Source organism: Kitasatospora sp. Xyl93 (genome assembly GCF_055383135.1).
The window spans coordinates 115,343-173,013 of the sequence record NZ_AP029186.1; the positions used below are offsets into that span (position 1 = coordinate 115,343).

Below are 57,671 nucleotides of genomic sequence, written 5' to 3' on the forward strand. Positions count from 1 at the left end.
CAGCGTGCGGCCTGGGTCACGGTCACCGGGTACCCTCCGGGTTCTGGTCGGGGGCCACCGGTGCGGCGGCCGGGCTCACCACGGCTCCCCCTTCGTGCAGACCGCCGCGACGGCGGCCACGAGCTCGTGCTCGGCGGAGTGCAGGAAGAAGTGGTCGCCGCGGATCCTCTCCACGCGGAAGGGACCGTCCGTGTACTCCGCCCACGCCTCGACCGAGGCCAGGTCCGCCTCGTCGTCCGCGTCCCCGTAGAACGCCACCACCGGGCAGCCGACCGTACCCGGGGTGCCGGTGCCGTACTCGCCGAGGATCCGGTAGTCGGCGCGGAGGACGGGGAGGTAGATCTCCATCAGCTCCTCGTTCTCCAGCAGCTCCTGCGGAGTCCCGCCCAACGCGGCCAGGCGCTCGACGAGTTCGGCGTCGGAGAGGAGGTGGCTGTCCGCGTCGGCGGCCGGCAGCCGGGGCGCGCGGCTGGCCGAGACCAGCAGCGCGGACGGCTCCGGAGCGCCCTCGGCGCGGAGCAGCTTGGTCAGCTCGAAGGCGATCACCGCCCCGTAGCTGTGGCCGAACAGCACGTACGGCGAGGCCGGGTCGACCTGCCGGTACAGGTCGTCGAGCAGGGCCGCCAGCTCGTCGACCGGCTTCTCCACGCAGCGTGAGCCCCGGCCGGGGAGCTCCAGCGGCACGACGGTGACGCCGTCCGGCAGGTGCCGCTGCCACGGGTCGTAGACGCGTGCCGAGCACCCGGCGTAGGGAATGCAGTAGAGGTTCACTTGGGCGTCTCCGTACGGAGGAGGTGGTCGGTCAGCGAGGCGACGGTCGGGTTCCGGAAGATCTCCTTGATCGGCACCCGGGTGCCGAGGCCGTCGGTGAGCCGCTTCTGGAGCACCGTCAGGAGGACCGAGTTCCCGCCGGCGTCGAAGAAGTTGGCGTCCTCGTCGACGGAGTCCGCGGCGAGCGTCTGCCGCCACGCCTCGGCCACGACTGCCCGGACGTCCCCCGGGGGTGCCGCGGCGGGCGCCGCGGCAGCCTGCTCCGCCCGCTCGCCGGCGGCCAGGCCGGCCGCCAGCCCGACCCGGTCCACCTTTCCCGTGGTGGTGCGGGGCAGCACGGGCAGGGCGGTGATCCTGGCGGGGTGGTGGCTCGGCGGCAGCCGGTCCTTCAACCAGCCCTGGAGGTCCGCCTCGGCGCGCTGGACCACGAAGGCCACCAGCGCCGCGGTGTCGGGCCGGTCGGCGTCCTGGACCAGCACGACGGCCTGCGAGACCTCCGGGTGCTCCTCCAGGACGGCCTCCACCTCGCCCAGCTCGATCCGGTGTCCGCGCAGCTTGACCTGGCTGTCCAGGCGGCCGAGGAACTCCAGTGCGCCGTCCGGCGCCCTTCTGACCCGGTCCCCGGTGCGGTAGACGCGGCGGCGGCCGTCGGGGGTGTCGCCCGGCGCGAAACGCTCGGCCGTCAGCTCCTCCAGGTTGAGGTAGCCGTGCGCCAGCCCCTCCCCGTAGAGGAGGAGTTCGCCGCTCTCGTCGGCGAGGAGGCGCACCCCGGCCACCGGCTCGCCGAGCGAGATCCGCTCGGCGGACTCCACCCGCGCCGCCGTGGACCAGAGGACTCCCTCGGTCGGGCCGTACACGTTCCAGAGTTCACCGCACCGGGGCAGCAGCTCCCGGGCGAGGCTCGGGGTGAGGGTCTCCCCGCCGGTCCACAGTCGGCTGCCGGGCGCACCCGTCCAGCCGGAGGCCGTCAGCATCCGCCAGAAGCTGGGGGTGGCCTGGACGACGTCCGGTGCGGCCGCCGCCACCAGCTCCGCGAAGGCGAGCGGATCCGCCCGGACCTCCTCCGGGACGACGGTGAAGGAGGCCCCCACGGTCAGCGGCAGGATCAGCTCCACCAGCGCGATGTCGAAGGACAGCGCGGCCATCGCCAGCACGCTCTCGCCGGCCGCCAGCCCCGGCCGCTCGGCCAGGGCGGCGAGCCGGTCGATCAGGGCCTCGTGGCCCACCATCACGCCCTTGGGCTGCCCGGTCGAGCCGGAGGTGTACAGGATGTAGGCGATCCCGCCCAGGTCCGGTTCCCTCGGCGGCGACGGAAGTCCGTCCCGCTCCAGGGCGAACTCGCCCTCGGCCAGCTCGCGCAGCAGCAGGGCGGGGCGGGCGTCGTCGAGGACCCGGGCCCGCCTGGCCGGCGGGCTCTGCCGGTCGAGCGGCAGCACGGCGCAGCCCGCGGCGTTCGCGCCGAGGATGCCGACGGCCCCGCTGAACCGGCTGGACGCGTCGAGCGCCACGACGGAGCCCGGCCGGACCTCCGCCGCTATCCGCGCGCCGAGGTCTCCGGCCAGCGCGGCGACGTCACGGTAGGTGTAGGTGCGTGCCGTCCGCGCGGCCACGGCCTCGGGCGTCCGCTCCACCTGAGCCTGGACGACGTTCCACACGGTCTCCACGCGAGCCCCCTGGGTTCGAAGAGAAGCACTGGTCAGTGGCCGACGGCCGGGAGCGCCCGGGACACGCTCCGGAGCACGGCCTCCCGTTCGTCGTTGAGGAAGAGGTGGCCGCCGGGGAAGATCTCCACCTCGGTCCGGCCCGTGGTCAGCTCGGCCCAGCCCGCGAGGTGCTCCTCGGCGACCCTGGGGTCCGCGTCACCGCCGAAGGCCGAGACCGGGCAGGTGAGCGACGCGCCCGGCCGGTAGACGTAGCCGGCGAACAGCGAGAGGTCGGCCCGGAAGGTCGGCAGGATGAAGGCGGCGAAGTCCGGGTTGCGCAGCAAGGTCTCCGGCGTGCCGTTGAGACGGCGGAGCTCGTCGATCAGCCCCTCGTCGGAGAGGTCGGCTTCGCTCAGCTTCCTGGACTCGTGGGCCGGCAGCGCCCGGCAGCCGGACACCATCATGCGGACCGGCTCCAGCCCCTGCTCACGCTGCAGCCTGCGGGCGAGCTCCCAGCTGACGATGGCGCCCATGCTGTGCCCGAAGAAGGCGAACGGCCGGTCCAGGTACGGGAGCAGGGCGGGGAGGAGGACGTCCAGCAGCTCGTCCAGGTCCGCGATCGGCTGGTCGAAGAACCGGTCCTCCCGACCCGGCAGCTGCACGGCGAAGGCCTCCACTCCTTCCGGGAGTCCGGCGCCCCACCCCCGGAAGACCGAGGCGCCCGCCCCGGCGTACGGGAAGCAGAAGAGCCGGAGGGCGCCGGGCTCGGTCCGGCCGGGAATCGGCCGGACCCAGCTCTGGGCCGTCTGCGGTGCTGCCGAGTGCATGGGGTTCCGCTCCTACTGGTCGATAGAGGGGGCTGGGGCGCGCTCAGGCGCCGTGCCAGGACTTCCACAGCGCGGCGTATCCGCCGCCGGCCGCCAACAGCTCGTCGTGGCTGCCCAGTTCGGTCACCCGGCCGCCGTCCATGACCGCGACCCGGTCCGCGTCGTGGGCGGTGTGCAGGCGGTGGGCGATGGCGATCACGGTGCGTTCTTCGAGCACCGCCGCCAGCGAGCGCTCGGTGTGCCGGGCCGTGGCCGGGTCGAGCAGGGAGGTGGCCTCGTCCAGGATCAGCGTGTGCGGATCGGCCAGGACCACCCGGGCCAGGGCGAGTTGCTGGGCCTGCTGGGCGTCCAGCCGGAGCCCGCCGGCACCGAGTTCGGTGTCCAGCCCGTCCGACAGCTCGTCCACCCAGTCGATGTCGACGGCGGCCAGCACCGCGTGCAGCTCCTGGTCGGTCGCGCCGGGCGCGGCGATCAGCAGGTTGTCCCGGACGGTGCCGAGGAAGACGTGGTGCTCCTGGGAGACCAGGACGACGTGCCGGCGCAACTGGGCCGGGTCGAGTTCGGCGACGGGCACCTGCCCCACCGTCACCCGTCCGGTGCGGGGCCGCTCCGCCCCGGCCAGCAGCCGGCCCAGGGTGGACTTGCCGGCTCCGGACGGGCCGACGATGGCCAGCCGCTCGCCCGGGCGGACGGTGAGGTCGACGCCGTGCAGGACGTCCCGCCCACCCTGGTAGGCGTACCGGACGTCGACCACGTCGATCCGGTCGTCCTCGGGGCGGCCGCCGCCGGTCACGGCCGGGGCGTCCACCTGGCCGACGCCCTCGACCCGGGCGAAGGAGGCGTTGCTGCGCTGGAGTTGGTCGAGCCAGAGCAGGACCTTGTCCATCGGCTCGGAGAGCTTCCAGAAGTAGAGGGCGCAGGAGACCACCGCGCCGGTGGTGACCGCGCCGCTGTCGCGCAGGGCGGCGCCGAGCAGCAGGATGCCGGCGACCGGGGCGATGTACGAGAACTCGACCACGGGGAAGAGGACGGTGCGCAGGTTGAGGGTGCGGGTACGGGTGGTCCGGCAGTGCTCCACCGCCTCGGCCGTGGCGGCGATCCGGCGGTCCTGGAGGCCCAGGGCCTCGACGGTGCGGGCCCCCGCCGCGGTGGAGGTGAGGATCTCGATCAGCGCGGAGTTGGCGGCGCCTTCGGCGAGGTAGCCCGCGTGGGCGCGGCGCAGGTACCAGCGGGTGGCGAACCAGATCCCGGAGAGGCAGAGCAGCCCGCAGACGCCGAGCAGCGGGTTGACCGCGAGCATGGCGACCAGGATCAGGAGGATCTGGACGAGCGCCACCGAGACCTCCGGCCCCGCGTCGCGCAGGGTGGCGCCGACGGTGGTGACGTCGGCGGTGCCGCGCGTCAGCAGGTCACCGGTGCCGGCGCGTTCGACCACCGAAGCGGGCAGGGCGAGGGAGCGGTCGACGAACCGCTCCCGGATCCGCGCCAGGGTCCGCTCGCCGAAGCGGTGGGCGGCGTAGCGGGCGAAGCGGCCGAGGAGCAGCTGCGCGAGCGCGAAGCAGAGGATGCCGAGGGCGAGTCGGTCGACGTGTCCGGTCCCGGCGCCGCCCCGGACGTCGTCGATGATCCGGCCCAGCAGCCAGGGGCCACCCAGGCCGGCCGCCGCGGCCAGTCCGTTGAGGATCAGCATCGCGGCGACCGCACCGCGGTCCTGGCCCATCAGCCGCACGGCGGCCCGGCGGACCTCGGCGGGCCCCGCGATCGGGAGCCGTCCGGGGTCGGTCTCGGTCTGAGCGGTCATCGGACGGCCTCCTCGGCGGGCGTGGACTCGGTGGCGGTTTCGCCGCGAGCCACCAGCGCGCGGTAGCCGGGCTCGGTGGCGAGCAGTTCCCGGTGCGGGCCGGCCGCCGCCAGCCGGCCGTCGACGAGGTAGCAGACGGTGTCGGCCTGCTCCAGGAGGGCGGGCGAGGTCGAGGTGAGGGCGGTGGTGCGCCCGGTCCGTGCCCGGCGCAGCCCGGCGGCCATGGCGGCCTCGGTGTGGGCGTCCACGGCGGAGGTGGGCTCGACCAGCAGGAGCACCTCCGGGTCCGCCAGCAGGGCGCGGACCAGCCGCAGCCGCTGGCGCTGACCACCGGAGAGGTTGCTGCCCTGGGCCTGGATCCTGGTGTCCAGGCCGTCGGGCAGTGCCTGCACGATGTCCTGCGCCGCGGCGTCCGCGACGGCCTGGGCGATGGACGGGTCGGAGTGCTCGGACCGGCCCTCGACCACGGTGCGCAGCGGGCCGGAGAAGAAGTCGGCGTCGTTGTCCGCCACCACGATCCGGCTGCGGACCTCGGCCAGGGCTATCTCGGCGAGCGGCACGCCGCCCCAGGTCGCGGCGGACGCGCTGTACCGGCCGAGCCGGTCGACCACGGCCGCGGAATCGGCCGGGCGGGCGCTCACGATCGCGGTCAGCCGGCCCGGGACCAGTTCCACACCGGTGTCGGCGTCGTGCAGGTTCGACGGCTCGTCAGGGGCGGGCCGGAGGGTCGCGACGTCTTCGACGGCGGGCTTCAGGTCGAGCATCCGGACCACCCGCCGAGCGGCGACCAGGCCCCTGGTGAGGTCGTACCCGCCCTCGATAAAGTTGGAGACCGGTACCACCAGGACGGCGACGTAGCCGTAGACGGCGACCAGCGTGCCGATCGTGATGGTGCCCTCGGCTGCCATCCGGGCGGCCAGCCACGTGACCAACGCGAGGAAGAGGGCGGGCAGGCCGACCGAGAGCGCCTGGATCCAGCTGGTCACGGCGCCGACCCGGTAGCCCTCGGCCTGCAGGTCCCGCGATCCGCGCAGGTAGCGGCCGGCCATCATCTCCTTGCCGCCGATGCCGTTGAGGACGCGCATGCCGCCGACGATGTCCGCAAGCCGGGCCGTCAACGCCCCTTGCTGCGCGCGGTACTTGGACTCCGCGCCCTGGAGGCGTTCCAGCAGCGGGCCGACCACGACCGCGAGCAACGGCACCCCCAGCAGGACCACCAGGGCGAGCGGGACGGAGACCGACAGCAGCAGCGCGGCCGCCACCAGGTACGCGACGACGGCTCCGACGCCCGGGCCGGTGATCGTCAGTGTCTGGCTCATCTGCGCGACGTCGCCCACACCGATGCTGGCCACCTCGCCGGCCGTCACCTTCCGGGGCAGTTCGGCACCCAGCCGGGTGGAGTGCGCGACCACGACCTTGATGGTCCGGAAGGTGGCGTCCATCCGGACCCGCGTCATGATGCGGTGGCGCATGATGCCGAGCCAGGCGTTGAGCAGCGCGGTGCCGACCAGTACGGCCACCCAGCCGACCAGGACGCCGGTCCTCCCCCGCTGCAGCCCGTCGTCGATCGCGCGCTGCATGAGGTACGGCGGCAGCAGGAGGCAGACCATCCAGAGGGTGCCGATCACCGCACCGCCGGTCACCCGTCGGCGCTGACTCATGGTCAGCCACCACAGGTAACGCGCGGCACTTCGGTGGTCCGGGGTTCCCGGGTCGGCGTTCGAATCCGTCATGAGTGAGACCCTAACCGTCTTTCCTGGTCCTTATCCAGAATTTCCTTCCACCGCCCGACCGCCGCTGGCTATAGTCGCCACGGACAGGAGGTGGTCATCATGAAGAAGCAGCTTCGCGGAATCTGCGCAGGTTTCTAGAACCGGCTCGACCGAGCCGCGGGATGCCGGAGTGCGGGGGGAGAAGCGTTTCCCCCCGCATTCTGCTGCCCTTCAGAGAATGCGCCAAGGATTGGCCAGCGAGACGTCCGCCAGGGATTTCTCCACCCCCTTCGACATATTGATCAGGCCGGCCTCGATCGATGCCGCGAGAACGGCTGGGAGATTTCCGTCGAGACAGTCGCGGCTCGCGCCCACTCCGATGAGGATCCCCTTCCCCGTGGCCACCGCCAGGTGGAAGTTCGGCCCTGACCGCTGGGTGGACGGACGCCACTCGATCCCGGTGCGCAGGGGGGATCCGGCGGCCGGCTCGGCGTCCACGTCGCCGAGGAAGTTGTAGTGCTTGGCGAAGGCGGTGGGGTCCGGATCCGGCCGTCCGGCCTCCCGGAGGCTCTCCTTCAGCGCGTCGACGTCGTAGCAGCCGTTCATGTACGCCGTCATGGACTGCAGGTAGCAGGCCCGCAGGTACTCCAGCGGGTGGGCCTGCTCGTCGACCGTGACGGTCACCGGGGCGAACTGGTTGAGCGAGCCGACCAGCGGCATCCACCGGGTGGTGAGCCGGTTGGCGGCCATCAGCGCGAAGGTCATCCGCTCGGTGCGCTTGAGCCGGGACAGCGCGAGCGCGCCGACGCCGAGCACCACCGACTGGACCGAGATCTTCAGCCGGTCGGAGAGCTCCTGCGCGGCGGTCAGCCCGTCCAGGCTGTAGAGCGACGCCCGGCGTCGCTCACTGGCGTCCCGGGGGTCCCGGTCCGCCGGGACGAGCCGGCCCCAGGCCTCGGTCCAGTGCCGGAGGCTCCGGGTGTCCGGTTCCTCCTGCTGCTCCCGCGCCATCTCCAGCGGCTGCACCACCGGCCCGAGCGCCCCGCCCTCCAGGAGGACGCCGAACTGCTCCTCCAGCACCCGCAGCGCGCCGTTGTCGGCCGCCACGTGGTGGATCACGGTGACCAGGTGGAGCGCGTCCCCCTGGTGGGTGGTGACGAACGCGCGCCACGGCAGTTCGGTCTCGATGTCGATCGGCTCGACGGCCGCCTCGGCACCCAGCCGGAGGGCCGCCGCGAAGCTGTCCTCGGCCAGCTCCACCGCGGTCACCCGGGACGGGCGGTACGGGTGGACCGTCTGGGCCGGCGTCGGGCCGCTCAGGTCGTAGGTGGTCCGCAGCGACTCGTGCCTCTCCACCAGCTGGAGCCAGGCGTCCATCACCTGGGCCGCACCGAGACCGAACGGCACCTCCCAGACACTGACCAGGTTGGCGACCGCCCGGTGGTCGGGGCCGTGCGTCTCCAGCGACCGCAGGACCGAGAGCTGGCCGTAGGTCACCGCCCCCGTCCGGAGCTCGCTCACAGCCGGGCCGCCCGGACGGCGAACTGGCCGAGCATGCCCTGCTGGATCTGCGTGGTGCCCTCGATGATCTCCATCACCTTGGCGTCCCGGTGGTGACGCTGAACGGAGGCCTCCGCCCCGATGCCCTGGGCACCGTGGATCTGCACCGCGTCGGCGGCCGCCTTGACGGCGATCGTCGAGGTCCGGTACTTCGCCAGCAGGGTGTGGTTGACGGACTCCGTCTCCCCCCGTTGCTTGCTCACCCCGGCGTGGTGGCAGAGCAGCCGGGCCGTGACGGTGTCGGTGAGCATGTCGGCCAGCAGCTGCTGGACCAGCTGGTGGTTGCGGATCTCGGTGCCGTACTGGATGCGGCGGCCGGCGTACTCCGTCGAGGCCTCCAGGCAGGCCTGAGCCAGGCCGACCGAGCCCCAGGCGGTGCTGTAGCGGCCGAGGTCGAGGGCGCTGGAGGCGACGAAGGTGAGGCCGAGGCCGGGGCGCCCGACCAGGTTGGCGGCCGGGATCCGGCAGTCGTCGAAGGTGATCCGGCCGAGCATCGAGCCGCGCAGGCCGAGCAGGCCCTCGATCGGCTCCACCGACAGGCCGGGGGTGTCCCGTTCCACCAGGAACGCGGTGTGCTGCCCGTCGAACGTGGCGAAGACCAGGAAGAGGTCCGCGATCTGCGCGAAGCTGATCCACTTCTTGGTGCCGCGCAGGACGACGTCGGCGCCGTCGGCCGTCGCCGTGGTCTCGACGGCGGCGGCGTCACTGCCGACGTCCGGCTCGGTCAGGGCGAAGGCCGCCAGCGTTCGGCCCGAGGTGATCCGGGGGAGCCACCGCTGCTTCTGCTCCTCCGTCCCCCACCTGTGGATCGAGTGGGCGACCATGTCCTCCACGGCCACGAAGTTGCGGACCGACTGGCAGCCCCGGCCCAGTTCCTCGGTGAGCAGTCCGTATTCGACCCAGTCCATGCCGAGGCCGCCGAACTCCTTCGGGACGGGCGCGCCGAGGTAGCCCTGCCCGGCCAGGCCGGCGACGACCTCCCGGGAGAGCGCTTGCTCGCGGTCGCAGCGGTCCGCCTGCGGGACCAGGACGCGGTCGGCGAAGGCACGGAACTCGGCGTGGCGCTCGGCCTGCTGCGGGGTGAGGTGACTGAGTATCAACGCATTCCTTGCGAACGTGAGGGCGGGCACATCACTCGGGTGGGAGTGGTGGCATCCGGTTCGGAGCGGGGGGCTCAGCCGGCGGTGGCGGCGGCGAGGGCCGGTCCGGCGGCGGCGGCGGTGTACCGCTCACGGCCGGTCAGGTTGACCAGGACGACCTGGTCCGGGGTGATCCGCCGGGCCGCGGCCTCGTTGCGCAGCGCGGCGACGGTCGCGGCCGAGGAGTGGCAGACGTCCAGCCCCTCCAGCTCGCGGAGCATCGTACGGGCGTGGACCAGTTCGTCCTGGCTCACCGAGACGATGGAGCCCCCGCTCTCGGTGGCGATGTCCCGCATGTAGGGATAGGTGGCCCGGCCGTCGCCGAGCAGGATGGCCCGGGCGAGGCCTGCCGGGTGCTCGACGACGTCGTCCTCGGTGAGCTCGGCCCGTCCCTCCCGCCAGGCCACGGCCATCGGCGCGCAGGTGTCCTGCTGGACCATCACGAAGCGCGGCGAGGAGGTGAGCCGACCGCAGGCGAGGTACTCCGCCACGCCCTTGCGTGCGGCCATCATCCCCATGCCGCTGCTGATGGCCTGGACGACGACGTCGGGCTCGTCGTCCATGGCGTCGAAGGCTTCCAGGTAGGTGAGCTTCAGGCCCTCGCGACGGGCCCAGTTGAAGAACCCGCCCTCCCAGACCAGGCCCTCGCGGGCCGCGAACTCCTGGGCCGCCAGGGTGGCTTGGGCGTAGTTGCCGTCCACCACGGTGAGGGACACCCGGTCGCCGGTCTCGATGTCGTGGTCGCCGGTGAAGTCACGGCCGCAGAAGAAGTGTGCCCGCATCGAGGGGTCCCTGCGCACGGCGCGGGCCAGGGCGGTGGAGCTGTTCCCGGTGCTGGAGGCGACGAACTCGTGGATCCCGAACTGCCGGAACACGGCCAGGACCACGGAGGCCAGCCGGTCCTTGGTGGTCCCGGTCGGCTGCTGGGACTCGTCCTTGACCCAGAGTCGGGGCAGACCGATGGCCGCTCCCAGGCGCGGGGCCGGGCGGCAGGGGGTCCGCACGCTGATGCCGGCGTCGGGCAGGTGCTCCGATTCGACCGGCAGGAAGTCCAGGTAGGTCAGCTCGGGCCGGTCACCGTCGCGCTCGGTGATGTTCTCCAGGTTCATCCTGGGATCGAGCGCACCCGAACACCGGGGACATCGAAGCCGGAATTCCGGGTCGGATTCCCAGCCGCAGTCGACGCATAACAGACGGTACTTGGGTGGCGCTTCGGTCTTGGCACAGTGGTCGACAACCGGCATTCTTCTTCCCCCACTCTTCCGAACCTCCTGCACGGAAATCCGACCCGTACTCGACACCGGGCCCGGAGCCCGCCTGATCGCCGCGGCGTCACGGCGCGGCCCCTCTCAGGCCAGCGCTTCGAACCGGCCGCCCATGAGGGCACGCGACACGAAGCCGTCGGGCCCGCGGGGCACGTCGCCGACGACGGTGGTGCGGTGCACGATCCGCTCGTCCTGGAACATCAGGCCGTCCACCGGACCGGCATGAGCCACGGAGCGGTTGTCCCACATGACGAGGGTGTCCTGCTCCCAGCGGACCCGGGCGTGGATCTCGTCCCGCCCGGCGAGCTCGTCGAGCAGGAAGTCCAGCAGGGCCGCGCTCTCGCGGGGCTTGAGACCCCGGATGGCCTGGAGGAAGACGGCGCTGACGAGCAGGCTGCGCGCACCGGTCTCGGGGTGCACCCGCACCAGCGGGTGCACGGCCGCGAAGGGGCCGGCCGACGTGCCGTCGAAGCGGGGTTCCGCCGTCGGGGCGTGTCGGGAGTGTATCGCCTGCAAAGTGTCGAGGTACCCCCGGAGGGAAGGCGACAAACCTTCGTAGAGCGCTTCCAGATCGGCGAAGAGAGTGTCGCCGCCGACCGGTGGAATCTCGACACCGCGCAGAATGGTGATGGCGTTCGGATTGACCACGAAGGTGCTGTCGACGTGCCACTCGGTTCGCAGACGCCGCGGTGCCGAACCCTTCAACGGATGACTGAGGGCGGCCTCGGCCTCGACCAGTGCCCTTCGCTCCTCCGACAGCGCGGTCCGCAACACGGCGGGGGCTTCACGCAGACCGTTCACGATGGGATGTGCCGCGGTGGCGCCACCGAGAGCATTGGTGAGGGCGACCTGTTGCGCGTCGTTCATCGGCTGATTCCGGAAAACGAGAACCTTGTGCCGCACCAGGGCTTCACGTAGTCGGGCCACTACGGCCGGCGACAGCTCCGCCGCGAGATCGAGGCCTTCCACCTCCGCGCCGGTGATTGGTGTGAGAGGCCGAAAAGTTATTTCTAACACAGAACCCCCAAGTGGTGTGCCTGCGATGAAACGTCGGCCACCCTACCCCACGGTACCCACGTCCTGTCGAGCCTTCGACCAGGGAAAGCGCGCCGCCATGACAAGCCGTTGCCCCCCTACGTCCGTTTCGCACCAATCCCACCCACCTGACCCAATGCGACACAATCTGGACATCGGGCATCTCCCAAGCGAAAAAAGGGACTTGACGATGTCCCAGCAACATCATAGGGTCAATTACCTGGATAGGCCTTGAATGCAAGAGATCTGGAACACAAAATGTCGAACGCACAGTCCGACGCCTTGATGTCGGTGATTTCCGAAGTATTCGCCCCCCTCGAAGTCTCACTGGACAGCACTTTCGACGACCTCGGAGCCACCTCCGTGTCGCTGCTCCGCCTGATGGTCTCGATCCAGAGCACGTTCGACGTCGATCTGGACGTCGTCGACATGTTCACCGTGGCCAACGTCGGTGAACTGGTCCAGCTCGTCGAGGAGCGGGCCCCCGCTTCGAAGTAGTCCCCGCCGCGGACGGCCCGAGCGATCCCGTCGCCCGCCCCGGGGCCGGCGCATCCACAGGAGGACGCGGGTCGGACCCCGTCCCCGCCGTCCCCGTCCCGAGGCCCCGTAGCAGGTCGAAGTCCCCGCGCAGGCCCCCGCCGGTGTTCCGGCCCGAGGCCCGACCGCGCCCGACCGGGACAGTCTGTCGCACCTGACGTCGCCGGTGGACACCGACGCCCGGCCGAGCCGGCCCTGGCAGCGCCGCGACCACCCACGCGGGCCGTTCACCAGGACCGCCCGGCCCGAAGAGCCATGCAGCCACTGTCCGACCGCCGAAAGGGACATCGTGACCGCGCACCCAGCCGCGCAGTACTTCCTGTCGAGCTACATCTCCCCGCCCGGCGACTTATCCGTCATCGCACCGCGCCACGACCAGAACATCGCGCTCTGGCGCAGTCACGACTCGCGGGTCGAACTCGTCAGAGTGTGGGAGCTCGAGCGGGTCAGCGGGCAGAAGCACCACTTCTGGCCGCTCTTCACCGTCGACCGTTACACCAAGGTGCTGACCGAACTCCTCGCGGCCGAGGGGCTCTCCCCGGAGGACGTGAGCCTGTCCTGGGGAACGCCCGGCCTGCCGCGCCACGCCGACATCAAGCTGCCGGCGGGCACCGAGGACTTCCCGGTCCACAGCCTCGCCCACCTCTACAGCGGACTGCTCCTCGACTCCGAAGTGTTCCGCAGCGAGACCATCGTCGGAATGGCCCTGGACGGCCGACCCGACTTCGGCCTCGACCGGACGGGCAAGAAGTACTGGTACACCGGCTGCGTGTCGGCCAAGGGCGACGTAGATTTCGCTCCGGTCGAATCCCCGGCCCCGATCTACGACGCCGCGTCCTCGGAGTTCGGCCGGGAGCCGGGCACCCTGATGGCCCTGGCGTCGGCCTGCCCCACCGAAATCGCCTACGACACCGAGGCGGCGGTGCGGGAGCTGGAGCTGTTCGGAGGCCGACGGGTACCGCTGGTCGACACGCTACCCTTCGTCCAGGCCGCGATCCGTGCCGCCGAGTCCCAGTTGCCGTCCATGGAGTTGGACAGCCGCTTCACCCGTCAGGAGCACCTGCAGTCCGCGGTCATGAAGATCGTCCAGACGGCCTGCGAGCTCGTCATGGTGCGCAACGTCGACCGGCTGCTCGAGTCGGCGGGGGTGGACCCGCGCCAGGCGTACCTCTCGCTGAGCGGCGGCTTCGCCCTCAACTGTCCGACCAACTCCTTCCTGCTGCGCCGCTACGGGTTCAAGGGACTGCTCACCCCGCCGAGCGCCAACGACTCCGGCCAGTCCCTCGGGATCGGCCTCCTCGGCCTCCTCGGCGAGGGCCTGCTCCCGGGCGGTGGCTTCAAGCTCGAGTCCGCCTACCACGGCTCCGAACTGACCGACGTCGAGGACGCCCTGCGGCACTTCGAGGACTTCATCGAGGACGTCCAGGACTTCACCGAGGCCCAGTTCGTCGAGGACCTCTCCGCCGGACCGCTGGTGTGGGCGGACGGGGCGGCCGAGATCGGCCCGCGCGCGCTGGGCCACCGGAGCATCCTCGCCGACCCCCGTTCACCCCGGTCGAAGGAGCTGCTGAACGACTGGAAGAGCCGGCAGTGGTGGCGTCCGGTCGCCCCGATCGTCCTGGAGGAGTACAGCGGCGAGTGGTTCGAGGACCCCTGGCCCTCGCCCTACATGCTCGAAACCGCGTACGTCGCCGAGTCGAAGCGCCATCTGGTCCCCGCCGTCCTCCACCTCGACGACTCGGCCAGGCGGCAGACCCTGTCCGCCGCGACCAACCCCCTGCTCTACCGCGCGATCGAGGCGTTCCGGCAGGCCACGGGGGTGCCGATGGTGTGCAACACCTCCCTGAACGACAAGGGTGAGCCGGTGGTGGACACCGCGGCACAGGCCCTGAACTTCGCCATCCGCAAGGGCGCCGCCGTCGCCTACCTCGCGGGCCGCCGGGTCCGCCTGCGCACGGAGGCTCGCGACCGGAGCCCGGTCCCCTCCGGTCGGCACCCCCGTCGCGAGGAGCTCTTCGCGGGCCAGGAGCAGGACCGCGACGCGATCTGGCAGTCCTGGGTCGACGCGGGCTACTCCACCGCGGCCATGGTCCTGATGTCCCGCTCCCCCGAGCTGCGCGATCAGGGGCTGGCGACGCCCGCCATGGTCAACAAGCTGGCCGAGGTCGCGAGCGCCCGCGACGCGAGCGGCACGCTGGCCCTCGCCGCGGCGAAGCACGCCCGGATGTTCGGGCCGGACTCCGTCTACGACCCCGAGTCCGCGGAAGGTGCGGCTTTCTGACCGTCGGCCGGTGCGCTGACGGCGGCCGGGCCGCCCCGGGGACCGCCGCGACGGGGCGCTCCGAAGCAGGTCGTCGCCCGGCCTCCAGCACGGAACGGTCCGATCGGTGACCGTGCCGCCATGTCCGGCTCCGCTTCAGCAGTACGGAGGATCAACGCAGTGAACACGAGATCGCTCTGGGCGCACACCTCTGACCTGGCTCACATGGGCGAGGAGTCCCGGGCCGGGCACCCCTCGCACGCGGTCGTGACCGAGCGGATCGCGGCACTGCACGGCGAGGAACCGTTCGAACTGCTCGACTGCGGTGTCATCTCCGGGGTCACCTACCGACACCTGCTGACGGCGGGCCTGTCGGTCGACTACACCGGCATCGACATCAACGAGGCCGCCATCGAGGACTGCCGCGCGCTCCACCCCGGTGCGCGGTGGGAGCGGATGAGCGTCACCGACCTCACCTACCCCGAAGGCTCGTTCGACGTGGTGAACTGCCGGCACGTGCTGGAGAGCCTGCCGTACTACGAGACCGCCGTCCGCGAACTGTTCCGGGTCTCCCGCCGCACCGTGGTGATCTGCATGTTCCAGGTGCCGCGGGAGACCGAGGTGCTGCTGCGGCGGGAGACGGCCGACGGCTACATCTGGCTCAACCGCTACGCCGCCGGCCCGTTCGAGGCGCTGCTGCACTCGCTCTCGGAGTCGGTCGAGATCATCGACGTCCCCGCCGACCACCGCCGCAACCAGGTCTATCTCTGCACCAAGCGATCCGCGTAGCCGTGGCCCGTTCCGGCGAGACGGGTGACGTACGTCCTGCCCCCAGACCCCTCAAGGCAACCCTCATGACACTGCGCCACCCCGCACCTCCCGTGCCCGGCCCCGATGCCGAAGGGCGCCCCGCCGAGCTGCCCGCCGCCCCGGAGCTGCCGTTGGACCGGACGCCTCCGGCCCGGCGCGACCACCGGGCCGGCTCGGTCCCCCTCGTCGTCCCCGCCGGGGCGACCGCCGCCCTGCGGCAGCTGGGTGACGCCTGCGGCGGAGGGCTCCCGGCGGCGGCCTTCGCCCTCTACCTGGCACTGCTGCACCGGTACGGCGGACAGTCCGAGCTCGCGGTCGGGGTGACCAACGGCGCCGGGGTGACCACGCCGGTCCGCGTCCGGACCGACGGGAGCTTCCGGGACCTGGTCCGGCTGGCGGGCACCGGGCTGGCGGAGGCCGAGCAGGCCCGTACCGCCAAGGCCGTGCACCTCTGGCCGGGCTTCTCCTGCCGGCCGGCACCGCGCGTCGCCCCCGAGACCACCTCCTGCGACCTGGATCTCCAACTCTGTTGCACCGACGGCAAGCTGACCGGCCGACTGGTGTTCGCCACCGACGTCCTGGACCCCGCCACCGCCCGCCGCGCGGTGGACCACCTGCTGAGGCTGCTCGACGGCGCGACGGCCGATCCGGACCGACCGGTGGCCGGGCTGCCCCTGCTCACCGCCGAGGAGGAGCGGACCGTCGCCCGGCTGAACGGCGTCCCGGGTGAGCCGACGGACGTGGGCTTCCACCGGCTCTTCGAGGAGCAGGCCGCCCGCACCCCCGAGGCGATCGCGGTCCGGGCCGCGGACGCCGCCCTCAGCTACCGCGAACTGAACGCCCGGGCCAACCAGTTGGCCCACCTGCTGCGTGAGACCGGGGTCGGCCCCGAGGTGACGGTGGGCCTCTGCGCCGATCGCGACGTGCGGCTGATGGTGGCCGTGCTGGGCATCCTCAAGGCCGGCGGCGCGTACGTACCGGTGGATCCGAACGACCCGGTCGAGCGGCGGGACGGCATCCTCGCGGACGCGGCCGTGCGGATCGTGGTGGCGACGGCCCCGCTCGGCACCGCCCACCAGGTGATCGAACTCGACGCCGGGCTGGCCGTGTTGGCGGGCCGCCCGACGGAGGACCGCCCGCCGGAGCACGAGACCTCCGGCGATGCCGCGTACCTGCTCTACACCTCCGGCTCCACCGGCAAGCCCAAGGGCGTGGTGATCGAGCACCGCCAGCTCGTCGGCTACACCCGCGCCGTCATCCGGCGGCTCGGCATCGACGGACCGCTCAGCTACGCGATGGTGCAGCCGCTGACGGTGGACTCCAGCGTCACGGCCTTCGCCCCGCCGCTGTGCACGGGCGGCGAGGTGCAGCTGATCCCCCGTGACGTCGCGCTGGACGCGCAGAGGCTGGCCGACTGGGTGCAGACCCGGGGGGTCGACTGCCTGAAGATCGCGCCCTCCCACCTCCGGGCCCTGCAGACCTCGCCGCGCTTCGCCGAACTCCTGCCGCGCCGCCTGCTGGTCATCGGCGGCGAGGCCTCCGACTGGCGCTGGCTGCGCGCCCTCCAACGCCTCGTCCCGCACTGCCGGATCTTCAACCACTACGGTCCGACCGAGACCACCGTCGGGGTGCTGACCCTCGCCGTGGCCGACCACCCGGAGGCGGAGTGGGAGACCGCGCCGATCGGCGTTCCGCTCCCGGGCACCCAGGCCCACGTGGTGGACCCCGCGGGCCGTCCCACGCCCGTCGGCGTCGCCGGAGAGCTGCTGATCGGCGGCGACAACCTCGCCCGCGGCTACCACCGCCGGGCGGATCTCACCGCGGCGGCCTTCGTCCCGGACACCCTCGGCGGCGGGCCGGGCTCCCGCCTCTACCGGACCGGCGACATCGTCCGCCGCCTGGCCGACGGGACGATCGCCTTCCTCGGCCGGCGCGACGACCAGATCAAGGTCCGCGGGTTCCGGGTCGCCCTGGGGGAGATCGAGGCCGCGCTGAAGAGCCACCCCGAGGTGCGCCACGCCATCGCCGTCGTCCGCGAGGACGTCCCCGGCGACCGGCGGGTGGTCGCCTACGTCGAGCCGCACGGCCCCGGGTTCAGCACCGCCGGGCTGGAGCGCCACCTGCGGGAGCGGCTCTCCCCGCACATGGTGCCGCAGGCGCTGGTGACGCTGGACCGGCTGCCGCTCTCCGGGCACGGCAAGGTCGACCGCGGCAGGCTGCCCCGGCCCGCCGAGCCCGCCACCGCGCCGCTTCCACCGCGCAACGAACTGGAGCGGCTGGTGGCGCAGGTGTGGCAGGAGGTCCTCCACACCGAGGTGGTCGGCACCGACCAGAACTTCTTCGACATCGGCGGGCACTCCCTGCTCATGGTCGGGCTGCACCACCGGCTCCGGGCGGCTACCGGCCGGGAGGTCGACCTTCTCGACCTGTTCCAGCACACCACCGTCCGGGCCCAGGCCGAGCTGCTCTCGCAGCAGGGGCAGGGGGTGGCACCGGCCGCCACCCGCGGCAGGAGCACTCAGCAGAACGCCCTGCTGAAGCGCCGCCAACAGCAGCTGCAAGCGAAGCGAGGTCGCCATGAGTGAGCACTCCCCCGAGCCCGACCCCACCGCGGACGCCGAGCTGGACTCCGAACCGGCCGACGGCTTCTCCGAGTTCGACGACAGCCTGGACATCGCCGTCGTCGGCATGGCTGGCCGCTTCCCCGGTGCCCGGACGGTCGAGGAGTACTGGAGCAACCTCAAGGCGGGCGTCTGCTCCGTCACCCGCTTCGAGGACGAGGAGCTCGCCGCCCGGGGCGTGGACGCCGCCACCCTGGCCGACCCGGACTTCGTCGGCGCGGGCTACCCGCTGGCGGACAGCGAGAAGTTCGACGCCGCCTTCTTCGGCTACTCCCCGCGCGAGGCCGAACTCATGGACCCGCAGCACCGGGTCCTGCTCGAATGCGCCTGGGCCGCCCTGGAGAGCTCCGGGTACGACACCGATCGACAGGACGGCCTGGTCGGCGTCTACGCGGGCGCGGGCAACAACACCTACCTGCTCTTCAACATCGCCTCCCAGCCCGGCGCCGCGCGGATCCTCGGCGACAAGCAGACGGTGATCGGCAACCGGCCGGACTTCCTCGCCAGCAGGGTCTCCTACAAGCTCGGCCTGGAGGGCCCCGCCCTCACCGTCCAGTCCGCCTGCTCCACGTCACTGGTCGCCGTCGTCCAGGCGTGCCAGGCGCTGCTGGCCTACCAGTGCGACACCGCACTGGCCGGCGGCGTCGCCGTCGACGGGACCAGGAGCAAGGGCTACGTCTACCGCCCGGACGGCATCTTCTCGCCGGACGGCTACTGCCGCACCTTCGACGCCCGCGCCCAGGGGACGGTGGGCGGCGACGGCGTCGGGATGGTGGTGCTCAAGCGCCTCAAGGACGCGATCACCGACAACGACCACATCCACGCGGTCATCAAGGGCTCCGCGCTGAACAACGACGGCTCCCGCCGGGCCGGCTTCAGCGCGCCCAGCGCCGCCACCCAGTCCGCCGTCATCTCCACCGCGCTGGCGAACGCGGACGTGCCGGCCGAGAGCATCGGCTACATCGAGCTGCACGGGACGGCCACCATCCTGGGCGACCCGATCGAGTTCTCCGCACTCGCTTCGGCCTACTCCGGGGTCGGGGAGCGCAGTTGCGCCCTGGGCTCCGCCAAGACCAACATCGGCCACCTCGACTCGGCCGCCGGGGTCGCCGGCCTGATCAAGGCCGTGCTGGCGGTGGAGCACGGGCAGCTGCCGCCCACCCTGCACTTCGAGCGGCCCAACCCGCGGATCGACCTGGCCGGCAGCCCGTTCTACGTCAACACCGAGCTGCTGCCCTGGCCCGAGGGCGACGGCCCGCGCCGCGCCGGGGTCAGCTCCTTCGGCCTCGGCGGCACCAACGCCCACGTCATCCTCGAACAGGCCCCGGAGCTGCCGCGCGCATCCCGGCAGGCCGACGGCGCCGAGCAGCTGCTGGTGCTCTCCGCGAAGAGCCCGGAGGCCCTGGAGGCGGCCACCGACCAGCTGCACGACCACCTCCGGGCGCACCCCGGACTGCCGCTGGCCGACGTCGCGTTCACCCTCCAGCGGGGCCGCCGGGCGTTCCCGTACCGACGGATGCTGGTGGCCGGCGGCACCGAGGAGGCGCTGGCGGCGCTCGACGCCCGCGACGACGGTCGGCTGCTCACCGCGACCGCGTCCGAGGCCGCGCACCGGCCGGTGGCCTTCATGTTCACCGGTTTCGGCTCCCAGTTCCCCGGTATGGCGCGCGAACTCTACTCCCAGGAGCCGGAGTTCAGGGACGCGTTGGACGAGTGCGCCGGACTGCTGGCGCCGCTGCTCGGCACGGACATCCGCGAACTCGTGTTCACCGTCGACGAGTCCGCGGCCGCCGCCCCCGGACAGCCCTTCGACTTCAGCAGGCTGCTGCTCCAGCCGGAGCGCAGCGAGCACCCGCTGGACCAGCCGCGCCTCGGCTACCCCGCGGTGTTCGCCCTGGAGTACGCCCTGGTCAGGCTCTGGGCCGCCTGGGGGGTCGAGCCCGAGGCGATGATCGGTCACAGCCTGGGCGAGTACGTCGCGGCCTGTGTGGCCGGGGTCTTCTCGCTGCCCGACGCCCTGCGCCTGGTCGCGGAGCGCGCCCGGCTGATCGAGGAGCAGGGCGAGGGCGCGATGCTCGCCGTGCCGCTCTCCGAGGAGGCCGTCGCACGGTACACCGACGCGGAGGTCTGCCTCGCCGCGGTCAACGGCCCGCAGACCTGCGTGCTCTCCGGCACCGTCGAGGGCATCGAGCGGGTGGCGGGCGAACTGCTGGCCGCCGGCACCGCGACCCGCCGGCTGACCACCCGCTTCGCCTTCCACTCCCCGATGATGGACCCGGTCGTCGAGCGCTACGCCGAACTGGTCCGCTCGGTCCGGCTGAACGCCCCGGCCGTGCCGTTCGTCTCCAACCTGACCGGCGCCTGGATCACCGACGACGAGGCCACCAGCCCCGAGTACTGGGCCCGGCACGTACGGGAGTGCGTGCGGTTCGCGGACGGCCTGGCCACCCTGTGGTCCGTCCCGGACGTCGCGATCGTCGAGATCGGCCCCGCGCCGACCCTGACGCCCGGGGCCATCCAGCACCCCGCCGCCGCCGGCACCGACCGGGTCGTCCTCCCGTCCCTCCCCGGCGCCTTCCTCGGGCAGAGCGACCGCACCGCACTCCTGCGGGCCGCCGGACGCCTCTGGCTCGCCGGCCGGCAGCGCCCCTTCCCGGCCACGGCCGGTGCCCGGCGGGTCCCGCTCCCCACCTACCCCTTCGAACGGCGCACCTACTGGCTCGAACCCGGCACCGCCCAGCCCGGCAGCGGCTCGGCCCAGCAGCGGCGCGGCGACCTGCCCCAGTGGTTCTACACGCCGTCCTGGCAGCGGCTGGCCGGCGCACCGCAGCCCGCCGAGGCCGGCCTGGCCGACGAGCGCTGGCTCGTCTTCGCGGACGAGACCGGCGTCGGCCACCACCTCGCCGACCGGCTCGAAGGTCTCGGCGCCACCGTACGCACGGTCTCCCGGGGAGCCGAGTGGCACCGCGGTAGCGAGCGCGAGTACGTCCTCGACCCCGCCCGGCCGGAGCACTTCGCCCGGCTCGCCGAGGCGCTGCGCGCCGAGGGCCCGCTGCCCGGTCGGGTGGTGCACTGCTGGAGCGTCGGCGACGACGCCGACCGGGCCACGGCGCCCGAGGACGTCCGGGCCCTGCTGCACCGCTCCTTCGACAGCCTGGTCCACTGGGTCCAGGCCACCGAGGCCGAGCTGATGACCGGGCGGCAGCGCTGGGACGTGCTGTCCTCCGAGGTGCACGCCGTCCTCGGGGACGAGCCGCTCTGCCCGCCGAAGGCCGCCGTCCAGGGCCTGTGCCGGGTGCTGCCGCAGGAGTACCCCTCGCTCAGCTGCGTCCACGTCGACCTCCGCCCGGAAGGCCCGCAGGCCGTGCCCGGGCTGGTCGACCGGCTGCTGGCCGAGCTCGCCGCCCCGCCCGCCGAGCGCACCATCGCGCTGCGCGGCCGGCACCGCTGGGCGCCGACGTACGTGACCGGCGCACCGCGCCCGCGGGGTGGGTCCCCGGTCCGCCCCGGCGGGGTGTACCTGGTCACCGGCGGCCTCGGGAAGATTGGCCTGCTGATGGCCCGCGCCCTCGCCGACCGCGCCAAGGTGCGCCTGGTGCTGCTCGGACGGACGGGTCTGCCGCCCCGGGAGAGCTGGGGCGATCCGCAGCACCCGGAAGCGGTCCGGTCCGCGGTCCGCGCCGTCCAGGAGATCGAGGCGCTCGGCTCCGAGGTGCTGGTGACCGCCACGGACGTCTCCGACCGCACGGCCATGCTCGCCCTGAAGGAGCGCGTCCTGCGGGAGTTCGGCCCGATCGACGGCGTGCTGCACTGTGCCGGCACGACCGGCACGGCGGCCCACCGGGAGGTCGCGGTCCTGGGCGCGGAGGAGGCCTCCTGGCACTTCGGCCCCAAGCTCTACGGCACGCAGGTGCTGCACGAGGTACTGGCCGACCAGCGGGTGGACTTCGCCGTCATCTGCTCCTCGATCGCCTCGCTGCTCGGCGGTCTCGGCTTCGGTGCGTACGCCGCCGCGAACGCCGCGCTCGACGCCTTCGCCCAGCGGCACCACAGCGCGGCCCTGCCCTGGACCAGCGTCAACTGGGAAGCCTGGCACTTCTCCCAGGAGGACCGGGCGGATTCCGGACTCGGCGCGGCGGTACGCGAGTTGGCACTCACACCGACCGAGGGCCGACAGGTGTTCGACATCCTGCTCGACGCGGTGCCCCAGGCGCAGGTCGTCACCTCCACCGGCGATCTGACGTTGCGTCACGAACTGTGGGCCGACCCGGTGGCCGAGGCACCGGCCCCGGCCGCACGGCACGAGCGCCCCAACCTGCGCAACCCGTTCGTCGCCCCGAACGGCGAGACCGAACACCGGGTGGCGGAGATCTGGCAGGAGCTACTCGGCGTGGAGAGCGTCGGCGTGCACGACAACTTCTTCGAACTGGGCGGCAGTTCACTGCTCGGCCTCCAGGTCGTCCACCGACTGCGTCAGGAGCTGGCGGTGGCCGTACCACTGACCATCGTCTACGAGGGCCCCACCGTGCGCACCCTCGGCGCGCTCGTCGACGACCTCCGGGCGGCGCGGTGACGGCGGCGCGCGGTGGTGTCGCGATCATCGGGATGGCGGGGCGCTTCCCCGGCGCGGGGGACCTGACCGAGTTCTGGTCGAACCTGCGCGACGGCGTCGAGTCGATCGTCGCCCTGACCGACGAGGAGCTGACGGCGGCCGGGGTGCCGCCCGAGGTGTTCGGGCAACGAACCTACGTCAAGGCCGCGCCCGCCTTCACCGGCAGCGACCTGTTCGATGCGGAGTTCTTCGGGTACACCGCCCGCGAGGCCGAGGTGATGGACCCGCAGCACCGCCTCTTCCTGGAGACGGCCTGGGAGGCGCTGGAGCACGCCGGCTACGACGCCGCCCGGTACGAGGGCAGCATCGGCGTCTTCGGCGGCGCGGGGGCCAACCGCTACGTCCAGCACGTCTACTCGCACCAGCAGATCGTGGACACCCTGGGCCAGACCCAGATCCTGGTGGCCAACGAACTCGCCTTCCTCGCCTCCCGGGTGTCGTACAAGCTGGACCTGAAAGGCCCCGCGGTCTCGCTGCGCGCCGCCTGCTCGACCGCGCTGGTCGCCGCCCACACCGCCCGCCGGAGCCTGCTCGCCGGGGAGTGTGACCTCGCCCTGGCGGGTGGCGTCCACGCCGACCCGAACCCGGGCACCGGCTACCTGCACCAGGACGGGTCCTTCGTGTCCCCCGACGGGCACGTCCGCCCGTTCGACGCGGACGCCCGGGGCACGGTCTTCGGCACGGGTGTCGGTCTGGTCGCGCTGAAGCGGCTGGAGGACGCGCTGGCCGACGGCGACACCGTCCACGCCGTGATCAGGGGCTCGGCGATCAACAACGACGGCGCGGTGAAGGTCGGTTTCACCGCCCCGAGCGTCACCGGCCAGGCCGCGGTCATCTCCGCCGCGCTCGCCGACGCGGGCCTCGCACCCGCGGACATCGACTACGTCGAGGCACACGGCACGGGCACCTCGCTGGGCGACCCGATCGAGGTGCAGGCGCTGTCCCGGGCGTTCGGCGACACCGGGTCCTGGGCCCTCGGCTCGGTCAAGGGGAACGTCGGCCACCTCGACGCCGCCGCCGGGATCTCGGGCCTGCTGAAGACCACGCTCGCGCTCAAGCACGAACTCCTCCCCGCCTCGCTGAACTACAGCCGCGGCAACCCCGACATCGACTTCGCCACCGGCCCGTTCCACGTGCAGGCGGAATCGACTCCCTGGCCACGCACCTACGGCCGCGTCCGCCGCGCCGGGATCAGCGCGTTCGGCTTCGGCGGCAGCAACGCCCACCTCGTCCTCGAAGAGGCTCCGGTCGCCCCCGCCTCTCCGGCCGGCACCCGCCCGACCGAGACGCTGGTCCTCTCGGCCCGCACCCCGGCCGCGCTCGAAGAAGCCACCGACCGGCTGGCCGCCCACCTGCGCCGCGAACAGCCCAACCTCGCCGACGCCGCCTACACCCTGGCCACCGGCCGCCGCGCCTTCCCCCACCGCCGCACCGTCACCGGCTCGTCCGCCGAAGCCGTCGCGGCTTTCCTGGAGACCCGCGACCCCGCCCACGTCACCACCAGCCACACCACCCGCGAGACCGCGCCGTTGGTCTTCCTGTTCAGCGGCCAGGGCTCCCAGCACACCGGCATGGCCCACGACCTCTACCAGCACGAGCCCGTCTTCCGCGCCAGCGTCGACGAATGCGCCGAACTCCTCACACCGCACCTCGACCAGGACATCCGCGAGGTGGTCTTCACCGACGACGGCCGACTCGACCAGACCCAGTGGGCCCAACCCGCCCTCTTCGTCATCGAATACGCCCTCACCCGACTCTGGCAGTCCTGGGACATCACCCCCACCGCCATGCTCGGCCACAGCCTCGGCGAATGGACCGCCGCCTGCGTCGCCGGCGTCTTCACCCTCCCCGACACCCTCGCGCTCGTCGCACTGCGCGGCCGCCTCATGCAGGCCCAGACCCCCGGCGCCATGCTCAACATCATGGCCGCACGGCCAGAGGTCGAGGCGGCGCTGCCCGACGGCCTCTCGCTCGCCGCCCACAACGGCCCCCGCGACTGCGTCATCTCCGGCCCCCACGACACCATCCAGGCCTTCACCGCCCTCGCCGAGGAACACGGCTGGGCCACCCAACCCGTCGCCACCTCCCACGCCTTCCACTCCAGCCTGATGGAACCGATGATCGCGGAGTTCACCACCGCCGTCGCCGCCGTCACGCGTCGGGCGCCGCAGACGCCCTTCGTCTCGAACACCACCGGCACCTGGATCACCGACGAGCAGGCCACGGACCCGGCCTACTGGGGCCACCACATCCGCGCCACCGTCGAATACGCCACCGGCGTCCGGACCGCCACCACCGAGCCGCACGTCACCCTGCTCGAAGTCGGCCCCGGCCAGACCCTCAGCAGCCTCACCCGCCGCGTCCTCACCGACACCGGCACCCGGTCCACCACCCTCGCCTCCCTCCCCCACAAGCGCGACCCCCGCAGCCCCTCCGAAACCGTCCAGCGCACCCTCGCCACCCTCTGGCTCACCGGCGCCACCCCCGACTGGTCCGCCTACTTCGCCCAGCAGCAACGCCGCCGGATCCCCCTCCCCAGCTACCCCTTCCAGCGCAAGCGCTACTGGCTCGACCGACAGGCCACGACGGCCCAGGCCGCCGGTCGCTCCGCGGCGCGCCGCGACGACATCACGCAGTGGTTCTACGTCCCGTCCTGGCAGCGGGCGCCTCTCCCCGCCGGGGAGCAGCCGGATCGCACCCGGCACTGGCTGGTCTTCGCCGACGGCCTGGGCGTGGGCGAGGCGGTGACCGAGCAGCTGCGGGCCGCCGGTGCCACCGTCACCGTGGTGGCGGCGGCCGGCGCCTGGTCCGACCGGGGAGATGACCGCTACACCATCGACCCGGCCGACAGCTCCGACTACGAGCGGCTGATCAGCACCCTGCGGAACGGCCCTGCCGGTGTGCCCACCCACATCGTCCACGGCTGGAGCGTCACCGCGCCGGGCGCGGAGGGCAGCCTCCAGCACGGTTTCGAGAGTCTGATCCGCCTCACCCAGGCCCTCGTCCAGCACCCGGACGGCGAGCCGCGCCGGATCTGGGTCCTCAGCAACGGAATGCACAACGTCACCGGCGCCGAGCCGCTCTCGCCGCTGAAGGCCACCCTGCTGGGCCCGTGCCGCGTGCTGCCCCGCGAGCTGCCGGGCACCACCTGCCGCAGCGTCGACCTCGACTGCCAGGAAGCCCCCACTCAGGCGCAACTGGGGAAGCTGATGGCCGAGTTGGCAGCAGCGCCGGAGCCCGGCACGGAGACGGTGGCACACCGAGGGGGGCACCGCTGGTCCCAGCACTACGTGCCGCAGCCGCTGCCCCGGCGCGACGAGTCGCCGGTGGTGCGCAAGGACGGTGTCTACCTGGTCACCGGCGGCACCGGCGGCCTGGGCCTGGCCCTGGCCGGGCACCTCGCGGCAGCGGGGGCACGGATCGCGCTCACCGCGCGCACCCGGCTGCCCGACGCCGCGGAGTGGGACTCCTGGCTCGCCGACAACCCGGGCAAGGGCCGGCTCGCCGACACCGTACGGGAGTTGGTCCGTCTGCGGGACGCGGGTGCGGAGCTCCTGGTGTTCCAGGCCGACGTCAGCGACCAGGCGGCGATGAGCGAGGCCGTCCGGCGGACCACCCAGCAGTGGGGGGCCGTCCACGGCGCCTTCCACGCGGCGGGCGTCGCCGGTGGCGGCCTGATCCAGCTCAAGGACCTCCAGGCGGCCGCCGAGGTCCTGCTCCCGAAGGTGCGCGGCACCCTGGTGCTGGAGGAGGTGCTGGCGGACCAGGAGCTGGACTTCCTGGTCCTGTTCGGCTCGAACGGTGCGAACATCGGCAGTGTCGGCCAGGTCGACTACTGCGCCGCCAACTGCTTCCTCGACGCCTTCGCCCAGGACCGGGGGCGCACCCGGCGGGTGATCTCGATCGACTGGGGTCCGTGGCGGGAGATCGGCATGGCGGTCGGTACCGCCGCGCCGTCCGGCGTCGAGCAGGTGGACGAGCGCGCCATGTCGCCCGCCGAAGGGCTGTGGGCCCTCGACGCGATCCTGGCCGGCCTCTCGGAGTCGCAGATCATCGTGTCGCCCGCCGAGCTCTCGGCGCTGTTCGAGAACGCCTTCTCGCTGGAGCAGGGCGACACCGCGGAGCCCCGTGGCGCCGCGCACGCACGCCCGGACATCCTCACCGAGTTCGTGGCACCGCGCAGCGACACCGAGCGCGCGATCTGCGAGCTGTGGCAGGAGCTGCTGGGCATCGAGAAGGTCGGCATCCAGGACAGTTTCTTCGACCTGGGCGGCAACTCGCTGATCGCGATCCAGCTGGTGAGCACCATCAACACCCGGCTGGGCACGAAGCTCGCCCTCGGCGACCTGTACGAGGGGTTGACGGCGGCGCACCTGGCCGGCCTGGCCGAGCAGCCCCTGCAGCAGACAACGGGCGACAACCGCAAGGCACTTGAGGAACGCAGGGAAAAGATGCAGCAACGCCGGCGTCAGCACCAGCAACGGCGTCGGACGGCAAGGGGCGAATGATGACCAATGAGTTCACGGATCTCCCGGAACGGGACGGCGTCGCGATCATCGGGATGGCGGGGCGCTTCCCCGGCGCGGGGGACCTGACCGAGTTCTGGTCGAACCTGCGCAACGGCGTCGAGTCGATCGTCGCCCTGACCGACGAGGAGCTGACGGCGGCCGGGGTGCCGCCCGAGGTCTTCGGCCAGCCCCACTACGTCAAGGCCGCGCCCAGGTTCGAGGGCATCAGCCTCTTCGACGCGGAGTTCTTCGGGTACACCGCCCGCGAAGCGAAGATCATGGACCCGCAGCACCGGCTCTTCCTGGAGACGGCGTGGGCGGCACTGGAGCACGCCGGCTACGACGCCGCCCGGTACGAGGGCAGCATCGGCGTCTTCGGCGGCGCCAGTACCACCGCCTACCTGGGGAACATCCTCGGCAACCTGGAGCAGGGCGAGGCGATCAAGGGCGAGAACGTCGGCCTCGGCTTCGAACTCGCCTTCCTGACCAGCCGGGTGTCGTACAAGCTCGACCTGCGGGGGCCGAGCTTCCCGGTCCAGACCGCCTGCTCCAGCTCGCTGGTGGCACTGCACGCCGCCTGCCAGAGCCTGCTCAACTACGAGTGCGACATGGCCCTCTCCGGGGCGGTCTCCTACAAGGTGCAGGAGAACACCGGCTACCCGTACCAGGAGGGGGCCTTCCTCTCCCCGGACGGACACATCCGCCCGTTCGACGCGGACGCCCGGGGCACGGTCTTCGGCAACGGTGTCGGCGTGGTGACCCTGAAGCGGCTGGAGGACGCGCTGGCCGACGGCGACACCGTCCACGCCGTGATCAGGGGCTCGGCCGTCAACAACGACGGCGGGGTCAAGGCGAGTTTCACGGCACCGACGGTCGGCGGTCAGGCCGAGGTGATCACGGAGGCGCTGGCCGTCGCGGAGCTCGCCCCCGAGGACATCGACTACGTCGAGGCGCACGGCAGCGGCACCGTGATCGGTGACTCGATCGAGGTGCAGGCGCTGTCCCGGGCGTTCGGCGACACCGGGTCCTGGGCCCTCGGCTCGGTCAAGGGGAACATCGGCCACCTCGACGCCGCCGCCGGCATGGCCGGCCTGCTGAAGACCACGCTCGCACTCAAGCACGAACTGCTGCCGCCCTCGCTGAACTACAGCCGCGGCAACCCCGACATCGACTTCGCCACCAGCCCCTTCCGGGTCCAGGCCGCGCCCGGCCGATGGCCACGCACCGACGGCCGCGTCCGCCGCGCCGGCATCAGCGCGTTCGGCTTCGGCGGCACCAACGCCCACCTCGTCCTCGAAGAGGCTCCGGCCGTCGAAGCCTCCCCCGCCGGCACCCGCCCGACCGAGACGCTGGTCCTCTCGGCCCGCACCCCCGCCGCACTCGAAGAAGCCACCGACCGACTGGCCGCCCACCTGCGCCGCGAACAGCCCAACCTCGCCGACGCCGCCTACACCCTGGCCACCGGCCGCCGCGCCTTCCCCCACCGCCGCACCGTCACCGGCTCGTCCGCCGAAGCCGTCGCGGCTTTCCTGGAGACCCGCGACCCCGCCCACGTCACCACCAGCCACACCACCCGCGAGACCGCGCCCCTGGTCTTCCTGTTCAGCGGCCAGGGCTCCCAGCACACCCGCATGGCCCACGACCTCTACCAGCACGAGCCCGTCTTCCGCGCCAACGTCGACGAATGCGCCGAGCTGCTCAGGCCGCACGTCGGCGAGGACATCCGCGAGGTGGTCTTCACCGAGGACAGCCGACTCGACCAGACCCAGTGGGCCCAACCCGCCCTCTTCGTCATCGAGTACGCCCTCACCCGGCTCTGGCAGTCCTGGGACATCACCCCCACCGCCATGCTCGGCCACAGCCTCGGCGAGTGGACCGCCGCCTGCGTCGCCGGCGTCTTCACCCTCCCCGACGCCCTCGCGCTCGTCGCACTGCGCGGCCGCCTCATGCAGACCCAGACCCCCGGCGCCATGCTCAACATCATGGCCGAACGGGCAGAGGTCGAGGCGGCGCTGATCGACGGCCTCTCCCTCGCCGCCCACAACGGCCCCCGCGACTGCGTCGTCTCCGGCCCCCACCACGTCAGCCAGGCCTTCACGGCCCTTGCCGAGGAGCGCGGCTGGGCCACCCAACCCGTCGCCACCTCCCACGCCTTCCACTCCAGTCTGATGGAGCCGATGGTCGAGAAGTTCGTCGCCGCCGTCGCCGCCGTCGACCGCCAGGCTCCGCAGGTCCCCTTCGTCTCGAACACCACCGGCACCTGGATCACCGACGAGCAGGCCACGGACCCGGCCTACTGGGGCCACCACATCCGCGCCACCGTCGAATACGCCACCGGCGTCCGGACCGCCACCACCGAGCCGCACGTCACCCTGCTCGAAGTCGGCCCCGGCCAGACCCTCAGCAGCCTCACCCGGCGCATCCTCACCGGTGCGGGCATCCAAGCCACGGCGCTCGCCTCGCTCCCCCACAAGCGCGACCGCCGTACCGCCACCGAGATCATCCAGCGCACCCTCGGCAGCCTCTGGCTCGCCGGCGCCCGGCCCGGCTGGACCGCCTACTTCGCCCAGCAGCAACACCGCCGGATCCCCCTCCCCACCTACCCCTTCCAGCGCAAGCGCTACTGGCTGGAGCCCCAGGTCCCGCAGGCCGCGGTCCGGCACACCCCCGGACCACACCCGTTGCTGGACCAGGTCCTGCTCCGGACGATGGGCCAGTCCGTCTTCCTCACCGAGTTCTCGCTGGAACGGCACTGGGTGCTCTCCGAACACAAGCTGCTCTCAGAGGCGATCGTCCCCGGAACCACCTATCTGGAGATGGCCCGCGCCGCCGCCTCGCTGCACTTCGGCCGACCGGTCACCGAGCTCCGCGACGTGACCTTCCTGGTGCCGCTGCTGGTGCAGGAGGGAATCCCGCGCACCGCGCACACGACCGTCCGCGAACTCGACGACCTCCAGGCCGAGTTCACCGTCGCCAGCCACGACCCGGCAAGCGACCGCTGGACGGTGCACGTCCAGGGCACGGTCGGCGTCAAGCCGCACACCGCCCCGGCGCCCAAGCAGGATCCGGCCGCGCTGCGGGCGCTCTGCTCGCTGGAGAGCGTGGACATCTCCCGGCGGCAGACCGAGCACAAGGTGATGGAGTTCGGCGACCGCTGGCGCAGCAGCCTCCCGACCGTGCACGTCGGCATCCGCACCGCCCTCGGCGTGCTCGACCTGCCCGAGCAGTACCGGGCCGAGTGCCAGGACCACCCCCTGCACCCGGTCCTGCTCGACCAGGCCACCGGCTTCAGCGGATTCGCCCTCCTGGAGACCGCCGAGGACCGCCGACTCGCCCTCGGTGACCGGGACTTCTTCCTCCCGGTCGGCTACGACTCGCTGCTCCTGCACGGCCCGCTGCCCGCTCGGGGCCTGAGTTTCGTCCAGCCGCACCCGGGCTACGTGGACAACGCCGAGTTCCGCAAGGTCGACGTGGTGATCTGCGACGAGTCGGGGGCCACCGCGGCCGAGATCCGCGGCTTCACCGTCAAGCGGGTCACCGACGCCGAGCGCACGGTCGCCCGACTGCGACCGCACAACCGCCACCACACCCTCCGCTGGGTCCCGGCGCCGGCAGCCGAGGAGTCCCGGGCCGCACCCGCCCGGGTCCTGGTGATCGGAGAACAGGGCAGCGTCGGATCCGAGTTGAGCGCCGCACTCCGCGCGCACGGCATCAACGTCACGGAGGCGGCCCTCGCGGACCGATGGCACCGGTCCGCTCCGGACCGGTACGAAGTGCCGCCCACCCAGGAGGGTTTCGGCCGGCTGCTGGACGCACTCGGTGCGGAGCTCCCGGACGAGGTCGTGCACGTCGCGGCCCCTGCCGACGGCGACGTCCAGCAGGATCCGTCACTCCTGGAGAGCAGGCTCGACCACGGCGTCCACAGCCTGTTCCACCTGTCCCGCAGCCTCTCCGAGCGCGGCGTCGGCCCGGCCAGGCTCAGCGTGGTCGCCCCCTCGGTGGCCCGGGTCACCGGCACCGAGCCGGAGACGGCCCCGGTCCACGCGACGCTCTTCGGCCTGGCGAAGGTGATCGGCCAGGAGTACGAGGACACCGACGTGTTCTGCCTCGACATCGCCCACGACACCGGCGCCGAGGCCGTCCGCGCCGAACTGCTCGGAGCCCGGACACCCGCCACCGTCGCGCTGCGCGACGGGCACCGCTACGTCGCGGAGCTCGCACCGGTGCAGCTGCGGGAGCAGCCGAGGTCCGCGCCGGTGCGCCCGGACGGGGTGTACCTCATCACCGGCGGTCTGGGCGGGCTCGGACTCGCGGTCGCCCGCCGGCTGAGCCGATCGGTGCCGGGTGCGCGGCTCGCCCTGGTCAACCGCACCGAGCTGCCGCCGCGCGAGCGGTGGGACGAGGTCACCGACGCCAAGGTGCGCGGGCAGATCGAGGCACTGCGTGAACTGGAGCGCAACGGCGCCGAGGTCCGCGGCTACTCCGGTGACGTCACCGACCTGACGGTCATGGCGGGAGTCGTCGCGAAGATCCGCGCCGATCTCGGCGGGATCGGCTGCGTCGTCCACGCGGCCGGTGTCGCCGGGGACGGCTTCCTCTTCCGCAAGGAGGCGGAGACCTTCCGCCGTACCCTGAACCCGAAGGTGCTCGGCGCCACCGTGCTGGACCTCGTCACCCAGGACGACCCGCCGGAGTGCATGGTCAACTTCGGTTCCACGGTGGCGGTCTTCGGTGCGGCCGGGCAGGGCGACTACACTGCCGCCAACAGCTACCTGGACCACTTCGCCGAGCAGCGCTCCGCACGCGGCCGGTGGACGGTGTCGGTCGACTGGAGCGACTGGCTGGAAACCGGCATGGCCTTCGACCACGGCGTCCAGCAGGATCAGGGCTTCTTCCGTTCGGTGTCGGTCGAGGACGGTCTCGACAGCTTCGAGGAGATCCTCGCCTCGGCCTGCACCCCGGTGATCGTCGGCGAGATCAACTACCCGAGGCTGAGCGCCTCCGGCAGGCTCGCGGAACTGTTGCGGCGCGCACCGCTGGTGCTGGCCACCCCGATCCGGCAGGCCGTCGACGCCGCCCGCGGCAGCGCCGACGGATCCGCCGCGACGGCGGAGGAGGCGCCGTGCGACGGCGAGCCGAAGCTCTTCGGCAGGGAGAGCGGCGCGTTCACCGACACCGAGCGCGCACTCGCCCGGATCTGGGCCCGCGAGCTCGGCCTCACCGAACTCAACGTGCACGACACCTCGTTCGCGCTCGGGGTGGACTCGCTGGCCGCCCTCCGGATCGCCCAGAGCATCCAGAAGATCACGGACCTCCGGGTCTCCATGGTCGACCTGTTCCGCTACGTCACTATCGCGGACCTCGCCGAACACCTGGACACCAGGGCCGCCCAGGGCTGACCGGGCCCCCAACTCCCCTTCTATCCCACAAAGGTGGTATCCCCGTGAGCATCCGCACCGTAGGCGTGATCGGCGCCGGCACGATCGGCCGCGGCGTCGCCCAGTCCTTCGCGGAGTCCGGGTTCGAGGTGGTCCTGGTGGACATCTCGCAGGCCCAACTCGACAGCGCGGTGGCCCAGATCCGCCGTGACCTGCTGGTCCAGCCGATGCTGCTCGGCAAGCCGCTGAAGGAGGACGCCGGGACCGTCCTCGCCCGGATCACCACCGGCACCGAGCTCACCGCACTGGCCGACGCGGACTTCGTGGTCGAGAACGTCACCGAGAACTGGGACGTCAAGCGCGCGGTGTACGAGCGGATCGACGCCATCTGCCGCCCCGGCGTGATCTTCGGCGTGAACACCTCGGCCGTGCCGATCACCCGGGTGGGCTCGGTCACCGGGCGCCCGGCCGAGATCCTCGGGCTGCACTTCATGAACCCCGTCCCGATGATGGACACCGTCGAGGTGGTCAGCGGCCACTTCACCAGCGAGGAGACACTGAACACCGCGCTCGGGCTGCTGTCGGACATGGGCAAGGAGGGCATCGTCGTCCAGGACGCCCCCGGCTTCGTCACCAACCGGGTCCTCATGGTGACCATCAACGAGGCGATCTTCTGCGTCCAGGACCAGATCGCCTCGGCCGAGGACGTCGACAAGATGTTCCGCGGCTGCTTCGGCCACAAGATGGGCCCCCTGGAGACCGGCGACCTGATCGGCCTCGACACGATCCTGAACTCGATCACGGTCATGTACGAGAGCTACAAGGACAGCAAGTACCGCCCTGCCCCCCTGCTCCAGAAGATGGTCGACGCAGGGCTCCTGGGCCGCAAGACCGGCCAGGGCTTCTACACCTACTGATCCTCGAACCACCCAAGGAGAAACCTGACATGACGAACGACGACGTGCGCGCCCGGGTCCGCGAGTTCCTCGCCCCGCACCTGGCCGGCCAGCCGCTCGCCGACAACGACGACTTCTTCGCCCTCGGCTACGTCAACTCCCTCTTCGCGATGCAGCTCGCGCTCTTCGTGGAGAAGGAGTTCGCCCTGACCCTCGGCCCGGCGGACATGGACTTCGACAACTTCCGCACGGTCGACGGTCTCGTCCGCCTGGTCACCTCGCGGACGGCTACGGCGGCCTAGACGGCCACGGCGCCCCAGCCCCACCCGCGGACGCGCGGCGGCCAGGCCGCCGCGCGCCGGTCCGTTCGACCGTTCTCCCATCGGCGAGGAAAGAACCACGATGACGCACCCCGACGAGGTCCTCACCCGGATCGACCTTCGCAGCCCGATCCCCGGAGCGCTGGCCGCCGAGATCGAGCGCCGGCTCTTCTTCGTGTCGCCCGAGATCACCGGCTTCGAGGTGCCCGTGGAGGGCGACGAGGTGCGCTCCGTGACACTCCGCTCCGAGCGACCGCTCCCGCACGACGCCCTGACCGAGAAGGTCAACTCCCTGGTGGACAACGACGTCCGGAGGCAATGGGTGACGCCCGCCAAGGCCGTCTGGACCTCGCCGCACCAGCGCACCCCGCACCAGGACGTCTTCGGACTCCTCTCCCAGGCCGGCGCGGTGACGGAGGTCGGTGAGGGTCAGGTCGCCGTCGGCGAGCCGCTGCTCTCCCTCCTCGGCTACTTCGACCGGGCCGTCTGCGACCTCCTGGCCGAGGACCACGAAGTCCGGGAGTACCGTTACCCGACGCTGATCAGAACGAAGGCGCTGGAGACGGCGGGCTACTTCAAGGCCTTCCCGCAGCACCTGATGTTCGTCACCAGGCTGCGCAACGACCTGGACGTCTACCGCGCCTTCCAGGAGCGGCAGGCCGTCACCGGCATCGACTCCGCGGTGCTGGACTCCTGCGGCAACGTCGACTACTGCCTGCCGCCCACGATGTGCTACCACACCTTCAGCCAGTACGGCGGGCGCACCCTGGAGGCGGGCCGGCTCCACGTGGTCACCTCGCGCGGCAAGTCGTTCCGCTTCGAGGCGGCGTACGCGACCAGCCTGGAGCGGCTCTGGGACTTCACCATCCGGGAGATGGTCTTCATGGGCTCCCGGGAGGACGTGCTGGACTCCCGGGAGCGCTTCATGCGGAAGGTCTTCGCCTTCGTCGAGGAGCTCGGCCTGAGCGGCTTCTGCGAGGTGGGCAACGACCCGTTCTTCTGCGGCACGGACACCTCCGAGCGGATCTGGTCCCAGCGGCTGATGGAGCTCAAGTACGAGCTGCGGCTCCACGTCGCGCCCGGGCGGACGATCGCCGTCGGCTCCTTCAACTTCCACGACGACCTGTTCGGCAAGGCCTTCGGCATCGACCACGGTGCGAACGGGCCGACCCGCAGCGGCTGCGTCGGATTCGGCCTGGAGCGGCTCGTCTACGCCTTCCTCTGCCAGTACGGCCTCGACACCGCGGCGTGGCCGGCCCGGGTCCGCACCGCCGTCAACGGGAGCCGACCATGAGCACGAGGACGGGCCGCGCCCCACGAGGCCAGCGGGAGGAGATCCTCTGCGCGGTGTTCGCCCAGGTGCTCGGCCTCGACCGGGTCACCATCGACGACTCCTTCTTCGAGCTGGGCGGCCACTCCCTGCTGGCCACCCGGCTCGCCGGCCGCATCCGGGCCGCCCTGGACGTGGAGGTCCCGGTCCGGACGATCTTCGAGGCCCCGACCGTCGCCCGCCTCGCCGAGCACCTGGAGCAGGGCTCCGGGAGCCGGCGCCCTGCTCTGCGCCCCCGGAGCCGTCCGGCGGAGATCCCGCTCTCGCAGACCCAGCGGCGCCTCTGGTTCCTGAACCGCCTGCACGGCGCGGCCGGGCACTACAACATGCCGATGGCCTACCGGCTGCGCGGCGACCTCGACCTGTCCGCCCTGCGACTCGCCCTCGACGACCTGGTCACCTGGCACGAGAGCCTGCGCACCGCCTACCCCGACTGGGACGGCCGGCCCCAGCAGGTCGTCCTGGACCCGGACGAGGCTCCGGTCGAGCTGCCGGTCGACGACGTCACCGAGGCAGGCCTGCCCGAAGCGCTGAGCGCCGCGGCCGGTTACGCCTTCGACCTCACCGCCGAGACGGCACTACGGGCCCGGCTGTTCCGGCTCTCCGCGGACGAACACGTCCTGCTCCTGACCGTCCATCACATCGCCTGCGACGGGTGGTCGCTGCTCCCCCTGAACCGCGATCTGGCACTCGCCTACGCCGCGCGCCGCCTCGGGCAGGAGCCGGTCCGGCCCGAACTGCCGGTCCAGTACGTCGACTACACGCTCTGGCAGGACGACCTCCTGGGCGCCCCGGAGGACCCCGACAGTCTGGTCAACCGCCAGCTCTCCTTCTGGAAAGGGGAGTTGGCGGGAATGCCGGACCGCCTACGGATCGATGCGGCGGCCCCGCGTCCGGACACCCCCTCGCACCGGGGCGGTCGGGTCCCCTTCCACGTCACGCGGGGGACCCACCGGGCACTGCACCAGCTGGCGCGGGAGACCGGCACCAGCGTCTTCATGGTCGTGCAGGCCGCCCTCGCGGCCCTGCTCACCAGGCGCGGAGCCGGCACCGACATCGCCATCGGCATCCCCACCGCCGGGCGCACCGACGAGGGCCTCGACGACCTGATCGGGTTCTTCGTCAACACGCTGGTGCTGCGCACCAGGACCGACGGCGACCCGACCTTCCGGGAGCTGCTGGTCCGGGTGCGCAGCACGGACCTGGCGGCCTTCGCCCACCAGGAGGTGCCGTTCGACCACGTGGTCCAGGCCGTCAACCCGCCGCGCTCGCCCGCGTGGCACCCGCTCATCCAGGTGATGCTCGCCTTCCAGAACAACGCGAGCGCCGAGCTCCGCCTTCCCGGCCTGGAGGTCCGGACCGAGCCGGTGACGGAGGGGATCACCCGCTTCGACCTCCGCTTCGAGCTGTTCGAGGGCTTCGCCGAACAGCGGAGGCCGGACGGCATCGACGGCAGCCTCACCTACGCCCTCGACCTGTTCGTCCCCGCGCAGGCCGAGCGGCTGGTCCGGGAGTTCACCGAGCTGCTCGACGCCGTGGCCGCCGCTCCGGGTCTGCGGCTGAGCGAACTCGGCGGGGCGGCCGTCCACGAGCCGACCGGCGGCCCGTCCGCCGGGCCGGAGCCCGCCGCCGCGGACGGCACCCGGATCGCCTTCGTCTGCTCCCCCTACGGCCAGCAGTGGGTGGGCATGGGGCGGACTCTGTTCCGCACCGAACCCGCCTTCCGCTCGGCCCTGGAGGAGTGCGACGGCGAGCTGGCCCGGCACACCGGCTGGTCCCTCGTCCACGAGCTCTTCCTCGACGAACCCGAAGCCAGGACGGACGACGTCGGCGTCATGCAACCCGTCGTCTTCGCCGTCCAAGTGGGCATCGCCCGCTGGCTGGAGGAGGCGGGCGTCCGGCCGGCCGCGGTCACGGGCCACAGCGTCGGCGAGATCGCCGCCGGCGTCATCGCCGGCATCCTCGACCTGCCGGACGCGGTCCGGCTCGTCCACCACTACAGCGACCAGCAACGCCGCGTGGCCGGCCCGCACAGCGGCATGGCCGTGGTGGAGCTCTCGGCCGTCGACCTCGCACAGCACCTGCGAGGGCTTGAGGGGAGCGTGTCCGTCGCCGCGCGGAACGGCCCGCGGACCACGGTGCTGGCCGGCGACCGGTCCGCGTTGGAGGCCGTCGTCGCCGGGCTCCAGGCCGCGGACGTGCTGTGCGCGATGGTCCGGGTCGACCTGCCGGCCCACAGCCCGGCGATCGATCCGATCCTGGCGGACCTCGAACGGGCCATCGGTGAGCTCACCCCCAGGCCCGGCCGGATCCCGATGATCTCCTCGGTCACGGGGCGAGCGCTGGACTGGCGGCAGGCCACCGCGGGCTACTTCGCCCGGAACCTGCGGCAGCCCGTCCTGCTGGCCGACTCCACCGCCGAGTTGCTGACGGGCCATGACGTACTGGTCGAGATCAGCGCTCACCCGGTGCTCGCTCCGGCACTGCGGCAGAGCGTCGAGGAGTCCGGCACCGCCGCGACCGTCCTGACCACCATGCGCCGCGGCCCGGACGACCGGACGGGCCTCATCGAGCTGCTCGACGCCCTCGAACAGCTCGGCCTGAAGGCGGACTCCCCGGGCCGGCGGACCCGCTCGCCGTAGACCGGTGGGCGCGAGCCCGTCCGGCGCCGCCGCCCGGGCCTCCGGGGGGCGTACGCCAGTCGCGGCAGGGGCCCGGGGCGGTGGTGGGCGGTCCGGGCGTAGCCCTCGCGGTCGCGCGGCTGGACGGATGTCGGCGGGCGGCCCGACCCGACCGGTTCACGAGCCCGCCGCGATCACCCCGTGCTAGAAACTTCGGGGCCGGTCGCAACCACCGTTGCCGACCGCCCGGCGCCCGTTCCGAAGCGCTTCCGTGCCACGCCCTTCCGACCACCACCCCCGGGGAGAGCCATGCCCATCGCCCGCACCCGTCCCGTCCGCCTGCTCCTCGCCGCACTGTCCGCCCTCGCCCTGCTGCTCTCGGGCGCGGCCGCCGCGACTCCCGCGAGCGCCACCACCACCGGCCTCGACGGCGCCTGGGCCTGCGACGTCCCGGCCGGGTACGTCTACGACCAGGTGGCGATGAACACCGCCTGCAGCGGCGGCGCCAGTTGGAACTCGCCGCAGTTCCACCTGCGGACCCCGTACGACGGCCTGACGGCCTGCAAGAGCGCGCCCGGCTTCGTCTACGACGCCATCACCTGGGGCAGCGCCTGCAGCGAGATGAGCGGCGTGCAGGCCAACCAGTTCCACCTGCGCACGCCGGTCGACGGCCTCACCGCCTGCGTCGGCACCCCGGAGTTCACCTACGACTACATCAGCTGGGGCACCGCCTGCAACATCACCACGGGCAGCGGCCAGTCCAACCAGTTCCACCTCCGCAAGCCGGTCAGCGGCCTGTGGGCCTGTAGCGTCCCCAGGGGCTTCACGTACAGCCAGACCACCCGGAACACCGACTGCAGCACCTACCAGGGCGCCACGGCCACCAAGTTCCTCCTGCTCGGCTGAGCGGTCCGCAGCAAGGGGAGCAGGAAGTCGGTCCGGCCGACTTCCTGCTCCCGTCCGTGCGTCGCGGCGACGCGGTCCGCCGGCCGTGCCACCGGCGCGCCGCGCTCAGGACAGGTAGTCCTCCAGCCCGCCGTCGCGCCGGATGTCCAGGGTGACGCAGTGGAAGCCGCCGCCGAGCACCCGGGAGTGCCGCAGCCGGTGCGGCAGGACGGTGATCCCGGCGTGCTCCAGCACCTTGATCAGGCCCTCCTGGCCGGCCTCGACGATCGCCGTGTCCGGCGAGACCATCAGCAGGTTCATGCTGATCCAGCTCTCGCTGAGCGCGTGCTCCGGAGCGTCGCCCGAGGGCTCGGCCGGCGGGCACCACAGGACGTCCCAGCCCCGCAGCGGCTCCGGGACGGTCTCCGGGCTGATCCGGTCCGGGTTGAGCAGCACCAGGCCCGGCCGCAGCAGCGCGATGGTGCTGTCGATGTGGGTGTAGCCGTAGACGTCGCGCAGCGGGTGCAGCCGCAGGCCGCCGTCGCCGAGCAGGCCGAGGGTCGACTCCAGCCAGCGCAGGCCGAGCTCGTTCCCACTGCGGGAGACCTGGTAGAACACGTCCCGGCCGAGCCGCAGCACGTTGGCGGCGTCGAAGACCGGCTCGGCCTCGCCCAGCAGCGGGAGCCCGTCCGCATCGGACTCGAAGAGCTCGTCGGCCAGTTGCGGCCGGGGTGCGGCCAGCCAGCGCGCGCCGCGGAGCAGGTAGTCCTGGAAGAGGCCGCGCAGTCCGAAGACCTCGAAGTAGCGCTGCCGCATCGGGCTCGCCACCTCGATCAGCGTCTCGCCGACCACCAGGGTCAGGTCCCGCGGGCAGTAGGTGTGGAAGCCGCCGTCGGCCTTCCACAGCGGGGAGGCGAACTCCGCCGTGTGGTCGACGGGTTCGGGCCGGTGGACGGTGACGCCGAGGCCGCGCAGGGTGGCGACCAGCGCGTCCAGGTCCTCCTCGGTCTCCTCCACGACCTGCCGTGAGTACGGGCCGGCCTCGATCGAGGCGAGGTCGGCGGCGCCGGTCTTCGGGAAGCAGGACAGCCAGGCGGACGGCTCGGTCTGCTCGGGCAGCCGGGCGCCGACGGCGGTCCCGACCACGATCTCGCGCAGGGTGGTGAATTCGTCCCAGCTGTGGACCGGACGGGCTGAATCGGACATGACTCTCCCTTGACAAGAGTTCAGGGAAAAACGGAGACAGCACTGCGGCACACGACGGCTCGAACCGCACCGCAGGAATTCGTCGCCGGCCGGCTCGGGCCGACCACGCGTACGGTAAATCACCGGCGGGGCAGCCGAATTCGCCTTTCGAGGGCCGGGATCGACGGTCAAGCTACCCGGACGACCGACGGCCGCGCAAGGACAGCGTTCGACGCCGAACAGGCCCCCGCGACGAGCCGCCGGACGATTCGGGCGTTGTTCAACTCCCCCGTCCACGAAGTCGATCAACGCCCCAGAGGCGATCCGGCAGGCGGCCGGAGGGACGCCCCGGGCCGCGTGCTCACCAGCGCCAGGCCCGACGGATCCGGCTCCCGCCCGCCAGCGCCAGCAGCGCCCCGCCCGCCGCGGCGACCCCGGCCACCGCCAGGTTCTGGCGCTGCGCCCGGCGCCGGTCGGCGACGGCCGCCCGGGCCGACGCGGCCAGGAAGGCCCGCTCGACCCCGGCCGCGGCCAGCTCGCCCGCCGCCACCCGCCGCATCAGCTGCTCCAACCGGACGCCCCGGTAGAGCAGTTCCGGATCCTGGTCGGCGTCCGCCCAGCCACGGGCGGCCGAGCTGAGCCGGCGCTGCTCCCCCAGTGCCTCGCCGCCCTCCGCCAGCCATCCGCGCAGCCTGGGCCAGGCCTGCGGCAGCCCGTGGTGGGACAGCTCGACGGTGTCCCGGTCCACCACCACCAGCCGGGCCCGGACCAGCCGTTCCAGCACCTCGGGCACGCCGGGTTCGTCGAACTCGGCCCGGCGGACCGGCCTGCGGGAGCCCTCGTCACCGCCCGGCAGCAGGTCGAGGGCCGGCAGCGGTCCAGCGCCCGGCATCAGCCCGTCGCCCAGGCCCACCGCACCGGCGGCCTCCTCACCGGCGGCGAGCAACTCCCCGCCCAGCCGTAGGAACACCGCCCGCGCCCGGGCCTGGTCGGACGGCTCCAGCCCGTTGTACAGCGACTCCGCCGTCCGGGCCAACGCGCCCTCGAAGCCCCCGGTGGCCTGGAACCCGGCCAGCGTCAGCGCGTTGCCGTTGCGCCTGCGCCAGGTCTCCAGCAGGGCCGTGGACACCAGCGGCAGCGCGCCCGGCTGCTGAGCGGCGGCCGAGATCAGCACGGCCAGCAGGGCGCCCTCGACGGTACAGCCGGACCGTAACGCCGGCTCGGTGATCGCCCGCCGTAACTCGTCCGGCGCCGGGCGCCCCACCGCCAGCACCCCGTGCCGGCCGGCCTCGGCCAGCCCGGGGTGCTCGGCGAACAGCGGCCCGCACTGGTCCGAGCGGAGCACCAGCACCACCCGGCAGCGGGGCGGCGCCGCCACCGGCAGCCCGGTGAGCACCTCCTCCGGACCGCCCTCGGCCGTCGCCACCAGGGCGTCCAGGAACCGCGCCCGCTCGGCGGCGTCCCGGCAGCGGGTGCGCAGCTGCTCGCCCTGGTCCACCACCAGCACCGGGTCGCCAGCCGCCGCGCCGGACGCGCCGCGCGCCGCGTCGCCGGTCCGCTGCCCGAGCCGGGCCAGCGCGAGCGCGTACGCCTCCATCGGCCGCTCGCCGGGGGTCAGCAGCGCCACCGGGACACCGGCTCCGGCTCCGGCCCGGCCGGCCGGAGCACCGCCGAGCCGCGCCAGCAGACCGGCCCTGACCAGCGAGGACTTGCCCGCCCCGGACGGCCCGGAGAGGACCACCAGCCGCCGCTCGGCCAGCAGGGCGACCAGCCGCTCCAGCAGCACCTCGCGGCCGAAGAAGCGCTCGGCGTCGACCGCCTCGAACGCCGCCGCCCCCGGATAGGGAGCCCGTCCGACGTCCTGGGCGCGCCGGCGGGCGGCGGTGTCGGCGGCCAGTTCGGCGGCGAGCAGCTGCCACCGGTGCCGCCACTCCCGCACGTCCCCGCCGCAGGCCTGCACGTAGCCCAGGGTGACGGCGAGGCTGGGCAGCCGCCGGCCGCCCGCGGCGACCGACAGGCTGGCCGCTGAACAATGCGCCCGGAGGGCGAGTTGACGGTACGGCGGACTTCCCGCGCGCGCCCGCAGGGCCCGTAGATCACCCGCGAAGCGCAGCAGCGGCCCGTCCCCGGGATCCAGCGGACTCTCCCGACGCGGCACGACGGCCCCCCTCTGTTGAATCGACGTTCTGAATCACCGTTCTCGAACCCGTGGGGTTCCCGCACGTCACACGCGCCGCGCGTGCCCCGTGTCGATCCCCCCCGTTGATTCATCATGCACAGCACCATTGGCGTCAAACAATGGTGCGTGCGGGTCGGTTGTTCCGAGTTGATGTTCAATGTCCAGCCGCACGGCGCCGAACAAAGCCGGTGGGATAGAACCGGAACCCGCAGCCCTCGCTGACTTCGGAGATATCCATGAGGTTCACGCGGTACTGCCGTTCCCTCCTGTCCACACCCGCGATGGCGGTGGAGCGGTACACCAAGAGCCACCAGTCCGGGGCCGACATCGCCATGGTCGATCTGGAGGATTCGGTCCCACCCACCCGGAAGGAGGAGGCCCGTCGGCTCGCCGAGGAGTTCTTCGCCCTCCCGTCCACCAAGCTCGCGCGCAGCGCGGTGCGCATCAACACCCTGTCCGGGCCGGACGGTCTGCGCGACCTGATCGCCATCGCCCGGTACCGGGTCAAGCCGGACCTGGTGCTGATCCCGATGGCGGAGTCCCCCCGGGACGTCGAAATCGCCGCCGGCGCGCTCGCCGCCGACTGCCCGGAGACGGAGTTCCTGGCCGTCGTGGAGACCCCGCTGGGCATCGAGCACGCGCCCGCCATCGCGGCCGCCGGGCACCGGCTGCGCGGGCTGGTCTTCGGCTCGGCGGACTACGCCTTCGCGGTCGGCGCCCGGCTCTCCTGGGAGGCCCTGGCCCACGCCCGCGCCCGGGTGGTCAACAGCGCCCGCGCCGCGGGGGTGGAGGCGATGGACGCACCGTTCTTCGAGGTCACCGACCTCACCGGGCTGCGCCGGGAGGCCGGGCTCGCCCGGGACTTCGGGTTCAGCGGCAAGATCGCCGTCCACCCGCGCCAACTGCCGTTGATCAACGAGATGTTCAGCCCCGACGAGGCCCTGCTGGAGCGCGCCCGCCGGGTGGTCGCGGCGGGCCTGGAGACCGGCCGCTCGGTCACCGTGGTGGACGGGGTGATGGTCGGCATGCCGTTCTTCGAGGCCTCGCAGCGGCTGATCGAGCAGTTCGACCCGCCCCGGCCCGACGTCCCGGCCCGGCCCCTCGGTTCGCACCACCCCCAGGGCGACTCGCCCACCGACATCCCGACCATGACGGAGAAGTGACGATGACCGAAGAAACCGTCCTCGGCCCGCGCCGGTACCGCAACGCCGAGGCCATGCTGGCCGCCGCCGACCCGGTCTGGCAGGCCGCCGCCGCCCACGGCCTGATCGGCATCACGGCGGACTCGGAGTCCAACAACCGGCTGACCGTCCGCGAGACCGGCCACGAGTTCGCCAACATGGTCTCCTGCTCGTACCTGGGCCTGAACAACCACCCCGCGGTCCTGGCCGGCGCGGTGGAGGCGCTGACCGAGGCCCGCGGCACCTCGCTGGTCCTCTCCACCACCCGGATCCGGCACAGCCTGCTGGTGCGGCTGGAGGAGGAGCTCGGCGAGCTGTTCGGCGCCCACATCCTGCCGGGGGCGTCCTGTACCACGCTCACCGCCGGCATCCTGCCGCTGATCGCCTCCGGCCACCTGGACGGCACCTGTCAGGGCGGCGGCGGCCCCCGGGTGATGGTCTTCGACCGCTTCTGCCACTTCTGCATGGCGTACATGAAGCCGGTCTGCGGGGACGAGTCGCTGGTGCTGACCTGTCCGCACAACGACCTGAACTACCTGGAGGACGTCTGCCGCAAGTACCCGCGGGTCGCCTACGTCGCCGACGGCGCCTACTCGATGGGCGGCACCGCGGCCCTCGACGGACTGCTCGAACTCCAGGACCGCTACGGGCTGTTCCTCTACATCGACGACTCCCACTCGCTGTCCATCGCGGGCGAGCGCGGCGAGGGCTACGTCCGCTCCCGGCTGGAGATGAACCCGCTGACGGTGATCACCGCGAGCCTCGGCAAGGCCTTCGGCACCAGCGGCGGCGTCGCGATGCTCGGCAACCGCGAGCAGTTCGAGTTCCTGCACCGGCACGCCGGCCCGATCGGCTGGTCGCAGAACATCCCGCTGCCGATGGTCGGCGCCTCGCTGGCCAGCGCCGCCATCCACCGCTCCCCCGAACTGGGCGAGCTACAGGCGAAGCTGGCCCGCAACATCGAGCTCTTCGACGAGCTGCTGCCGACCACCTTCGCGGGCAACGGCCTGCCGGTGCGCCGGGTCGACGTCGGGGAGGGCGAGCGGGCGGTCAAGCTGTCCGCCCAGCTCTTCGAGCGCGGCTTCTACAGCTCCGCGGTGTTCTTCCCGATCGTGCCCAAGGGCGAGGCCGGGCTCCGGCTGATGCTTCGCGCCGACATGGACGAACGGCTGATCCGCGAGTTCGCCGGCCACGTCAAGGAACTCACCGCCGACCTCTAGGACCTGGGAGCAGCCGCGATGGACAGCACCGAACCCGCCGGCTACCGGCGGATCGGCGAGCGCCGCTACCGCGAGGTGGTCGGGCGCTACTACGAGGAGTTCGAGGTCGGCGAGGTGGTCGAGCACCGCCCCGGACGGACCGTCACCGAGCTCGACAACGTGCTGATGAGCATGCTGAGCATGAACGACGCCCCCCTGCACATCGACGCCGCCTACAGCGCGCACACCCCGTGGGGCAAGCCGATCGTCTCCAGCCTGGTGACGCTCAGCATCGTCGGCGGGATGACCGCCCGCTCGACGAGCGGGCGCACCATCGCCAACCTGGGCTGGGAGAACATCCGGATGACCCATCCGGTCTTCGCCGGCGACACCCTCTACGCGGAGACCGAGACCCTCGCCAAGCGGCTGTCCGAGAGCCGCCCCGGGCAGGGCATCGTGCGCTGCCGCACCACCGGGACGAAGTCCACCGGCGAGGCCGTGGTGGTGTTCGAGCGCAGCTTCCTGGTGCCGCTGCGCGGGCACGGCCTGGACGAGGTCGCCGGGTACTGACGCACCGCCGGGCCCGACGGTCTGCGCCGTCGGGCCCGGCGCGCGCCTGAGGGAGGGCGGCCGGTCGGCCGCCCTCCCTCAGGCGTCGCTCACGCCTCCCGGTGGACGTCCACCAGCACCTTGCCCACGGTCTGCCGGGCGGCCATCGCCCGGTGCGCCGCGGCCACCCCGGACAGCGGTACGGTCCGGTCGATCCGCGCCACCACCCGGCCCTCGACGGCCAGCCGGAACAGGTGGTCCGCGATGCCCTCGAACAGTGCCCGGTCGGTCAGGACGTGCTTGAGCCAGAAGCCCTGCGCCCCCGCCGAGCCCTCGGTCAGCTCGGTCATCGTGAAGGTGTCCACCACGCCCTCCCGCGCCCCGACCGACACCAGCCGCCCGAACGGGGCCAGCCCGGCCAGCCCGGCGCGCAGCACCGGGCCGCCGACCGAGTCGAGGAACAGGTCCGCCCCGCCCGACTCCGCGAGCCGCCCGGCCAGCTCGGGGTCCTCGGGGTCGAGCACGAGGTCGGCGCCGAGCGAGCGGAGGAACTCCCGCTTCTCCGGGGTGGAGGCCAGGGCGACCACCCGGCCCGCGCCCAGCGCCCTGGCCAACTGCACCGCCAGGTGGCCGACCCCGCCCGCCGCAGCGGTCACCGCGACGGTCTCGCCCGCCCGCAGCCGCCCCGCCAGGGTCAGCGCGCCGTAGGCCGTCGCCCCCTGCTCCAGCAGCGCGAGCGCCTGCGCGTCGTCCACCCCGTTCGGCACCTCCACCGTGTGCGCCGCCTCGGGCGCGGCCACCTCGGCGTACCCGCCGCCGGTGCGCAGCAGCGCGACGACCCGCTTCCCGTCCGCGCGGCGGCGCCCCACCACGTCGACGCCGAGCACCGCCGGCAGCGGGAGCTGCAGGTACTCGCCGGCGCGGATCTCCAGGTCGGCGTAGTTGAGCCCGGCCAGGGTGACGTCGACCAGCACCCGGCCCGGGGCGGCCACCGGCTGCGGCACCGTCGCGATGCGCAGCTCCTCCGGCCCGCCGTAGCGGTGGATCACCAGGGCGCGCATCCGGCTCCCGGCGGCCGCGCCGGCCCCCTCGTCCACTACCTCGTCCACTGCCTCGTCCGCCGCCTCGTCCGCCTCCGGTTCCGTCCCGGCGAACAGCGCGAGCAGCGCGGCCTCCAGGGCGCGAGCGGCCTCCGGGCTCTCGGCGACCGCGCAGTACATCACCGAGCCGTCGGCGGGCCCGAAGTCGCTGCTGAACAGCACGCCGGTGCCGGTCCGCGGGTCGAAGGCCAGCCCGGCCGCGCCGACCGCCGCCAGGGCCTCGGCGAAGGAGGGCACCCGGAGGCCGCCGAGCTCCAGCAGGAAGCGCGAGCCGCGGTGCTCCTCGCGCAGCAGGCGCCCGAGGTAGACGTCGTGCAGGTGGCTGGAGCCGGTGAGCCGGGCGTTGGTCTCGTGGAAGTAAATCTCGCCCTTGGGGGTGAGCACGGCGTCCGCGCTGACCGTGCCCCGGTAGCCGATCGCCCGCAGCGCCTCGCACAACCGGGCGCCCTGCCGGACGAGTTCGGCCGTGACGTCGGCGTCCGGGGTGACCGGCGGGGTGATCTCCCCGGCCACCACCGGCCGCATGAGCATCTCCCCGCAGCCGGCCGGCACCACGGCCGCGTCGTCCAGGAGGAACTGGGCGTACAGCGGCGCGGAGTCGGCGAAGTACCGCTCCACCACGACCCGTTGGCCGCGCCCGCCGGTGAGCCAGGCCCACCGCTCGGCCACGTACGCGGCCACCGCGGCCCGGTCCGGCAGCGGCACCACCCGCTCGGCGCCGACCGCCTCCACCCGCTCGTCCCGGGCCAGGATCTCGTTGCCCAGGCCGCCGGCCTGGTACTCGACCTTCACCATCACGCTGTGCCCCTGCGCCAGCAGGTGCTCGACGGCGGCCTCGACCTCGGCGGGCGAGCCGGCCACCGTACCGGGCGGGATCGGCACCCCGGCGCCGGCGGCCAGCGCCCGGAACCCGGCCTTGCTGTTCACCAGGGCGTTGCCGCCCTGCGCCGCGAAGGGCAGGCCGGGCATGGCATGCGCCAGGCCGAGGGCGGCCGCGAGTTCGGCCACCGCGGCGTTCGGCGAGATGGCCAGCACCTCGGCGACGGCGCGCCCCGCCAGGACGCGGCGCAGTTCCGCGCGGAAGCCCGGGTCCGCCAGGCGGTCGGCGGTGAGCACCTGGTCGCCCCGCTCGCCCGGCGGCGGCACCACGAAGGCCAGGCTGTCGGCCCGCGCGCCGGTCAGCCCGGTGACGTACGCCAGGTACTCCGGGTCGGGGCTCCCGGGCAGCACCAGGACGTCGCCGTCCCGGGCCCACCAGAGCATCCGCTGCGCCCCGCATCCGGCGAGCAGCTGCTCCGACGGCGTCATCCCGGTGAGGTCCCCGACCATCTCCTCGGTGCGGTTGTTCGCGATGCAGAGCGTCGTCATCTGGTGAAATCCCCACGGCCGGTGTCCGACGCGCGACACGGGTGTGGCGCGCGCTACTGGTGTAGCGCACCGGGGTTGTTCTGGTTCGGCCCTCGGTCATTGAACAAAACGCCGAACAACCGAGGGCCCCGGCACCGGACAGGCCTAGCGAAACGAGACCCGGTGGGTACCCGTCACGGACACCACCAGGGAGTAGAGCGAGGTGGTGGCGGTGATGAACAGCCGGTTGTTCTTCGGACCGCCGAAGGTGAGGTTGGAGACGGGCTCGGGGACGAGGAGGCGGCCGATGAGGGTGCCGTCCGGGGCGTAGCAGTGGACGCCGTCGCCGAAGGCCGCCGCCCAGAGCCGCCCGTCGCGGTCGAAGCGGATGTTGTCGAAGCGGCAGCCGACGCCCTTGACGAAGATCCGGTCGCCGGTGAGGGTGCCGTCCTCCTCGATGTCGAAGAGCCGGATGTGCCCGGCCCGGCTGTCGTTGACGTAGAGCCGCCGCTCGTCGAGCGAGAGGACCAGCCCGTTGGGGCCTTCGAAGCCGTCGGCGGCGAGCTGGACCTCGCCGCTCTGCGGGTCGATCCGGTAGAGGTTGCGGGCGCCGATCTCGGACTCGGCCTGGTGGCCCTCGTAGTCGGAGGTGATGCCGAAGTCCGGGTCGGAGAACCAGATCGCGCCGTCCGAGCGGACCACCGCGTCGTTGGGCGAGTTGAGCCGCTTGCCCCGGTAGCGCTCGGCGAGGACGGTGATCCGGCCGTCGTGCTCGGTGCGGGTCACCCGGCGGTTGCCCTGCTCGCAGCTGATCAGTCGGCCCTCGCGGTCGAGGGTGTTGCCGTTGGGGTGCCCGGCCGGTGAGCGGAAGACGCCGACCGTGCCGGTGGCCTCGTCCCAGCGCAGCAGCCGGTCGTTGGGGATGTCGCTCCAGACCACCTGGCGCCAGGCGGGCAGGTAGACCGGACCCTCGGCCCACCGGCAGTCGCCGTACAGCTTCTCCAGCCGGATGTCGCCGTTGGCGCAGCGGCGGAACCGGTCGTCCAGTACCTCGTACAGCTCGAACTCGATGGAGCCAGACATCGTTCACCCCGTATCGACTTGTGCCGGATGTCTTCCGGCCAGTCGGAGTATGACAGAACGCGGTAGGGTCCCACCATGACTTCCGATCACCTCGACGACACCGACCGCGCGTTGCTCGCCCTGCTGCAGGACGACGCCGGGCAGCCGTACGCGGCGCTGGGCAGGGCCGTGGGGCTCTCCACGGCGGCGGCGCACGAGCGGGTGCGCAAGCTGCGCGAGCGCGGGGTGGTCCGCCGCACCACGGTGGAGGTCGACCCGAAGAGCCTCGGGCTCGGGGTGCTCTCCTTCGTGATGGTGGATTCCACGGCCTGGATGGGCGAATCGGCGCAGGCGTTCACCGCGATACCCGAGATCGAGGAGGCCCACATCATCGCGGGCAGCGCCTCGGTGCTGGTCAAGGTGCGGACGGCGACCACCGAACAGCTCCAGGACGTCCTGCGGCGGCTCTACGCGATCGACGGCGTGAGCGGCACCCAGGCGACCGTCGTCCTGGAGACCTTCTTCGAGCGCCCGCCCGCGCCCTGAACACGAACCCGCGCCCCGGCTGCGGCCGGGGCGCGGGAGGCGTGTCAGCGGTGGCTCGGCGGTCGGGCGGGGTACGGCCCGCGGGACCTCAACGGCCCTGGAGGCGCCTGACGTTGTCGCCGAAGCTCCAGCCCTTCGAGCCGTCCCAGTTGATCGACCAGGTCATGAGCCCCTTCAGCGAGCCGCTGAAGGCGTTCCACGACTGGCCGACCAGGCCCGGGTCCATGTAGCCGCCGCCCGCGCCGGGCTGGGCCGGCAGGCCGGGCACCTGCTTGTCGTAGGGCACCCTGATCGTGGTGCCCTGGATGGTCAGGCCGTTGTTCAGGCAGGTGGTCTGCGCGGTGAAGCCCTGGACGGTGCCCGCCTGGTAGGAGTCGCCGGAGCAGCCGTACATGCTGCCGTTGTAGTACTGCATGTTCAGCCACCACAGCTGCCCGTTGTCGGCGTACTTCTTGACGATCGGCAGGTAGGCGCCCCAGATCGAGCCGTAGTTGACGCTGCCGCCGGTGACGTACGCGGTCTCGGGGGCCATCGTCAGGCCGAAGCCCGCGGGCATCTGGGCGAGCACGCCGTCGATGATGCGGATCAGGTTGGCCTGGGAGGCGGAGAGCGTGTTGATGTTGCCGCTTCCGGACAGGCCGGTCTCGATGTCGATGTCGATCCCGTCGAAGTTGTACTTCTTGAGGATCGGGACGACGGTCGCCACGAACCGGTCGGCGACGGTGCTGGAGCTCAGGTCGATGCCCGCGGCGGCGCCGCCGATCGACATCAGGATCGTCGCCCCGGCCGCCTTGGCCTGGCACATCTCGGCGGGGGTCGAGACCTTGACGTTGGTGTCCATGCCGTCCTGCCACAGGACCGTGCCGTCCGAGAGGATCACCGGGAAGGCGGCGTTGATGACGTTGTAGCCGTGCGCGGCCATCCGGCTGTCCGTGATGGGGACCCAGCCCATGCCGGGGTGGACGCCGTTCAGGGCGCCGTCCCAGTTCTCCCAGTAGCCCTGCAGGACCTTGCCCGACGGCTTGGGCTTCGTGGGGCAGGTCTCGTTCGGCGGCGTCGTGGTGGTCGGCGTCGTGGTCGGCGTGGCGGTCGTCGTCGGCGTCGCCGTGGTGGTCGGCGTGGCGGTGGTGGTCGGCGTCGCCGTGGCGGTCGGCGAGGGGCTGCTGCCACCGGGGCCGGCGAGCGACACGTCGTCGGCGAAGAACGCGGGCTGCCCGTACCAGCCGTGCAGGTAGACCGTCACCGAGGTGGTGTTCGCCCCGGTGGTGAAGCCGACGCTGAGCTGGCCGTACGACGCGCTACTCGCCGTCCAGGTCGAGGCGTTGGTGACACCGGTACCGGTGGCGCCCAGGTAGACGTAGCTGCCCTGGACGTAGGCGCTCAGCGTGTACTGGGAGTTGGGCTGCACGCTGACGGTCTGGGTGCACTGGGCGGTGTCCTGGCCGGTCGGCGTGGCCTTGAGCGCCGAGGCCCCGGAGTGGACCGGGCTGCCGACGACCGCGCCGGAGCCACCGGTGCAGCTCCAGCCGGAGAGCCCGTTCTCGAAGCCCGGGTTGGCCACCAGGTTGGGGGTGGCGGCCCCGGCCGTGACGGTCCCGGCCACGGCGATGCCGGCCCCGACGACAGCGGCGGCGCTCACCCCGGCGAGGAAGCGCCGCAGGACGGCCGGTCCGGGCGCAGCGGGACCTGTCCGGTTCACCGGCGCTGTGCGCCGCACGGCCGCCCGCCGCAGGCCGGGGGCCGGGAGCGGCCCGCCGCCGGCCCGGTCGCCGTCGAGGCAGCCGGGGTCCGGGCTGGGGCGGAACCCGCCCGACGGGCGTGGAGTGCGCGACCTCCGACGGAACATGCTGTGCTCCCTTTCCGCCGAGCGTCATGGACATGACTGACGCGTGGGGGCGTGACGCCCGGCTCTGGGTGAAGTGGGGGAAACAGGTGGGGCTGTGCCGGTCCGGATCGTAGGAGGGGCGGCAAGGCGCGTCAATAGGTCTGGACCATTTGAGGTCTGGACCAATCCGGAGGGTGCCCCGCGCCCCCGCGCGCCGAGCCGCGTTCAGCGGTGCCGGGGGCGCCGGCCTCGGTTAGCGTCGAGTCGACCGCCCACCCCTCGCCGGAGGCCGCAGATGCCCGCCCCGATCCACGCCGTCCACGCCGAGCTCGACCGCCGCGCCGCCCGGGGAGCCGCCCAGGTGGTGGCCTGGCGGCGGCACCTGCACCAGCACCCGGAGCTCTCCAACCGTGAGAGCCGCACCGCCGACCTCGTCGCCGAGCACCTGCGCTCCCTGGACCTGGACGAGGTGCGCACCGGCATCGCCGGTCACGGCGTCGTCGGCGTCCTGCGCGGCGGAGCGCCCGGGGAGCGCGTCGTGGCGCTGCGCGCCGACACCGACGCGCTGCCGGTCCAGGACCTCTGCGGGGAGCCCTTCGCCTCCGCCCTGGTGGACGCGGACTACCCCGGCGGCCCGTTCCCGGTCTCGCACGCCTGCGGCCACGACGCCCACACGGCGATGCTGCTCGGCGCCGCCACCGTACTGGCCGGGGTCCGCGCACAGCTGCCGGGCACGGTGCTGTTCGTCTTCCAGCCCGCCGAGGAGGGGCCGCCGGTGGACGAGCCGGGCGGGGCACGGGAGATGCTGCGCCAGGGCGTGTTCGCCGACCCGGCTCCCACCATGGTCTTCGGCCTACACGTCGTCCCGCTGCCCAAGGGCTACGTGGGCTACCGGGAGGGCAACCAGTTCGGCGCCTCCTGCCTCCTCAGGATCGTCATCAGCGGCCGACAGGTCCACGGTTCCACCCCGTGGGAGGGCGTCGACCCGATGCCGGCCGCGGGCGCGGTGCTCACCGGCATCGGCCAGCTCTACCGGCAGGTCCCGGCCGTCGACCCGGTCACCGTCACCATCGGCCATGTCGAGGACGTCGGCCGCTTCAACATCATCGGCGAGACCGTCACCCTGTGGGGCACCATCCGCTGCTCGGTCGAGGCCGACATGGCCGATCTGCAGAAGCGGCTGACGACCCTCGCCGAGAACACCGCCGCCGCCTACCACTGCACCGCCACCGCCGACTACCTCCAGGAGGTGCCCGCCGTGCACAACCGCAAGGAGTGGCTCGACGCCGCGCTGCCCACCTTCCGCCGCGTCGTCGGCCCGGACCGCGTCGTACCGACCCCTCCCACGCTCGGCTACGACGACGTCTCCGAGTTCGTCAACGCCTACGGCGGCCTCTACGTCCTCCTCGGCGTCCAGGACCTGGAGTTCACCGCCGACGGCGGGCTCCGGCCCACCCCCGGCGGCCGCGGCACGGCCTTCAACCACAACCCCGGCTTCTACGCCGACGACGACACCCTGGTCACCGGCGTCCGGCTGCACGCCCACGTCGCCCTGGACCACCTCACCGGCGCCCTCGCCCCCGCATCCGGCTGAACCGGCCCGGCCGGCCCCGATCAGTGACCCGGACGATCCTCGGCTACCTGCGACGGCGCGCCCTCGGCGGGTAGCCGCGCCTCACCCCCCGCCGCCTCGCTCCCCCGCCGCCACGGCCCCTGCTACCCGCCCGCCGTCGCGGCGGCCACCGCGAGCGCGGCCACCTGGGGCTTGCAGATGTCGGAGTGCGCCCCCGCGAACGGCTGGCCCTTCACGTCGTTGATGACGGCGGCGGCGTTCACCCGGTAGAAGGTCCCGGGCGCGAAGCCGTAGTCGCCGCCGCCGTCGGCCGGCATCAGCCGGTCCTCGGCCGGCGCCACGGCCTGGTACCCGTCCGCGCCCATGCCGCCCCAGCGCCCGGCGACGTCGGCCTCGGAGTCCTGACGGGCGAGGAAGGAGGCCTTCGGGTACCAGACGCCGACCGCCCAGTCGTGGACGGTGTGGGTGGCGACGAGCGGGCCGTGCACCCGGTCCGCGACGGTGTTCAGGGCGCCCGCGCTGCCGAAGGGGTTGTCCTGGGCGCGGGCGAAGGACCAGTGCGAGAACGCGCCCTGGATCAGCAGCAGCGAGGCCACCGGGCTGTCGGCGGCCGCGCCGACGCCGGCCAGGGCGAAGGAGACCAGCCGGGCGCCGAAGCTGTGGCCGACCAGGTGCACCCGCAGGCCGGGCGAACGGCCGTGCAGGCCGGCGAGCAGCGGCCCGAGGCCGCCCCGGCCGATGTCCCCGGCCCGGGCCTTCATGATCGAGTACGAGAGCACCCGCAGCGCGTCCTTCGCCCCGTTCACGGCGTTGCGGAACCAGTCGCCGACGCCCTGGGTGGAGGAGCCGGGCGGCGCGCTGCCGAAGGCCTCGGCGGCGGCCTGGTACGCCGTCCTCGGATCGGCGTCCAGCAGCAGCGCGGTCTCGCCCGAGTCCTCGAACTCGCCGTGCGGCGCGGGCGGCGGCACCAGGGACCGGACCAACTCGTGGATCCGCGCCAGGCGTTGCTCCTTGGCCGGGTCGCTCTCCCCGGTACCGGCCGCCGCCTCCCCCTCGTCGATGAGCCGGCCGATCTCCGCCACCGTCCGCCGCTGCTCCGGGTCGGCGAAGCCCTCGGCCAGCGACAGCGCGATGTCCGTCCCGGAGACGGCGGCCGTTCCGGCGTCGGGGCCCGCCACGGCGCCGCCCCCGGCCTGGGGCGCGGCGACCGCCGTCGGCGGGGTCGCCGGGGTGGGCGGGAACCAGAGCGAGGGCCAGTAGACGCCCGCGAACCCCACCGTGCCGAGGCTCGCGGCGCCGCTTCCGGCCTCCCGGATCAGCGGGAACATCGTGTCGTAGAGCTCGCGGGCCTGCTGGGCGGAGTTGCCCCACCCGTGGCTGAACACGAACAGGTCCGTCAGCCCCTCGGCCGTCACCTCGTCGAGGAAGTCGCCCGCCGCCGGTGCGGTCAGCTTCCCCTTCTCGTCGAAGGTGAGGTCCCACACGGGCTCGTCGGTCGGCAGTCGCCTCATCGATCGTGACCTTTCGGATGGCTTTCCGGGTGGCCGTTCATCCGTCCGTCCTTCCGTTCGTCCGTCCTTCCGTTCGTCCGTCCTTCCGTTCGTCCGCCTGTCGATTGGTCCGCTCATCTGCCCGCCTGCTCGGACGTCCGGTCGTCAGACGTTCGCCAGCATCCGCATCAGGTCCACCAGGCCCGCCCCCTGGGCGTACCGCTCCCGGCCGAGGTCGGTGGCGGAAGCGGTGAGCAGGCCCTTGACCTGCCGCGGCCGGCCGATGAACTCCGGGCGGGCGGACAGGAAGGCCGCGATCACCCCGGAGACGTGCGGCGCCGCCATCGAGGTGCCCGACTGCTCGGCGTACGTCAGCAGGCTCTCCGGAACCGGGTCCGCCGGCGCAGGGGTCAGCCCGGCGGTGGCCCGGACGTCGCCGGTGGCGGCCGAGGCGATCCACTCGCCGGGCGCCACGACATCGGGTTTCATCCGCCCGTCGAGCGTCGGCCCCTTGCCCGAGGTCCAGGTGACGCCGAACGCGTGCGGCGCCTCCCGGTGGGTGGAGCCGACCGCGATGCAGTCCTCGGCGTGGGCCGGCTCGGTGATCGACCCCATCACCGCCGAGGTGTTGGCGGCCTCCCGCCGGGCACCGTAGTTGCCGGTGGAGACCACCACGACCACGCCGGAGGCGACCACCTGGCCCAGGGCCTGGCACAGCGGGGACTGGCCCGCGGCGTACTGGTCCGGCCGCCACTCGCAGCCGAGGCTCATGTTGACGCCGTGCACGCGCAGCACCGCCGGGTCCACGTTGACCTCGGTCCGAAGGTAGGTCAGCGCGCGGATGACCGCGCTGGAGGAGGTGACGAAGGTGCCCTGGCGGCTGCGCCTCATCACCTTGATGCTGACCAGTTCACAGGCCGGCGCCATCCCGGACAGCCGGTCCGCGCCGGCCCGCGCCACGTATCCGCTGTCCCGGGGCTCGTCCGGCGTAGCCACCCGCGGCGTCATGCCGTCCGGGGTGCAGCCCGCGATGATCCCGGCGACGTGGGTGCCGTGCCCGCTGTCGTCCACCAGCGGCGACGCGGGGTTGCGCGGCGACGCCGGGTCGTCGTCCGCCGCCCCGCCGGCCGGCCGCGCCGCGGGGTCGTCCGGGTTCACCAGGAAGCTGAAGTCGCGGTGCAGCCGACTGGTCCGCCCGTGCGGCAGGTCCTCGCCCCGCCCCTCGGCCGCGAGCTCCAGCCGGGAGAAGTGCGGGTGGGTCGCGTCGATGCCGCTGTCGATGACCGCCCACACGATCCCGCTGCCGCGCGCGTCGTAGGCGCGCCAGGCGGCGTTGGCCTTCACGGTGGGCGCCGAGCGGTCGATCTGCGGATACAGCGGGTAGTCCGGCCAGACCCGGAAGATGACCGGCGGCCGCCCGGTCAGGATCGCGGTCTGCCGGTCGTCCTCCACCAGCTCGCCGAGGTCCGCACGGGAGAGGACCGTCTGGTACAGCTTCGGTGCGACCAGGGCGAGCCCCTGCGGCACCTCGGGCTGCACATGGCTCCCCGAGCTGACCTCCTCGGGCCACCACCCGTGGGACCGTCCCGCGTAGTGCCCCCAGAGCGCGTAGAACTCGTCCCGGACCACCTGCAGCCCGCCGGGGTAGCGCAGGTTCAGCTCGATCAGCATCGGCACCTGCTGCTCCGCGTCGTCCTGCCCCGCCGCCCGGAACGCGATCCCGGGCGGGGCCAGGTTGAGGTCGCCCACGATCGGCGACCGGAAGGGGCTCTCGGGCTCGTACGCCATGACCGTTCCCATCTCCCCCGGCGGCGGGCGGGGGCCGACCCCCGGTCGGCACGACCGCTCCCACCTGCGAGTGTCGGCCGCTCCCCCACCCGCTGCAACTCGCCGCGGGCGGGGCCGGCGCCGGGCCCCGGACGGACGGTCCGTCCGGGGCCCGGCGCCGGTGGAGGCGGGCCGGTCAGGCGCCGGGCACGCTGACGTAGCCGGAGATGTGGACGTTCTTCGCACCGGCGCGGGCGTCGGCGGGCTTGATGTGGCGGTGCGTCACCTTGTCCCCGAAGTTGCCCTCGACGGTGTCGAGGGTTCCGTCGTGGTTGACGGCGACGACGACCCCGACGTGACCGCCCGTGGCGTACGCCGGAGCACCGTAGACGACGAGGTCGCCGGGCACGGGGGTGTACGGGCGCTCGCCGCGCGCGGGCAGGCGGTTGTGGAAGAGGTGGTGCTCCTGGCCCCACTTGCCGACCCCGCGCCCGAGCAGGGTGGTCGGCGCGGGCTTGACGCCGGCCTGGTGCCAGGTCCAGTCGACGAACGCGGCGCACCAGGAGGTCTTCGCGCACTTCGCCTTCGGGCTGCTGGAGTAGGCGAAGTACTTGTCGCACGCGCCGGTCCGCTCGGGCTGCCGGCCGGCCGGGGTGATCTGGCCGCGGGCGATGGAGACGATCCGCTCGCGCAGCGCGGAGCGGGCCGCGTCGGCGGTGGTGGCGGTGTCCATGGGGACGGTGTCCGTGGCGGCGGTGTCCGTGGCGGCGGTGTCCGTGGCGGCCGCCTGGACGGTGCGCGCGCCGGCCGTGAGGGTCGTGTCGGCGGCGGTGGCCGCGGTGGCGGCGCTGCCGAGGCCGCCGAGCGTCCCGGCCGCCACCAGGGCGGTGGCGGCGGTCCGTCCGGCGCGCCCCTTGAGGGCGGCGGCGAGCATCCGCGAGCGTGTCATGTTCATGATCTCTCCTTGGGCGTCTTCTCCACCGGCCCGGGCGGGCCACGGCCCGCCCGGGATGCGGAAGAGGGGGTTTCGCCGGGGCGTTCCCGTCGGCTGATGACCACGATTGCACGCCCGACCACCGAACTCCTACGCTGTGTGAACGCCTGGTTACCCATGCATATGCGGGGGGCCTACACATGGCACTGAGCTGGGCCTATGCGCAGCCGAGGGAAGAGGAACCGAGCCGATGACGCAGAACCGGCCGACGGCCACGGCGGCCCGCACCGAACTGGCCCGGACACTGCGGAGATGGCGCCAGGAGGCCGGCAACCCCACCCAGGTGACCGTCGCGCGGCGCACCACGATCGCCCAGACGACGCTCTCCCGCTACGAGAACCCCGACGGCAGGTACCCGGCACCGGAGTCGGCGATCCGCTCCCTGGCGGCGCACTACACGGTCGCCGCCGACGAACTCGACCACGCGCTCGGGCTCAGGGCGGCGATCGACTGCGGCACAGCCGACGCACCGGAACCGCAGCCCGGTCCGCAACCTGCTCCGGAGCCCGTTCCGGAACGGGTTCCGGAACCCTCGTCGACGGACGGCCAGGAGCCCGGCGGCAGGCGGCGGCGCCGAACGACGTGGGCGGCGTGGACCGTCGCGGGCACGGCCCTGGCGGCGGTCGCCGTCGGCGCACTCCTCCACACCACGGCCCGCCCGGGCACCGACGCCGCCGCCACACCCTCCCGGCACCCGCTGCCCGCACCGGCGGCCGGCCCCTCCTGCGACGGGGCGTCCTGCCTGCATGTCGACCCGGTCGGCACCGGCTGCGACCGTGACGCCGCCACCACCGCACACAACCGCGACTTCGGCGTCCTGATCGAACTGCGGCACAGCCCGACCTGCCACGCCGCCTGGGCCAAGATGAGCGGCGGCTCCCCCGGCGACCGCGTCCAGGTCTTCGGCACCCCGCCCGAGCAGGAGGAGTACCGCCAGCAGTACGGCCACGACGCCCACACCAAGATGGTCCGCGCCCCCCTCCCCACCGCCGCCCGCGCCTGCGCCGTCATCCACGCCCGCGGCACCGTCTGCACCACCCCGCCCCCGGCACCCCCCGCGGACTGACCGGCGCGAGCACCGCACCGCCGCGGCACTCGCGCCGCCTCCTCGCATCGCCGGGTCGAAGGCCTTCGACCACGTCG

Annotated in this window: 35 protein-coding genes and 2 pseudogenes (1 of these 37 cut by a window edge); 18 read left to right on the forward strand and 19 right to left on the reverse strand. The window is 72.8% G+C overall.

Annotated features, from left to right (window positions below; translation table 11 throughout):
• From ACZ5GH_RS38735 to ACZ5GH_RS38780, 10 genes and pseudogenes are all read right to left on the reverse strand, one after another.
• Window positions 1-26, reverse strand: partial view of a cytochrome P450 gene (locus tag ACZ5GH_RS38735; protein WP_464336986.1) — the 5' end (the start) only. 1,171 nt of this gene lie to the left of the window's left edge; only the first 26 of its 1,197 coding nucleotides appear in the window; it begins with the start codon at window positions 24-26; its stop codon lies beyond the left edge, outside the window.
• Window positions 27-75: 49 nt separating this feature from the next.
• On the reverse strand, window positions 76-771 hold the full coding sequence (locus ACZ5GH_RS38740) for a thioesterase II family protein (RefSeq protein WP_464336987.1): 696 nt from the start codon (window positions 769-771) through the stop codon (window positions 76-78).
• Between the two features lie 32 nt (window positions 772-803).
• Window positions 804-2,585: pseudogene (locus ACZ5GH_RS38745) on the reverse strand (non-ribosomal peptide synthetase); the annotation flags it as partial.
• The gene (locus ACZ5GH_RS38750; RefSeq protein WP_387758757.1) at window positions 2,468-3,241 is read right to left on the reverse strand and encodes a thioesterase II family protein; all 774 of its coding nucleotides are present in this window, start codon (window positions 3,239-3,241) and stop codon (window positions 2,468-2,470) included. The pseudogene ACZ5GH_RS38745 and the gene ACZ5GH_RS38750, both read right to left, overlap by 118 nt.
• 43 nt (window positions 3,242-3,284) lie before the next feature.
• Window positions 3,285-5,042 carry an ABC transporter ATP-binding protein gene (locus ACZ5GH_RS38755; protein ID WP_464336988.1) on the reverse strand — a complete coding sequence of 586 codons (1,758 nt, stop codon included), beginning with the start codon at window positions 5,040-5,042 and terminating at the stop codon, window positions 3,285-3,287.
• A complete protein-coding gene (locus tag ACZ5GH_RS38760; RefSeq protein WP_464337022.1) occupies window positions 5,039-6,685 on the reverse strand; it encodes an ABC transporter transmembrane domain-containing protein in 1,647 nt (548 codons plus the stop codon). The genes ACZ5GH_RS38755 and ACZ5GH_RS38760 overlap by 4 nt, the downstream gene beginning before the upstream one ends.
• Window positions 6,686-6,985: 300 nt before the next feature.
• On the reverse strand, window positions 6,986-8,275 hold the full coding sequence (locus tag ACZ5GH_RS38765; RefSeq protein WP_464336989.1) for a condensation domain-containing protein: 1,290 nt from the start codon (window positions 8,273-8,275) through the stop codon (window positions 6,986-6,988).
• Window positions 8,272-9,414, reverse strand: coding sequence for an acyl-CoA dehydrogenase family protein (locus tag ACZ5GH_RS38770; RefSeq protein ID WP_387758751.1), 1,143 nt, complete (start codon window positions 9,412-9,414; stop codon window positions 8,272-8,274). Before ACZ5GH_RS38770 ends, ACZ5GH_RS38765 begins: the two co-directional genes overlap by 4 nt.
• Before the next feature lie 74 nt (window positions 9,415-9,488).
• Window positions 9,489-10,562, reverse strand: coding sequence for a threonine synthase (locus ACZ5GH_RS38775; RefSeq protein WP_387758749.1), 1,074 nt, complete (start codon window positions 10,560-10,562; stop codon window positions 9,489-9,491).
• 240 nt (window positions 10,563-10,802) lie between these two features.
• A complete protein-coding gene (locus ACZ5GH_RS38780) occupies window positions 10,803-11,735 on the reverse strand; it encodes a TauD/TfdA dioxygenase family protein (RefSeq protein ID WP_464336990.1) in 933 nt (310 codons plus the stop codon).
• 276 nt (window positions 11,736-12,011) lie between these two features.
• Here ACZ5GH_RS38780 and ACZ5GH_RS38785 point away from each other — a divergent pair, with 276 nt between their 5' ends.
• The 12 genes from ACZ5GH_RS38785 (at window position 12,012) to ACZ5GH_RS38840 (ending at window position 38,552) form a co-directional block, all read left to right on the forward strand.
• Complete coding sequence (locus ACZ5GH_RS38785; RefSeq protein ID WP_380419433.1) at window positions 12,012-12,251, forward strand: acyl carrier protein; 240 nt, start codon at window positions 12,012-12,014, stop codon at window positions 12,249-12,251.
• Window positions 12,252-12,579: 328 nt separating this feature from the next.
• Complete coding sequence (locus ACZ5GH_RS38790) at window positions 12,580-14,571, forward strand: carbamoyltransferase C-terminal domain-containing protein (protein ID WP_464336991.1); 1,992 nt, start codon at window positions 12,580-12,582, stop codon at window positions 14,569-14,571.
• Between the two features lie 159 nt (window positions 14,572-14,730).
• On the forward strand, window positions 14,731-15,339 hold the full coding sequence (locus ACZ5GH_RS38795) for a class I SAM-dependent methyltransferase (protein ID WP_464336992.1): 609 nt from the start codon (window positions 14,731-14,733) through the stop codon (window positions 15,337-15,339).
• Between the two features lie 65 nt (window positions 15,340-15,404).
• On the forward strand, window positions 15,405-17,945 hold the full coding sequence (locus tag ACZ5GH_RS38800; RefSeq protein ID WP_464336993.1) for a non-ribosomal peptide synthetase: 2,541 nt from the start codon (window positions 15,405-15,407) through the stop codon (window positions 17,943-17,945).
• The gene (locus ACZ5GH_RS38805) at window positions 17,938-22,554 is read left to right on the forward strand and encodes a type I polyketide synthase (protein WP_464336994.1); all 4,617 of its coding nucleotides are present in this window, start codon (window positions 17,938-17,940) and stop codon (window positions 22,552-22,554) included. The genes ACZ5GH_RS38800 and ACZ5GH_RS38805 overlap by 8 nt, the downstream gene beginning before the upstream one ends.
• Before the next feature lie 32 nt (window positions 22,555-22,586).
• Window positions 22,587-27,101, forward strand: coding sequence for a type I polyketide synthase (locus tag ACZ5GH_RS38810; protein WP_464336995.1), 4,515 nt, complete (start codon window positions 22,587-22,589; stop codon window positions 27,099-27,101).
• Window positions 27,101-32,500 (forward strand): SDR family NAD(P)-dependent oxidoreductase, encoded by a 5,400-nt coding sequence (locus ACZ5GH_RS38815; protein ID WP_464336996.1) that lies wholly within the window; start codon window positions 27,101-27,103, stop codon window positions 32,498-32,500. Before ACZ5GH_RS38810 ends, ACZ5GH_RS38815 begins: the two co-directional genes overlap by 1 nt.
• A gap of 44 nt (window positions 32,501-32,544) precedes the next feature.
• Entirely contained in the window at window positions 32,545-33,396 is an 852-nt protein-coding gene (locus ACZ5GH_RS38820; RefSeq protein ID WP_464336997.1) for a 3-hydroxyacyl-CoA dehydrogenase family protein, read from the forward strand.
• A gap of 29 nt (window positions 33,397-33,425) precedes the next feature.
• Window positions 33,426-33,677 carry an acyl carrier protein gene (locus ACZ5GH_RS38825; RefSeq protein ID WP_387694289.1) on the forward strand — a complete coding sequence of 84 codons (252 nt, stop codon included), beginning with the start codon at window positions 33,426-33,428 and terminating at the stop codon, window positions 33,675-33,677.
• A gap of 100 nt (window positions 33,678-33,777) precedes the next feature.
• Entirely contained in the window at window positions 33,778-34,989 is a 1,212-nt protein-coding gene (locus ACZ5GH_RS38830) for a class-II aminoacyl-tRNA synthetase family protein (protein ID WP_387758734.1), read from the forward strand.
• Complete coding sequence (locus ACZ5GH_RS38835; RefSeq protein WP_464336998.1) at window positions 34,986-37,667, forward strand: condensation domain-containing protein; 2,682 nt, start codon at window positions 34,986-34,988, stop codon at window positions 37,665-37,667. Before ACZ5GH_RS38830 ends, ACZ5GH_RS38835 begins: the two co-directional genes overlap by 4 nt.
• Window positions 37,668-37,955: 288 nt before the next feature.
• Window positions 37,956-38,552 (forward strand): hypothetical protein, encoded by a 597-nt coding sequence (locus tag ACZ5GH_RS38840; protein ID WP_387758731.1) that lies wholly within the window; start codon window positions 37,956-37,958, stop codon window positions 38,550-38,552.
• Between the two features lie 105 nt (window positions 38,553-38,657).
• Here the strand turns inward: ACZ5GH_RS38840 and ACZ5GH_RS38845 are convergent, their stop codons facing one another.
• Together ACZ5GH_RS38845 and ACZ5GH_RS38850 are read right to left on the reverse strand one after the other, a co-directional pair.
• Window positions 38,658-39,737 (reverse strand): inosamine-phosphate amidinotransferase 1, encoded by a 1,080-nt coding sequence (locus tag ACZ5GH_RS38845; protein WP_464336999.1) that lies wholly within the window; start codon window positions 39,735-39,737, stop codon window positions 38,658-38,660.
• Window positions 39,738-40,077: 340 nt separating this feature from the next.
• Window positions 40,078-41,874: an nSTAND1 domain-containing NTPase gene (locus tag ACZ5GH_RS38850; RefSeq protein ID WP_387758729.1), complete on the reverse strand. Its 1,797-nt coding sequence runs from the start codon at window positions 41,872-41,874 to the stop codon at window positions 40,078-40,080.
• A 257-nt stretch (window positions 41,875-42,131) separates the two neighbouring features.
• On the opposite strand from ACZ5GH_RS38850, the gene ACZ5GH_RS38855 reads away from it, so the two are divergent.
• The 3 genes from ACZ5GH_RS38855 to ACZ5GH_RS38865 are packed head-to-tail and all read left to right on the forward strand — an operon-like array spanning window position 42,132 to window position 44,845.
• Window positions 42,132-43,058 (forward strand): HpcH/HpaI aldolase/citrate lyase family protein, encoded by a 927-nt coding sequence (locus ACZ5GH_RS38855; RefSeq protein WP_387758727.1) that lies wholly within the window; start codon window positions 42,132-42,134, stop codon window positions 43,056-43,058.
• Window positions 43,055-44,296 carry an 8-amino-7-oxononanoate synthase family protein gene (locus ACZ5GH_RS38860; RefSeq protein ID WP_464337000.1) on the forward strand — a complete coding sequence of 414 codons (1,242 nt, stop codon included), beginning with the start codon at window positions 43,055-43,057 and terminating at the stop codon, window positions 44,294-44,296. Before ACZ5GH_RS38855 ends, ACZ5GH_RS38860 begins: the two co-directional genes overlap by 4 nt.
• Window positions 44,297-44,314: 18 nt before the next feature.
• A complete protein-coding gene (locus ACZ5GH_RS38865) occupies window positions 44,315-44,845 on the forward strand; it encodes a MaoC family dehydratase (protein WP_464337001.1) in 531 nt (176 codons plus the stop codon).
• 89 nt (window positions 44,846-44,934) lie between these two features.
• Here the strand turns inward: ACZ5GH_RS38865 and ACZ5GH_RS38870 are convergent, their stop codons facing one another.
• From ACZ5GH_RS38870 to ACZ5GH_RS38880, 3 genes and pseudogenes are all read right to left on the reverse strand, one after another.
• Entirely contained in the window at window positions 44,935-45,885 is a 951-nt protein-coding gene (locus ACZ5GH_RS38870; RefSeq protein ID WP_464337023.1) for a quinone oxidoreductase family protein, read from the reverse strand.
• A gap of 114 nt (window positions 45,886-45,999) precedes the next feature.
• Window positions 46,000-47,292 (reverse strand): annotated as a pseudogene (locus tag ACZ5GH_RS38875) (preATP grasp domain-containing protein); the annotation flags it as partial.
• Window positions 47,293-47,436: 144 nt separating this feature from the next.
• Window positions 47,437-48,354 carry an SMP-30/gluconolactonase/LRE family protein gene (locus tag ACZ5GH_RS38880; RefSeq protein ID WP_464337002.1) on the reverse strand — a complete coding sequence of 306 codons (918 nt, stop codon included), beginning with the start codon at window positions 48,352-48,354 and terminating at the stop codon, window positions 47,437-47,439.
• 75 nt (window positions 48,355-48,429) lie between these two features.
• On the opposite strand from ACZ5GH_RS38880, the gene ACZ5GH_RS38885 reads away from it, so the two are divergent.
• Window positions 48,430-48,879, forward strand: a complete 450-nt coding sequence (locus ACZ5GH_RS38885) for an Lrp/AsnC family transcriptional regulator (protein WP_387758720.1) — start codon at window positions 48,430-48,432, stop codon at window positions 48,877-48,879.
• A gap of 88 nt (window positions 48,880-48,967) precedes the next feature.
• Here ACZ5GH_RS38885 and ACZ5GH_RS38890 read toward each other — a convergent pair whose 3' ends face one another.
• Complete coding sequence (locus tag ACZ5GH_RS38890) at window positions 48,968-50,518, reverse strand: carbohydrate binding domain-containing protein (protein WP_464337003.1); 1,551 nt, start codon at window positions 50,516-50,518, stop codon at window positions 48,968-48,970.
• Window positions 50,519-50,999: 481 nt separating this feature from the next.
• Between ACZ5GH_RS38890 and ACZ5GH_RS38895 the strand changes: the two genes are divergently transcribed.
• Window positions 51,000-52,298: a M20 metallopeptidase family protein gene (locus tag ACZ5GH_RS38895; protein ID WP_387758718.1), complete on the forward strand. Its 1,299-nt coding sequence runs from the start codon at window positions 51,000-51,002 to the stop codon at window positions 52,296-52,298.
• Between the two features lie 122 nt (window positions 52,299-52,420).
• Here the strand turns inward: ACZ5GH_RS38895 and ACZ5GH_RS38900 are convergent, their stop codons facing one another.
• The 3 genes from ACZ5GH_RS38900 to ACZ5GH_RS38910 all read right to left on the reverse strand — a co-directional run bounded on the left by ACZ5GH_RS38900 (window position 52,421) and on the right by ACZ5GH_RS38910 (window position 56,489).
• Complete coding sequence (locus tag ACZ5GH_RS38900) at window positions 52,421-53,788, reverse strand: hypothetical protein (RefSeq protein ID WP_387758717.1); 1,368 nt, start codon at window positions 53,786-53,788, stop codon at window positions 52,421-52,423.
• A gap of 144 nt (window positions 53,789-53,932) precedes the next feature.
• Window positions 53,933-55,555, reverse strand: coding sequence for a S8 family peptidase (locus tag ACZ5GH_RS38905; RefSeq protein WP_387758715.1), 1,623 nt, complete (start codon window positions 55,553-55,555; stop codon window positions 53,933-53,935).
• A gap of 175 nt (window positions 55,556-55,730) precedes the next feature.
• Entirely contained in the window at window positions 55,731-56,489 is a 759-nt protein-coding gene (locus ACZ5GH_RS38910; protein ID WP_387756182.1) for a CHAP domain-containing protein, read from the reverse strand.
• A 229-nt stretch (window positions 56,490-56,718) separates the two neighbouring features.
• On the opposite strand from ACZ5GH_RS38910, the gene ACZ5GH_RS38915 reads away from it, so the two are divergent.
• Window positions 56,719-57,594: a helix-turn-helix domain-containing protein gene (locus ACZ5GH_RS38915; protein ID WP_387756184.1), complete on the forward strand. Its 876-nt coding sequence runs from the start codon at window positions 56,719-56,721 to the stop codon at window positions 57,592-57,594.
• The last annotated feature ends 77 nt before the right edge of the window (window positions 57,595-57,671 follow it).

What these genes read in the sequence shown, in the direction of transcription:
- ACZ5GH_RS38750 (WP_387758757.1), bottom strand. Translation starts at nt 3,241, where the DNA reads ATGCACTCGGCAGCACCGCAGACGGCCCAGAGCTGGGTCCGGCCGATT.
- ACZ5GH_RS38755 (WP_464336988.1), bottom strand. Translation starts at nt 5,042, where the DNA reads ATGACCGCTCAGACCGAGACCGACCCCGGACGGCTCCCGATCGCGGGG.
- ACZ5GH_RS38775 (WP_387758749.1), bottom strand. Translation starts at nt 10,562, where the DNA reads ATGAACCTGGAGAACATCACCGAGCGCGACGGTGACCGGCCCGAGCTG.
- ACZ5GH_RS38785 (WP_380419433.1), top strand. Translation starts at nt 12,012, where the DNA reads ATGTCGAACGCACAGTCCGACGCCTTGATGTCGGTGATTTCCGAAGTA.
- ACZ5GH_RS38800 (WP_464336993.1), top strand. Translation starts at nt 15,405, where the DNA reads ATGACACTGCGCCACCCCGCACCTCCCGTGCCCGGCCCCGATGCCGAA.
- ACZ5GH_RS38805 (WP_464336994.1), top strand. Translation starts at nt 17,938, where the DNA reads ATGAGTGAGCACTCCCCCGAGCCCGACCCCACCGCGGACGCCGAGCTG.
- ACZ5GH_RS38810 (WP_464336995.1), top strand. Translation starts at nt 22,587, where the DNA reads ATGGCGGGGCGCTTCCCCGGCGCGGGGGACCTGACCGAGTTCTGGTCG.
- ACZ5GH_RS38815 (WP_464336996.1), top strand. Translation starts at nt 27,101, where the DNA reads ATGACCAATGAGTTCACGGATCTCCCGGAACGGGACGGCGTCGCGATC.
- ACZ5GH_RS38825 (WP_387694289.1), top strand. Translation starts at nt 33,426, where the DNA reads ATGACGAACGACGACGTGCGCGCCCGGGTCCGCGAGTTCCTCGCCCCG.
- ACZ5GH_RS38830 (WP_387758734.1), top strand. Translation starts at nt 33,778, where the DNA reads ATGACGCACCCCGACGAGGTCCTCACCCGGATCGACCTTCGCAGCCCG.
- ACZ5GH_RS38835 (WP_464336998.1), top strand. Translation starts at nt 34,986, where the DNA reads ATGAGCACGAGGACGGGCCGCGCCCCACGAGGCCAGCGGGAGGAGATC.
- ACZ5GH_RS38840 (WP_387758731.1), top strand. Translation starts at nt 37,956, where the DNA reads ATGCCCATCGCCCGCACCCGTCCCGTCCGCCTGCTCCTCGCCGCACTG.
- ACZ5GH_RS38845 (WP_464336999.1), bottom strand. Translation starts at nt 39,737, where the DNA reads ATGTCCGATTCAGCCCGTCCGGTCCACAGCTGGGACGAATTCACCACC.
- ACZ5GH_RS38855 (WP_387758727.1), top strand. Translation starts at nt 42,132, where the DNA reads ATGAGGTTCACGCGGTACTGCCGTTCCCTCCTGTCCACACCCGCGATG.
- ACZ5GH_RS38865 (WP_464337001.1), top strand. Translation starts at nt 44,315, where the DNA reads ATGGACAGCACCGAACCCGCCGGCTACCGGCGGATCGGCGAGCGCCGC.
- ACZ5GH_RS38870 (WP_464337023.1), bottom strand. Translation starts at nt 45,885, where the DNA reads ATGCGCGCCCTGGTGATCCACCGCTACGGCGGGCCGGAGGAGCTGCGC.
- ACZ5GH_RS38880 (WP_464337002.1), bottom strand. Translation starts at nt 48,354, where the DNA reads ATGTCTGGCTCCATCGAGTTCGAGCTGTACGAGGTACTGGACGACCGG.
- ACZ5GH_RS38885 (WP_387758720.1), top strand. Translation starts at nt 48,430, where the DNA reads ATGACTTCCGATCACCTCGACGACACCGACCGCGCGTTGCTCGCCCTG.
- ACZ5GH_RS38895 (WP_387758718.1), top strand. Translation starts at nt 51,000, where the DNA reads ATGCCCGCCCCGATCCACGCCGTCCACGCCGAGCTCGACCGCCGCGCC.
- ACZ5GH_RS38900 (WP_387758717.1), bottom strand. Translation starts at nt 53,788, where the DNA reads ATGAGGCGACTGCCGACCGACGAGCCCGTGTGGGACCTCACCTTCGAC.
- ACZ5GH_RS38905 (WP_387758715.1), bottom strand. Translation starts at nt 55,555, where the DNA reads ATGGCGTACGAGCCCGAGAGCCCCTTCCGGTCGCCGATCGTGGGCGAC.
- ACZ5GH_RS38910 (WP_387756182.1), bottom strand. Translation starts at nt 56,489, where the DNA reads ATGAACATGACACGCTCGCGGATGCTCGCCGCCGCCCTCAAGGGGCGC.
- ACZ5GH_RS38915 (WP_387756184.1), top strand. Translation starts at nt 56,719, where the DNA reads ATGACGCAGAACCGGCCGACGGCCACGGCGGCCCGCACCGAACTGGCC.